Source organism: Streptomyces sp. NPDC102451, assembly GCF_044765485.1.
Classification (GTDB): domain Bacteria; phylum Actinomycetota; class Actinomycetes; order Streptomycetales; family Streptomycetaceae; genus Streptomyces.
Genome location: NZ_JBIWKD010000029.1, coordinates 1 through 53,637, shown reverse-complemented (window position 1 = coordinate 53,637; position 53,637 = coordinate 1). Strand labels below are relative to the sequence as shown.

49 protein-coding genes and 6 pseudogenes are annotated in these 53,637 nt (G+C 68.5%); 34 read left to right on the top strand and 21 right to left on the bottom strand.

Features of this window, described 5'->3' with window-relative positions; translation table 11 throughout:
• Positions 1–96 precede the first annotated feature (96 nt).
• The 3 genes from mobF to ACIRD8_RS36190 form a co-directional block, all read right to left on the bottom strand.
• Positions 97–4,191, bottom strand: a complete 4,095-nt coding sequence (gene mobF, locus ACIRD8_RS36200) for a MobF family relaxase (protein ID WP_404001535.1) — start codon at positions 4,189–4,191, stop codon at positions 97–99.
• 254 nt (positions 4,192–4,445) lie between these two features.
• The gene (locus ACIRD8_RS36195) at positions 4,446–4,985 is read right to left on the bottom strand and encodes a hypothetical protein (RefSeq protein ID WP_404001532.1); all 540 of its coding nucleotides are present in this window, start codon (positions 4,983–4,985) and stop codon (positions 4,446–4,448) included.
• A 352-nt stretch (positions 4,986–5,337) separates the two neighbouring features.
• The gene (locus ACIRD8_RS36190) at positions 5,338–5,811 is read right to left on the bottom strand and encodes a hypothetical protein (protein WP_404001530.1); all 474 of its coding nucleotides are present in this window, start codon (positions 5,809–5,811) and stop codon (positions 5,338–5,340) included.
• Between the two features lie 113 nt (positions 5,812–5,924).
• Here ACIRD8_RS36190 and ACIRD8_RS36185 point away from each other — a divergent pair, with 113 nt between their 5' ends.
• From ACIRD8_RS36185 to ACIRD8_RS36170, 4 genes are all read left to right on the top strand, one after another.
• Positions 5,925–6,185 carry a hypothetical protein gene (locus ACIRD8_RS36185; RefSeq protein ID WP_404001527.1) on the top strand — a complete coding sequence of 87 codons (261 nt, stop codon included), beginning with the start codon at positions 5,925–5,927 and terminating at the stop codon, positions 6,183–6,185.
• 2 nt (positions 6,186–6,187) lie between these two features.
• Complete coding sequence (locus tag ACIRD8_RS36180) at positions 6,188–6,559, top strand: fic family toxin-antitoxin system, toxin component (protein ID WP_404001544.1); 372 nt, start codon at positions 6,188–6,190, stop codon at positions 6,557–6,559.
• Between the two features lie 760 nt (positions 6,560–7,319).
• Positions 7,320–8,477, top strand: a complete 1,158-nt coding sequence (locus ACIRD8_RS36175; protein WP_404001524.1) for a ParA family protein — start codon at positions 7,320–7,322, stop codon at positions 8,475–8,477.
• Positions 8,474–9,718, top strand: coding sequence for a ParB/RepB/Spo0J family partition protein (locus ACIRD8_RS36170; RefSeq protein WP_404001521.1), 1,245 nt, complete (start codon positions 8,474–8,476; stop codon positions 9,716–9,718). Before ACIRD8_RS36175 ends, ACIRD8_RS36170 begins: the two co-directional genes overlap by 4 nt.
• Positions 9,719–9,872: 154 nt before the next feature.
• Here ACIRD8_RS36170 and ACIRD8_RS36165 read toward each other — a convergent pair whose 3' ends face one another.
• From ACIRD8_RS36165 to ACIRD8_RS36155, 3 genes are all read right to left on the bottom strand, one after another.
• The gene (locus ACIRD8_RS36165) at positions 9,873–11,384 is read right to left on the bottom strand and encodes a S1 RNA-binding domain-containing protein (RefSeq protein WP_404001518.1); all 1,512 of its coding nucleotides are present in this window, start codon (positions 11,382–11,384) and stop codon (positions 9,873–9,875) included.
• Positions 11,385–11,970: 586 nt separating this feature from the next.
• The gene (locus ACIRD8_RS36160) at positions 11,971–12,576 is read right to left on the bottom strand and encodes a DUF6461 domain-containing protein (protein WP_404001515.1); all 606 of its coding nucleotides are present in this window, start codon (positions 12,574–12,576) and stop codon (positions 11,971–11,973) included.
• A gap of 91 nt (positions 12,577–12,667) precedes the next feature.
• The gene (locus ACIRD8_RS36155; protein WP_404001513.1) at positions 12,668–13,663 is read right to left on the bottom strand and encodes an Lrp/AsnC family transcriptional regulator; all 996 of its coding nucleotides are present in this window, start codon (positions 13,661–13,663) and stop codon (positions 12,668–12,670) included.
• A gap of 389 nt (positions 13,664–14,052) precedes the next feature.
• Between ACIRD8_RS36155 and ACIRD8_RS36150 the strand changes: the two genes are divergently transcribed.
• The 5 genes and pseudogenes from ACIRD8_RS36150 to ACIRD8_RS36130 all read left to right on the top strand — a co-directional run.
• Positions 14,053–15,627: an MFS transporter gene (locus ACIRD8_RS36150; RefSeq protein ID WP_404001541.1), complete on the top strand. Its 1,575-nt coding sequence runs from the start codon at positions 14,053–14,055 to the stop codon at positions 15,625–15,627.
• A gap of 854 nt (positions 15,628–16,481) precedes the next feature.
• Complete coding sequence (locus ACIRD8_RS36145) at positions 16,482–17,504, top strand: bifunctional DNA primase/polymerase (protein ID WP_404001538.1); 1,023 nt, start codon at positions 16,482–16,484, stop codon at positions 17,502–17,504.
• Complete coding sequence (locus tag ACIRD8_RS36140; RefSeq protein ID WP_404001511.1) at positions 17,501–19,048, top strand: phage/plasmid primase, P4 family; 1,548 nt, start codon at positions 17,501–17,503, stop codon at positions 19,046–19,048. The genes ACIRD8_RS36145 and ACIRD8_RS36140 overlap by 4 nt, the downstream gene beginning before the upstream one ends.
• 127 nt (positions 19,049–19,175) lie before the next feature.
• Positions 19,176–19,556: a DUF6009 family protein gene (locus tag ACIRD8_RS36135; RefSeq protein WP_404001508.1), complete on the top strand. Its 381-nt coding sequence runs from the start codon at positions 19,176–19,178 to the stop codon at positions 19,554–19,556.
• Between the two features lie 13 nt (positions 19,557–19,569).
• A pseudogene (locus ACIRD8_RS36130) lies at positions 19,570–19,782 on the top strand (oxidoreductase); the annotation flags it as partial.
• A gap of 98 nt (positions 19,783–19,880) precedes the next feature.
• On the opposite strand, the gene ACIRD8_RS36125 reads toward ACIRD8_RS36130, so the two are convergent.
• Positions 19,881–21,041 carry a pentapeptide repeat-containing protein gene (locus ACIRD8_RS36125; protein ID WP_404001505.1) on the bottom strand — a complete coding sequence of 387 codons (1,161 nt, stop codon included), beginning with the start codon at positions 21,039–21,041 and terminating at the stop codon, positions 19,881–19,883.
• Between the two features lie 446 nt (positions 21,042–21,487).
• Between ACIRD8_RS36125 and ACIRD8_RS36120 the strand changes: the two genes are divergently transcribed.
• From ACIRD8_RS36120 to ACIRD8_RS36105, 4 genes are all read left to right on the top strand, one after another.
• Complete coding sequence (locus tag ACIRD8_RS36120; RefSeq protein WP_404001502.1) at positions 21,488–22,036, top strand: hypothetical protein; 549 nt, start codon at positions 21,488–21,490, stop codon at positions 22,034–22,036.
• A gap of 74 nt (positions 22,037–22,110) precedes the next feature.
• Positions 22,111–22,974: a DUF4097 family beta strand repeat-containing protein gene (locus ACIRD8_RS36115; protein WP_404001499.1), complete on the top strand. Its 864-nt coding sequence runs from the start codon at positions 22,111–22,113 to the stop codon at positions 22,972–22,974.
• Between the two features lie 90 nt (positions 22,975–23,064).
• Positions 23,065–24,033: an ATP-binding cassette domain-containing protein gene (locus ACIRD8_RS36110; protein WP_404001495.1), complete on the top strand. Its 969-nt coding sequence runs from the start codon at positions 23,065–23,067 to the stop codon at positions 24,031–24,033.
• Positions 24,030–24,866, top strand: a complete 837-nt coding sequence (locus tag ACIRD8_RS36105) for an ABC transporter permease (protein WP_404001492.1) — start codon at positions 24,030–24,032, stop codon at positions 24,864–24,866. The genes ACIRD8_RS36110 and ACIRD8_RS36105 overlap by 4 nt, the downstream gene beginning before the upstream one ends.
• Before the next feature lie 221 nt (positions 24,867–25,087).
• On the opposite strand, the gene ACIRD8_RS36100 is transcribed toward ACIRD8_RS36105, so the two are convergent.
• The gene (locus ACIRD8_RS36100) at positions 25,088–25,600 is read right to left on the bottom strand and encodes a MarR family winged helix-turn-helix transcriptional regulator (protein ID WP_404001489.1); all 513 of its coding nucleotides are present in this window, start codon (positions 25,598–25,600) and stop codon (positions 25,088–25,090) included.
• A gap of 177 nt (positions 25,601–25,777) precedes the next feature.
• On the opposite strand from ACIRD8_RS36100, the gene ACIRD8_RS36095 reads away from it, so the two are divergent.
• The 4 genes and pseudogenes from ACIRD8_RS36095 to ACIRD8_RS36080 all read left to right on the top strand — a co-directional run bounded on the left by ACIRD8_RS36095 (position 25,778) and on the right by ACIRD8_RS36080 (position 30,170).
• Complete coding sequence (locus ACIRD8_RS36095) at positions 25,778–27,031, top strand: amidohydrolase family protein (RefSeq protein ID WP_404001486.1); 1,254 nt, start codon at positions 25,778–25,780, stop codon at positions 27,029–27,031.
• A gap of 233 nt (positions 27,032–27,264) precedes the next feature.
• The gene (locus ACIRD8_RS36090; RefSeq protein ID WP_404001483.1) at positions 27,265–27,786 is read left to right on the top strand and encodes a hypothetical protein; all 522 of its coding nucleotides are present in this window, start codon (positions 27,265–27,267) and stop codon (positions 27,784–27,786) included.
• 109 nt (positions 27,787–27,895) lie between these two features.
• A pseudogene (locus ACIRD8_RS36085) lies at positions 27,896–28,607 on the top strand (transcriptional regulator).
• A gap of 192 nt (positions 28,608–28,799) precedes the next feature.
• Positions 28,800–30,170, top strand: coding sequence for an MFS transporter (locus ACIRD8_RS36080; protein ID WP_404001480.1), 1,371 nt, complete (start codon positions 28,800–28,802; stop codon positions 30,168–30,170).
• On the opposite strand, the pseudogene ACIRD8_RS36075 reads toward ACIRD8_RS36080, so the two are convergent.
• Positions 30,095–30,490, bottom strand: a pseudogene (locus ACIRD8_RS36075) (GNAT family N-acetyltransferase); the annotation flags it as partial. The gene ACIRD8_RS36080 and the pseudogene ACIRD8_RS36075 sit on opposite strands and share 76 nt — an antisense overlap.
• 133 nt (positions 30,491–30,623) lie before the next feature.
• Between ACIRD8_RS36075 and ACIRD8_RS36070 the strand changes: the two are divergent.
• Entirely contained in the window at positions 30,624–31,706 is a 1,083-nt protein-coding gene (locus ACIRD8_RS36070) for a protein kinase family protein (protein WP_404001477.1), read from the top strand.
• 19 nt (positions 31,707–31,725) lie between these two features.
• Here the strand turns inward: ACIRD8_RS36070 and ACIRD8_RS36065 are convergent, their stop codons facing one another.
• Positions 31,726–32,130, bottom strand: coding sequence for a MerR family transcriptional regulator (locus ACIRD8_RS36065; RefSeq protein ID WP_404001474.1), 405 nt, complete (start codon positions 32,128–32,130; stop codon positions 31,726–31,728).
• Positions 32,131–32,399: 269 nt separating this feature from the next.
• Here ACIRD8_RS36065 and ACIRD8_RS36060 point away from each other — a divergent pair, with 269 nt between their 5' ends.
• Positions 32,400–33,140: an MBL fold metallo-hydrolase gene (locus ACIRD8_RS36060; protein ID WP_404001471.1), complete on the top strand. Its 741-nt coding sequence runs from the start codon at positions 32,400–32,402 to the stop codon at positions 33,138–33,140.
• Positions 33,141–33,288: 148 nt separating this feature from the next.
• On the opposite strand, the gene ACIRD8_RS36055 is transcribed toward ACIRD8_RS36060, so the two are convergent.
• The gene (locus ACIRD8_RS36055; RefSeq protein ID WP_404001468.1) at positions 33,289–33,477 is read right to left on the bottom strand and encodes a hypothetical protein; all 189 of its coding nucleotides are present in this window, start codon (positions 33,475–33,477) and stop codon (positions 33,289–33,291) included.
• A gap of 276 nt (positions 33,478–33,753) precedes the next feature.
• Here ACIRD8_RS36055 and ACIRD8_RS36050 point away from each other — a divergent pair, with 276 nt between their 5' ends.
• Positions 33,754–34,293, top strand: coding sequence for a hypothetical protein (locus ACIRD8_RS36050; RefSeq protein WP_404001465.1), 540 nt, complete (start codon positions 33,754–33,756; stop codon positions 34,291–34,293).
• 244 nt (positions 34,294–34,537) lie between these two features.
• Here the strand turns inward: ACIRD8_RS36050 and ACIRD8_RS36045 are convergent, their stop codons facing one another.
• Both ACIRD8_RS36045 and ACIRD8_RS36040 read right to left on the bottom strand, forming a co-directional pair.
• The gene (locus ACIRD8_RS36045) at positions 34,538–34,684 is read right to left on the bottom strand and encodes a hypothetical protein (RefSeq protein WP_404001462.1); all 147 of its coding nucleotides are present in this window, start codon (positions 34,682–34,684) and stop codon (positions 34,538–34,540) included.
• Between the two features lie 28 nt (positions 34,685–34,712).
• A complete protein-coding gene (locus ACIRD8_RS36040; protein WP_404001459.1) occupies positions 34,713–34,949 on the bottom strand; it encodes a hypothetical protein in 237 nt (78 codons plus the stop codon).
• Positions 34,950–35,103: 154 nt separating this feature from the next.
• Here ACIRD8_RS36040 and ACIRD8_RS36035 point away from each other — a divergent pair, with 154 nt between their 5' ends.
• From ACIRD8_RS36035 to ACIRD8_RS36025, 3 genes and pseudogenes are all read left to right on the top strand, one after another.
• Positions 35,104–35,676 (top strand): hypothetical protein, encoded by a 573-nt coding sequence (locus tag ACIRD8_RS36035; RefSeq protein WP_404001457.1) that lies wholly within the window; start codon positions 35,104–35,106, stop codon positions 35,674–35,676.
• Between the two features lie 108 nt (positions 35,677–35,784).
• A pseudogene (locus ACIRD8_RS36030) lies at positions 35,785–36,040 on the top strand (transposase family protein); the annotation flags it as partial.
• Positions 36,037–36,219: pseudogene (locus ACIRD8_RS36025) on the top strand (IS5/IS1182 family transposase); the annotation flags it as partial. The pseudogenes ACIRD8_RS36030 and ACIRD8_RS36025, both read left to right, overlap by 4 nt.
• A 195-nt stretch (positions 36,220–36,414) precedes the next feature.
• Here ACIRD8_RS36025 and ACIRD8_RS36020 read toward each other — a convergent pair.
• Positions 36,415–37,953, bottom strand: coding sequence for an oxidoreductase (locus ACIRD8_RS36020; RefSeq protein WP_404001454.1), 1,539 nt, complete (start codon positions 37,951–37,953; stop codon positions 36,415–36,417).
• 234 nt (positions 37,954–38,187) lie between these two features.
• On the opposite strand from ACIRD8_RS36020, the gene ACIRD8_RS36015 reads away from it, so the two are divergent.
• Positions 38,188–38,790, top strand: a complete 603-nt coding sequence (locus ACIRD8_RS36015; protein ID WP_404001451.1) for a hypothetical protein — start codon at positions 38,188–38,190, stop codon at positions 38,788–38,790.
• Positions 38,791–38,827: 37 nt separating this feature from the next.
• Here the strand turns inward: ACIRD8_RS36015 and ACIRD8_RS36010 are convergent, their stop codons facing one another.
• The gene (locus ACIRD8_RS36010) at positions 38,828–39,643 is read right to left on the bottom strand and encodes a helix-turn-helix domain-containing protein (protein ID WP_404001448.1); all 816 of its coding nucleotides are present in this window, start codon (positions 39,641–39,643) and stop codon (positions 38,828–38,830) included.
• 102 nt (positions 39,644–39,745) lie between these two features.
• Here ACIRD8_RS36010 and ACIRD8_RS36005 point away from each other — a divergent pair, with 102 nt between their 5' ends.
• The 3 genes from ACIRD8_RS36005 to ACIRD8_RS35995 all read left to right on the top strand — a co-directional run bounded on the left by ACIRD8_RS36005 (position 39,746) and on the right by ACIRD8_RS35995 (position 42,026).
• Positions 39,746–40,579, top strand: coding sequence for an SDR family oxidoreductase (locus ACIRD8_RS36005; RefSeq protein WP_404001445.1), 834 nt, complete (start codon positions 39,746–39,748; stop codon positions 40,577–40,579).
• A gap of 80 nt (positions 40,580–40,659) precedes the next feature.
• A complete protein-coding gene (locus ACIRD8_RS36000) occupies positions 40,660–41,805 on the top strand; it encodes a carboxylesterase family protein (protein ID WP_404001442.1) in 1,146 nt (381 codons plus the stop codon).
• Between the two features lie 11 nt (positions 41,806–41,816).
• Complete coding sequence (locus ACIRD8_RS35995) at positions 41,817–42,026, top strand: hypothetical protein (protein ID WP_404001439.1); 210 nt, start codon at positions 41,817–41,819, stop codon at positions 42,024–42,026.
• 131 nt (positions 42,027–42,157) lie between these two features.
• On the opposite strand, the gene ACIRD8_RS35990 is transcribed toward ACIRD8_RS35995, so the two are convergent.
• On the bottom strand, positions 42,158–43,351 hold the full coding sequence (locus ACIRD8_RS35990; protein ID WP_404001436.1) for an MFS transporter: 1,194 nt from the start codon (positions 43,349–43,351) through the stop codon (positions 42,158–42,160).
• A 109-nt stretch (positions 43,352–43,460) separates the two neighbouring features.
• Between ACIRD8_RS35990 and ACIRD8_RS35985 the strand changes: the two genes are divergently transcribed.
• The 3 genes and pseudogenes from ACIRD8_RS35985 to ACIRD8_RS35975 all read left to right on the top strand — a co-directional run.
• On the top strand, positions 43,461–43,919 hold the full coding sequence (locus tag ACIRD8_RS35985) for a winged helix-turn-helix transcriptional regulator (RefSeq protein ID WP_404001433.1): 459 nt from the start codon (positions 43,461–43,463) through the stop codon (positions 43,917–43,919).
• Positions 43,920–44,181: 262 nt separating this feature from the next.
• Positions 44,182–44,784, top strand: coding sequence for a DUF6000 family protein (locus tag ACIRD8_RS35980; RefSeq protein WP_404001431.1), 603 nt, complete (start codon positions 44,182–44,184; stop codon positions 44,782–44,784).
• A 179-nt stretch (positions 44,785–44,963) separates the two neighbouring features.
• Positions 44,964–45,107 (top strand): annotated as a pseudogene (locus tag ACIRD8_RS35975) (ATP-binding protein); the annotation flags it as partial.
• A 192-nt stretch (positions 45,108–45,299) separates the two neighbouring features.
• Here ACIRD8_RS35975 and ACIRD8_RS35970 read toward each other — a convergent pair.
• The 5 genes from ACIRD8_RS35970 to ACIRD8_RS35950 form a co-directional block, all read right to left on the bottom strand.
• Complete coding sequence (locus tag ACIRD8_RS35970; protein WP_404001428.1) at positions 45,300–45,902, bottom strand: hypothetical protein; 603 nt, start codon at positions 45,900–45,902, stop codon at positions 45,300–45,302.
• Positions 45,903–46,145: 243 nt separating this feature from the next.
• The gene (locus tag ACIRD8_RS35965) at positions 46,146–46,718 is read right to left on the bottom strand and encodes a HutD family protein (RefSeq protein WP_404001425.1); all 573 of its coding nucleotides are present in this window, start codon (positions 46,716–46,718) and stop codon (positions 46,146–46,148) included.
• A 201-nt stretch (positions 46,719–46,919) separates the two neighbouring features.
• The gene (locus tag ACIRD8_RS35960; RefSeq protein ID WP_404001422.1) at positions 46,920–48,434 is read right to left on the bottom strand and encodes an MFS transporter; all 1,515 of its coding nucleotides are present in this window, start codon (positions 48,432–48,434) and stop codon (positions 46,920–46,922) included.
• Positions 48,431–49,087 (bottom strand): TetR/AcrR family transcriptional regulator, encoded by a 657-nt coding sequence (locus tag ACIRD8_RS35955; RefSeq protein WP_404001420.1) that lies wholly within the window; start codon positions 49,085–49,087, stop codon positions 48,431–48,433. The genes ACIRD8_RS35960 and ACIRD8_RS35955 overlap by 4 nt, the downstream gene beginning before the upstream one ends.
• Before the next feature lie 76 nt (positions 49,088–49,163).
• The gene (locus ACIRD8_RS35950) at positions 49,164–49,589 is read right to left on the bottom strand and encodes a hypothetical protein (protein WP_404001417.1); all 426 of its coding nucleotides are present in this window, start codon (positions 49,587–49,589) and stop codon (positions 49,164–49,166) included.
• Positions 49,590–49,843: 254 nt separating this feature from the next.
• Here ACIRD8_RS35950 and ACIRD8_RS35945 point away from each other — a divergent pair, with 254 nt between their 5' ends.
• The 4 genes from ACIRD8_RS35945 to ACIRD8_RS35930 all read left to right on the top strand — a co-directional run bounded on the left by ACIRD8_RS35945 (position 49,844) and on the right by ACIRD8_RS35930 (position 52,631).
• Entirely contained in the window at positions 49,844–50,926 is a 1,083-nt protein-coding gene (locus tag ACIRD8_RS35945) for an SGNH/GDSL hydrolase family protein (RefSeq protein WP_404001414.1), read from the top strand.
• Between the two features lie 5 nt (positions 50,927–50,931).
• Positions 50,932–51,081, top strand: coding sequence for a hypothetical protein (locus tag ACIRD8_RS35940; RefSeq protein ID WP_404001547.1), 150 nt, complete (start codon positions 50,932–50,934; stop codon positions 51,079–51,081).
• A gap of 32 nt (positions 51,082–51,113) precedes the next feature.
• On the top strand, positions 51,114–51,908 hold the full coding sequence (locus tag ACIRD8_RS35935; RefSeq protein WP_404001411.1) for a hypothetical protein: 795 nt from the start codon (positions 51,114–51,116) through the stop codon (positions 51,906–51,908).
• Positions 51,909–52,124: 216 nt separating this feature from the next.
• Positions 52,125–52,631: a lactococcin 972 family bacteriocin gene (locus tag ACIRD8_RS35930; RefSeq protein WP_404001408.1), complete on the top strand. Its 507-nt coding sequence runs from the start codon at positions 52,125–52,127 to the stop codon at positions 52,629–52,631.
• Positions 52,632–53,637: the final 1,006 nt, after the last annotated feature.

The following is a 53,637-nucleotide window of genomic DNA, read 5'->3' as shown; positions in this document are numbered from 1 at the left end:
TCAACGTCACCCGTTCCCGCCTGGGAAGACTCGTCCGCCAGGGACTCCTCGAACAGCCCGGACGCGGCCGCTACCAGAAACGGACTTAACGCCCTGTCAGAGCCCTCGTTTCGGACCTGGGCGCCCCTGTGCCGGTGGTTGGTAGGGGCGGCGGCTGCTCCGGGCCACGACAGGGGAGCTCCGGCGTGCCTGGGTGTGCTGGAGGTCGGCGCGGGCCTGCACCTCGAACTCATGGAGCCGGGGGTGCTGTTGGGCGATCCGCGCCCGCAGGGACTTCTCGGTCCGTGCGTCGATGGCGGCGGCACGGTACATGGCAGCGTTCTCCCGGGCCTTTGCTGCCTGGCCGTGGGCGCGGGAGATGCGCCTCTCGTCTTCGGTGTCGATCTGCTGGACGCGGGCGGGGATCCGGGTCTCGCGCATCTCGGTGAGCCGGGCAGCGAGGGTGTCGACGTCCGGTGCCCGTTGCTCGGTGGCGCCCAGGACAGCGGCGTACGGGCTGCTGCGGACGATCCCCCACGCGGCCTCGGCTGCTCGGGAGGCCGCGGCACGCGCGTCGGCGGCCTCCCGCCATCCTGCAGCGCGTTCCTCGGTGGCCTGCTGGGTGAGCTGGCGGTGTTCCTTGCGGGACGTGCCCGCCAGGCGCAGTGCGATCCGGCCCTTGTCGTCGGCGGTCGCCAGGAGGCGAAGGCGCTCGTCAGCCTTGGCCGCCACCTCCGCTGCGGCTGTCTCGCGGGCCTGCTCGGCACGCGCGACCGCCAGCTGCTCGCCGGCGCGGTCCAGCAGCGGGTGGATGGGCGCGACCTCACGCCGGCCCCGCGTCTCCCCGCGAGCCCGGCCGTACGCGATCTGCTCCAGCAGCGCGCGCTCGGTCTCCTCGGCCTCGGCGGCCGCCAGGTCCTCGCGCCGGGCGTCGACGGGGCCGGTGGCCATGAGCCGGGTGAGCTCCTGGTCGGTCGTGTCACCGTACGGGCGGCGGTTCCAGGCCCGGACTCCGGCCGGCTCCCGCTCCTCCTTCATGTCGGCCGGCCGCTGCTTCTGCTCGTCCGTCAGCCGGTGGCCGCGCTGCGGTGGTTGGGCCTCCCGCGGGCGCTGGTCGTGCACGGTGACCGACCGTGCGCGTGCCGCGCCGGCGACGGTCCGAGTGCGGGTCGGCGACGGCACGACGGCCGGTGCCGGCGGCTCGTGGAGCGGATCGGAGACCGTCGCGTCCGGCCGCGACTGCCCCAGGAACTCGGCGTACGCGTCGACTGCGCACTCCAGAAGCTCCTTCTCCGTACGGGCGTCACCGAGCCGGGCCCGGGTGTCCTCGCTCTCGATGGCCGCGAGCGGAAGCCACAGGTGATTGGCCTGCTTGCCTCGGGCGAGGGCGGGGTACGCCGCGAACGCGTTGGCGCCGTGCCCGTACGTCAGGCTCGTATCGCAGGTCATCCCCTGCGAGGCGGCGATCGTCATGGCGTACCCCAGCGACAGGGCCCCGGAGGCGACCTGATCCGGCGTCAGCCACGCGGACACGGAGGCGTCGTCCTGGCCGCGCGTGCGGGTGCGCCACGTGATCTCGATCCGCCCGTCCTCGGCGATCTCGCCGACAACGGCCCGGTACCCGTTCAGCAGGTCCGGGCCGCCTCCCCCGCGGCGACTCCTGTCGTCGTTGATGCGCACCCGTACGGCGTCGCCGGTGGCCAGGGTGAGCCGGGTTCCGCCGGGGAGGGCGTAGGTGTGCTCGGTGCCGAGTTCGCCTGCTGCGCGGCGGATCTGCTGGGCCCCGGCGTTGAGCGCGTCGACGTCGGCGTTACGGGCGGCGAGCACCACCAGTTCGTCGACGAGGTCCTGGGCGTCGGGCCACCGGTCGCGCCGGAGCTCGTCCCACACGGTGAGGATCTGCGAGCGGGCCTCGTCGGCGGTCCCGGTGGGGTGGACGCGGCCCCGGCCGGCGAGCAGGTGCAGCGCCTGGTCGTGGTCGCCGGTGCGCCAGACCTCCAGCGCGTGGCGTTCGGCGGAGTCCTCCTGGTGGCGGTTCCCGTGCAGGGTGAGCCCGCCGATCAGCCGGTGGACCTCGCGGTACCAGTCGGCGGACCCGATCGCCTGGAGCTGGACAGGGTCACCGATGCCGATGATCTGCGTGCCGGTACGGGCGGCCTCGCGCACCAGGACCTCGGCGGACCGGTCGTCCACCACGGTGGCCTCGTCGATGACCAGGACATCGACACCGGTGAGGCCCGTCCCGGTGCGGATCTGCTGGAGCCAGGCCGCGACCTCACGCGCGGGGATCCCGAATGCCCGGGTGAGGTTCTGGGCGGCGACGGCGCTCGAGCAGGCCGCGGCGTATGTGGTGCCGGTGGCGTCCCACCCGATCCGGCACGCCTCCATCAGCGTGCTCCTGCCGGCTCCGGCGACGCCGACGACGGTGTCGATGCCGTGCCCGGCTGTCAGCAGCCGGGTCACCGCCGCGTTCTGCTCGTCGGACAGCTCGAAGCCGACCGCGAACCGGAAGACGTCGACGGCGGCCGCAGCCTGCTCCTCGGTCAGGGCCACGCGGCCTTCGCCGTGGCGGGCGAGCGCCTGGTCCCGGACGTACATACCCGCATCCAGGATGTCCTGGGTGGTGTAGCGGGCGGTGGACGTCATGACGGTGGAGCCGTAGTCCGGCACGCGCACCGCGTACCCGGCCACGTCCAGGACGTCGTCGACGAGCTCGTCCAGGCGACCGGGGACGTCGTCCAGGCGACCGGGGACGTCGCCCAGGCCGTACTCCAGTGCGTTGCCGACCGCCGCGAGCAGTTGCGCGCGGCTGAATGTCTTCTCCGACTTCGTGAGGCCGGTCTCCGGGTGGAACACGATCGCCGCGAGGTCGGCGGGCGGCGGGATCCGTGGTCCGGTGCCGGGCCCGTCGGGGGTGGGGCCGCTGTCAGGGCCGGGCGGCCCAGGGGCGGCGGCCGCGACCATCGCGTCGACGTCGACCCCGGCGTGCAGGGCGCGCCGGCGCCAGCTCGCGCGCATCGCCGTAGCGTCCGCCCCGTGCTTGGCGCGCAGGGTCTCGGCGGCAGCACGGTCACGCTCCTGGCGTCCGGCCTCCTCCCCGGCCAGACCCACGATCCGGCCGTGGCGCCGCGAGAACAGGTCGCGCACCGGCTCAGGGACCCCGTCGACCTCCCAGGCTCCGGTGCGCTCGGCCTGCTGACGGCGCACACCGAACCGCTGGTGGGTGAGCGCCCGGACCCGGCCTTGGAAGTAGGCGTCGGCAGCGGCTGCGTGCCGGTGCAGGTCCTGGCCGGAGTTACCGATCGAGCGCCACTCGCCGTCCTCGCACAGCCCCATGTTGGCGATCGTCACGTGCAGGTGGAGGTGCGGGTCGCCGGGCAGCCCGTCCCCCATCGGCCGGGCGGCCTGGTGCTCCACGGACCACGCGAGGAGACCGCCTGTCGCCAGCCGGACCGGCCGCCCGCCCTCGGAACCGACCGCGTACCCGACCCAGCGCTCGACCTCGCGGATCGTGTCGCGCGTCGTCCGGTGCACCAGGTCGCGGAATTCTCGTTCGTACGAGTCGTTCATGAGCCCCGGCAGGACGCTGTCGCTCTTGGGGAGGTCCAGCATCAGGTCCCAGCCGCGAACCCGGTCATCGACGCGCTGGTCCGCGTGCCCGCGCGCCTCTGCCAGCTCGGACGCCCCGTACATGTCGTCCAGCTCGAGGCCGGCGGCGCGGGCGAGCTTGTGCAGAGTGGTCACCTGCATCCGGTGCCGGTCGCCCTGGCGCTGGACCATCCGCTGCTGCTGCGCGAGCACCTTCTGCTGCTTCGGCTTGCCCTCCAGCAGTTCGGCGGCCGGCACGCCCATCCTTTCGGCGGCCGCCTCGATCGCCTCGACCAGTCGGGCAGTCGTCAGCTTCGCCTTCTCGTGCGCGCGGACCGACGTCTGCGTACGGATCATCCTGGCGCCCGTCTCCGGGTGGCAGCCCACCATCAGCAGCCGGGCGGCCTCCTTGCCCTCCTCGTCCAGCACCGCGCCCTCGGCCAGCCCGACCGCCGCGAGACCGTTGCCCATCCATACGAGAGCAGCGTCGCCCACCTCCCGGGGCGACTGCTCCAGCGCCGCTTCGGTGGCCTCCTGGACCACCGCGTCGGCCACCACGACCGAGCACCCGGCCTGCTCCCGCAGCCGGTACTCGACCTGCTCGTCGTCGCGGATCGCTGTCACCCAGGCCACCGGCCGCCCCCGTTCATGCTGCCCCGTCAGCGAGGCTCGTGTGCTTGTGTCTTCCCGGCGTGCGGGGATTCCTCACAGGGGAACCCCCTTCGTGCTTCCACCTAATTCGATCATGGACCAGGGCAGTCATCACATCTCACCCGGGCCCGTCAGCGTTTCGAGCTGCGCAAGGTCTCCCTGGGCACCTGAGGCCGCCCCCACGGAAGGAAGCGAGTCAGTTCAGGCGACCTGATCACTGGGGCTGGTCACGGCAGGAGCGGTCGGGTCGCGGTCCAGGCGACCAGTCGCTCACGGAGTGGGCCAGGAGCCAGATAGCCGACCAGGCTTTCCAGATGGGCTGTCAGGTTCTTGTGCCTCCTCAGCTCGCGGATCCGGTCGACGGGAAGGTCGTGCCAGCCCTTGGCGAGGCCGGCGGCCTGTGTGGGCGTGAAGGTCAGGGTGTCGAGGGTGTCGGACGCCAGCGCCTCGGGGCTCCGGTCGGGGTCGGTGTCGTCGGGGCCCAGCCGGTCGATCACCCACATCCGCAGCATGAAGTCTTGCTGTGCCACCCGCATAGAACTTCCCTCGGCGTTGTCGAGCATGCGCCGGTTCGCGAGTAGCGACAGCTTCGCCCACTGGAGACAGGCTTCCTGGGAATGGCTGGAGTTGTAGGCCTGTCCCTGCGCGACGACGCGTGTCGTCTCAAGTTGCTGGCTGTGGGCGGCATGGATGAACGTCTGCAGCTGGTCGAGCGTCCACGTGCTCAGATCGCGGACTGGTTCTTCTCGATGAGCGTCGCTACGCACGGTCCCCACTCCTGGTCGCGGCATGCCGAGGCATGGGCTGTTGTGCTGCGACGAGCAGGCGACATTGCACGGCCTGCTCGTTGACTCCGCCATCTCTGCCGGGCTCTACCCGATACAAACAGGCCTGAGGCGTACGCGTCACGGAGTCCGTCAGCAGGCCGCCCGTGAAGAGGTCGCCGACGCCGTCCTCGACCGCCCAGCCGGCCGGAAGCGCGCGGTTTGCCACGGCTGCCTGATAGGACGATCGCCGACTGAACCGTGCCAAGCCGGTGGCAAGCCAGCCAGTCCGCGACACACTCCTCAGTCTGGAAGAGTTAGCCTTTCGTGCTGCCCTGGATGAGCCGCTCACCGGTCAGGTGAGAGTCTCCTGTGCCCAGCGGGCGACGCCACCGAGCCTGGCTGCCGCTACGTCGATATCGCCGGTTCGGACAGGCTGCTCGACTTCGTAGTCGTAGCCTTCGAGGCCGCACTCCTCCTCAAGGATCCGTCCGATGCGATAGGCCTCCGCCATGACCGGCAGCGCTTCGCTTCCCGGATAGCGGTAGGGAATCTCGATGCTGGCCGAGTCCCCGTCGTAGTCCAACTGCAGATGACCAGCAGGCCCGTCACGCCACAGAGTCAGGCTGTAGGGGAACTCCTCGGCGGTCACCGGACCGACCTCCCCCGATATCCGCTGTACGAGCCTGTCCCAATCTGTACGTTGCTCACCGGTCAGGCGCATGGGCTTGAGGTCGGCATCCGGGTCGTAAGCGGAGTTGATCTTCTCCAGGGTCTCGCCGAAGGTGCGGCCCTGGAGAACCCGCAAGAACGTGATGTCGTAGGTCACCGTCCGCAGCCTACGTGCCCACATTCGCTGCTTTCGGGATCGTGGCGGGGCGGACCACTGGGGCCCGCCTCACGCACTTCCCTTGCTGCTACCACCCTGCTACCGTTCCTTGTATGGCATCCCAGAAGAAGCAGACCCAGCTCCGGCTCGAGCCTGGAGTGCTCGCAGCGGGAAAGGACGCCGCGGCAGCTCGCGGCCTCGATTTCAACCGGTACGTCGAGCGGCTCATCGCCGAGGACACATCCGGCGCCAGGGCCGCTGGGATGGCGAGTGCCCAGCGCCTCCTGGACGAGCACGGCTCCTTCCTCGACGCCCTCGAGAAGGACCTCGACATCCAGCACTCCCCCGCACCCACCCGGAGTGCCGCTGCGTGAGCATGTCCCTGCACATCGATCTCTCCTGGATCCTCGAAGTAGCCGAACGCGCCGGCCACCACGATCCCGCCCCCGAAGACCTGGGAGTCCCCCTCGCCGCCGTCGCCCGCCACCGCGCCCAGCTGCTGGAGACGCCGGTCTACCAGGGAGCGTTCACCAGAGCTGCGGCCCTGGTCCACACCTTGGGGCGGCTGCGCTGGCTGGAGCAGTCCAACCTGAGCGTGGCCTGCGCCGTCGCAGTGATGTACCTCGAGGCCAGTGGCGTTTCCGTGGCGCCGACACGGGAGCAGCTGTCTGCGTTGGCACACGAGCTGCACGACCCGAAATGCACAGCCGCGCGCATCGCGGCACACCTGCGGGGCTGGCGGAATTGAGGCGTGGCCGCGTGTTGTCCGCGGACAACACGCGCTCTGCCACCGACTGAGAGCTCCCGACGGGAACAGCCGCCGGAGACTGGGTCCTGGGTCAGCGTCCGGAGAGATCGTCCCCGCGTGCGCGGGGAGCAGACGCTCAGCCCATGGCCCATCTCTCCCACTACGGGACCATCCCCGCGTACGCGGGGCGCAGTCGTCCTGCGCGCTCACCTGGCAGCGGTGCAGGGGACCATCCCCGCAGACGCGGGAAACAGCGCGAAGCGGCCCGGCCTGGCACCCCCCGCAGGGGGCCATCCCCGCGTGTGCGGGGAGCAGGAACGGACGCCCTCCTCCTTGCAGTAACCCGGGGGGCCATCCCCGCGGGCGCGGAGAACAGGCGACCGCCCCACCCCTGGTGTGGGGGCTCACGGGGCCATCCCCGCGTGCGCGAGAAGCAGATGTTCGGCCAGTCCTTGCCCGGCGTGAACAGGGGACCATCCCCGCGGGCGCGGGGAGCAGAAGACCTGCGTCGTTTCGATGAATACGACGTCGGGACCATCCCCGCGTGCGCGGGAAGCAGACTCGCCGACCTGCTGGTCTATCGGTGGCCAAGCCAATTCTGATGCACTTTCACCGAATCCGGCATTGCCCCCAATTCCCTCAATTCACCCACCACCCAGCGCGGTTCACCTCCAGCATCCCTCCCCCACCGGGGCGACACGCCAAAGATTTACGACCCCGCCTGCGCCACATCTCCCAACGAGGTGAGTAAGGTAACCGCATGACCGTCCCATACTCCCCCGATGACAGGGAAAAGGTAGTCGCCAAGCTGCCCGCCGCCTTGCGACAAGAACTCAAGGTCAGGGCAGCCGAGTTCGGCGTCGACATCAAGGATGCCGTGACCGAAGGCGTACAGGTATGGCGTGCAGATGACGCCGAGCGTGCTCCTGTGGACACCACAGGAGGCAGTTCGTTCTCCACCTATCTCCCCACCGGGCTGTACGGGGAGTTCAAGGACGACTGCAAGCAGCGCGGCATCCCCTTCAACCAGGGCATCGCCCAGGCGATCCGCCTCTGGCTCGACACCCACCCCTCCCCCCGCAGAGGCGCCACGCGGCCCAGCTGGGCCCGCCGGTTCATCTTCGGCAACCAGAAGGGCGGGGTCGGGAAGACCGCCACGTCCTCCGGCGTCGCGCAGGCGCTGGCCGAAGCCGGCAGCCGTGTCCTGCTCATCGACTTCGACCCCCAGGGCCACCTCACCAAGCAGCTCGGGTACGACCTGTTCGACATCGAAGCCCCCAGCCTGGCCAAGCACATGCTGGGCGAGGCCAAGGGAGATCTCCGCGAGCTGCTCGTCCCGATAGAGGACGGTGCCTTCAGCGGGCGGCTGTTCATGCTGCCGGCCTGCAAGGACGCGTTCCTGCTCGACGCCAAGCTCGCCACCAGCCGCTTCGTACGCATCAAGGAGACCGCGCTAGAGAAGGCGCTGGAGCCTCTGGAGAGGGAGTTCGACTACATCGTGGTCGACTGCCCGCCCAGCCTCGGCTACACCATGGACACGGCGCTGTACTACTGCCGCACTCGTGAAGGCGAGACGTCGGGCCTGTCCGGCATCTTCATCCCCGTGCTCGCGGAAGACTCGTCTGCCGACGCGTACGACATGCTCTACGACCAGATCCAGGACCTCTGCGCCGACATGGAGGTCGAGATCTCGATGCTCGGCTTCATCGTCAACATGTACGACAGCCGCAAGGGCTACATCGCCACGTCGTCGCTGCACAGCTGGAAGGAGATCGGCGACCCGCCGGTCGTCGGTGTCATGCCGGAACTCAAGGAGCAGCGCGAGTCCGTACGGCTCAAGCAGCCCCTGCTCTCCTACGCCCCGGAATGCGAGCAGTCCGAGATCATGCGCGCCATCGCTCGGAAGGTCATGTCATGAGTGTCGCGGACCGGCTCGGCACCGGCTCGTCCTTCGGGGGCGTGCCGCGCGGCCGAAGCGCCCGTGGCCGGGCGAAGGCCATAGTGCAGGGCGATGTTCCGGCGTACGAGCTGAGGCGTCTGCAGCTGGACGATGTCGCGCCGACACCGCTCAACCCCCGTCGCAACTTCGGTTCGGAGGAAGACCTCACCCGCTTCGGCGAGGAGCTGCGCGTCGCCCAACTCGCAGCGTGCGTCGCCGTGTCCCGCCCCGCGTACCTGAGGCTGTGGCCCGAGCACGAGGCGCAGATCGGCGAATCCGCCTACGTACTGGTCAATGGCGAGCGGCGATTCCGCAGCGCGGTGCACGTAGCTCTGGAGGCTTTGGACTTCGTCGTACGCGACGATCTGGCCGCCTCCCGCGAGGAGTTCGTCGACCATCTGCTCAAGGAGAACCTGGAGCGGGAGGACTTCGATGTCGTGGAGCGTGCGCGCGGCGTCCTCGAGCTCGTACGGGTGTGCAGCGAGGAGTCGGAGAAGGGGGCCCGCACCCGGGCCGCCAAGCGGCTCGGGCGTGACCGCTCCTGGGTCACCAACCAGCTCGCTCTCCTGGAACTCCCCGCTGAGCTGCAGACGATGCTCAGCTCGGGCTCTCTCGCCGAACGTGACGGCCGTCTGCTCGCACGGCGGCTGAAGGAGGAGCCAGGACTCACCGGAGCTGGGCTGCTGGCCCACCTCAAGGAGACCAGGGGACAGGAGGCCCGCTCGCGCGAGGAGGAGAAGCTGCTCCTGCAGCGGGCCAAGGAGACCGCGGCGACACGGACCTCTGCCCCGGCCGACGGCACAGGACCTGCCGACCACTCCCCCGCCCCCGGGTCCGTGTTGTCCGCGGACAACACACCGCGCGAGACGGAGGCCGTTCCATCGGCTCCGCGTCAGGCCCCCTCGTCCAAGAAGCCCGCCTCCGCGGAAGAGCGCGTGTTGTCCGCGGACAACACGGAAGCCACCGAGTCGCACTCCTCGGCGGCAGCGGTGTCGGTCCCCTCTCCGATGTTGTCCGCGGACAACACGGCCAGCAGCGCAGCAGACCCTGCCGAGGCTGCTCCGCAGCGGACCGGGACAGCCGGGCCGGGGGAAGAGCGCAGTCAGCTCCTGGTGCGCCAGCTCGGCACATCCGTCGAGGAGCAGGCGCGCACCCTCGCGTCCGGGCTTCCTCCCGAGCAGCTGGCGCAGCTGATCGAAGAGCTCCACGCATACGTGTGAGGGCGCTCATCAGTGGGCCGGGGGCAGCCGCCTCCGGCCCACTTCTGTTTGGCCACTGCGGGAAGTGCTGGGGGCCGGCCAGGCTGCGGACGGCCTGCGGAGAAGCAGAACCTCCTCTCCATCGACGTATCGGCGAACGAGGACCGGCGCCGACTCAGACCTCTGTGTCGGCCTGCCGCTGGGACAAGGTGATCCGGCGGCGCTCCAGATCCACGTCCAGGATCCTGACGCGCAGAGCACTTCCGACCTCGATGCCGAACTGGGGCTCCTCCCCCGGCGGGCCTGTCAGTTCGGAGTTGTGCACCAACCCTTCCAACCCGTTCTCCCTCTCCTCGATGCGCACGAAGACACCGAAGGGAACGATCTTGGTGACGGGACCGAGAATCGTCGTACCGACCCGTCCCGTCAGCTGCTTCATCGGATCGTCGTGCAGGGCTTTGAACGACAACGCCAGCCGCCCTCGGACCGTGTCGACGCCCAGGACCTGTGTGTGAATGCGCTGGCCCACGGATACGACGTCGGACGGATGAGCCACGGGGCGCCATGTCAGCTCAGGGATGTTGATGAACCCTTCGTGCCCTTCGATGTCGACGAAGGTGACCCCGAACGAAGCTGTCTCGGTCACTCTGCCCGTCACGACCTGGCCGGGCCGCAGCGACTTGAGGAACGCCCACTTCCGGTCGTCGGGGGTCGGATCGGTCCGCCAGCGTGCCCGTACGACGCCGTCGCTGTCAGGCAGGACGGCGGTGAACAGAGGGACCCGTTCGTCGGCGTTCATGGGCATCAGAGCTGCCGCCGCGGCGCCCGCCATCCGCATGGTCAGCTCCGCGTAGTCCTCCTCGTCCGCCACAGCACTGTGAACCCGGCCGCCCGTGTCCTGCCAGACTCCCTCCACCAGGCCCTCGTCAGGAAGCGAGCCGAGGACGGCGCCGACATCGGGGGAGAGGGCAGGCCAGACAGCCAGCCGGGCACGGGGCGCGAGTCCTGCGCGTACGGCGTCGAGGGTGTCACCGCTCAGTGGGTGCCACCGGGAGGCTCCCTCGATGTACGTCTCCTCGAGCAGCCCCGCGCGTCCTGAGTCGACTGCCCAGGCCAGCGCTGACCAGAACTCGGCGTCGGCCGGCCGCTGGACGTCCGACAGCCCGGTCTCCATGGCGTAGGGGGAGGCGTCCAGGCTTTCGGGGAAGAGCCCCAGCGCACGGGTCCGCGCCACCGCGTCCGCGCTGGGGCGGCTGGTGGAGACGTAGAGGTACTGATCCCATCCCACGTGCACCTCGAAGATGCCGTCAGCTTCCAGTCGGCACCAGGCGCCACTGTCCCGCAGCATGCCCCTCACCAGCTCCAGGGCGATGGCGAGTTGCACTTCCGCTCCGTCGTGGAAGCCGTGCAGACCGTCCGGGAAGAGGGCGCCAAGCCCGTGGTCATCCGCTGCTGCCGCGGCTCCGAAGTGGACGAAGGACGGAATTCCGGGCTCGCGTACGACGAGACGGTCGAGTCCTGCGTCCGCGGCAAATGCCGCGACCGCCTGCAGGTAGGCAGCTTCGTACTCGCCACGATCGCTCACGACGCCCTGGGCCCCGATGTAGTGGCCATGCTGGTCACGGTCGGCGGGGTCGTATTTGGTCACGCGGTAGACGTAGGGGAGCACTGCTCCATCCTGGAGCATGGGGCGTCCCGGGCCGGCTGCGGGACTGGAATCGCGCTCCTGCAAGCGCACGGCGAGGAAGACCTGCCGACGTGTGTGTTGTCCGCGGACAACACACACGGACCTTCCCGGGGCATTGCTGAGCACGACGGGTCGTTGTTGTCCGCGGACAACAACCGAGTCTGTTGTCCGCGGACAACAACCGAGTCTGTTGTCCGCGGACAACAAGCAGGAGGCTTGTCGCGTGGTTCTCCCCGGGAACGAGGTGATGTGCACGTCCGGTGGGTCGTCCGCCCGGTCGCCGGGGGAGGAGGGGCTTGATGCCGGGGGAGTGGATAGCGGGATCCGAGCCATCTGCTGCAGGGATGACACCCGGCGTACGGCGACGCTGACCTGCTTCACCGAGGCCCGCGCCCCGCCCAGTTACGACTGGCTGGAGACGGACATCCGCAGCCGCCCGGACCGTGCCTTCGCGGCAGCCGGCCGTTCGCGAAGCACGTGAACAGTTCCAGGCGGTGCTCGGAAGTGGACCTTCACGTGGTCATCCCTGATGTCCGCCACCGCGCCATCATCCACGCCGCCTTCAGGTACCTGAGCGTGGGAGATTTCACCGGATCTGAACGGTGGCGCAGCTGAACGTCGTGTCCTGGAGCAGCGCCGGAGTGATGGCGACACCAGTCAGGTGCTCTGCCAGAGCGAATGCTGCCGGGGAGGAGAGATCCGTTTCCGGAGCCTCCTCCTCAAGATGGAAGCCGATCCGCGCCATGACGTCGAGGAGCTCGTCGGGCGCGGTCCCCCAGCGGTCCTCCGGGAACATGGGGTCGAAGCACAGCCGCAGGACCTGGTCCTCGGCCCAGAGGAACGTGCCGACGGCGTTGACGTTGACGAAGTGGGAGACCCAGCTCGCCCCGGCGGAGGCCGGCAGGACTCGTCCTTCGGTGACCCCGAGGTAGCCGTTCGGCTCGATCAGCAGCGTCCAGTCGCCGACAGTCGTCATGCCTATCAGCTGACGGGCGCCATCCACCAGGCCGTACTGGGCGAAGGCGGCGTCGGCGACTTCGGCTATGCCCTGCAAGGGAGCCTCCGGTCGCCCTTCCAGCCGGGATATCAACTCAGCAGGGGACAGGCCCCGCACGAGGGTGAAGCAGTAGGCCTCAGCGATGTCTGGAAAGTCGCTCTCGAACCACGCATAGTCCGCTCCGGTCTTCGTCATGCCGCCCATCCTTGCCTCTGCGTCTGACATCGAAGGACCAGGCCGCAGGCGAGCGGGAAACGGTCTCCGCCGATCCGGGAAGCGATCTTCGTTATCGCCGAGGAGGCGGAGGAATCAGCCGTCCCCGGTAGACAAGCGACGCAGCCTGTTTGAGAGGGCGCAGGCGGACGCTCACCGTGTAGCCGGTGATGCCGGGAACCGTGGCGAGGCGGCGGCTGAGGAAGTCGTAGAAGTCGGCGGCGTCCGTGCACATCACGATCGCCATGAGGTTCTGGTCGCCGGTCGTGGCCGCGGCGAAGACGACCCGGGGGAGTGCGGCGACGGCCGTGCCCGTCTCGTGCAGCCGCTCGGGGGAGGTCTGCAGCCACAGAGCCGCACCGAAGGGGTAACCCAGCTGCTCCGGAACCAGGTCCACGTCGTAGACGAGCGTGCCCGAGCGCTCCAGGGCCTCCATACGCCGCGCGATCCGGCCCGTGGTCCAGCCGGTGCCCTTGGCGAGCGTGGCCTGGCTCGCCCGGCCGTCCTCGGCGAGGACGGCCAGCAGCGGGCGGTCGTCCTCGCGCAGCTCGACCAGCGGACCCTCCGACCGCTGACGGGGATGGCTCTCGAGGAGCAGGTCCACCGCCTCCTCCGGGAGCGAGGGGCCGAGCCGCGCCCAGTCGGCGCCGGGCGGGGAGTAAGCGTGCAGCACCATCCGGGTGTTGAGCTCCATCACTCCCGGATAGCGGGCAAGCTGACGCAGTACGTCCGGCACCCGGCCGTCGTGAGGGGCTTCCAGCGAACAGACGATCTCCGAGCCGCCGAAGGAGATGTTCGCGAAGGAGACCTCGGGCAGCCGGGTCACTGCCTCGACGAGCGCGTCGATCCGGTCCGGGCGGAGCGTGATCCGCACCACGCTCGCCGTGAGGTCGTTCACCGCCGGGTTGACGAGTCCCACGACCCGCATGGTGCCTGTGCGCTGCATCGCCCGGTAGCGGCGTGCCACGGTCTGTTCCGACGCCCCCACCGCCTCACCGATCACGCGGAACGGGGCACGCGGCACCACGTGCAGCGCGTGGAGGATAAGGCTGTCCAGGGCGTCAAGCATGGAGGAATCATCACATGAACCGCATGGTGACAGCGGTTCTCCCCATGTGATCGACCGGAACTTGGGGAAATCGTCGGGTGTGGCGGAGACTCCTGGAGGATGTGCGAGCGGGCTCACGTTGCGCCGTCGGGCCCCGCTGCGGGCCCACGGGCGGCGTACCGGTCGTGTACGGCGGTTCCGTACGCGTCCGGGCTCGAACCCCGTCGTATCCGGGCTGCACCGTGGCCGCCCGACCCCAGTGAGCGCGGCCCGTCGCCCGCCCCGGTCCCGTACGGCCACAACTGCCGTACCCGCTCACGCATCCCCACCCGTCCGTCGCGTCGGAGTCCCGACGCTCCGAAGGAGTCCACTTGTCCCAGTCACCACCCGCTGCCGAGCCTCGTCGCGGGATGACACTCCTCATGGCCTGCCTCGGGGTCTTCGTCGCCTACCTGCCGGTGACCAGCGTCTCGGTGAGCCTGACCGCCATCCAGTCGGCTCTCTCCACGAGCACCCTGCAACTGTCCTGGGTCTCGGACGCCTTCGTGCTGCCGATGGCCGCCTTCATCCTCACCGCCGGGGTCTTCGGCGACGTGCACGGCCGCAAGAAGGTCTACCTCGCCGGGCTGCTGCTCTCCGCCGCCGGCGCCGCGACCTCGCTCACCGCACACTCGATCGGCCAACTCTGGGCCGGCCAGGCGCTTTCCGGGATCGGTGCAGCCGCCCTGCTGCCGACGACGCTCGCGCTCATCAGCCATGCCGTACCCGACCACCGCGAGCGCGGAAAGTTCATCGGGTTCTGGGCGATGTGCCTGCTCGGAGCACTCGCCATCGGCGGCGTGGTCGCCGGGACGATCCTCGGCCACGCGGGCTGGCGGTGGATCTTCCTCGTACCGATACCCGTCGCTCTGCTCGCCTTCGGCTTCTCCCTGCGGCTGCTGCCCGAATCCCGCGCACCGCGCACCGGACGGCTGGACTGGCCCGGGCAGATCACGGCCGCGCTCGCGATCACCGCACTCGTCTACGGAATCATCCAGGGCGGGGCGGGTTCCTTCGGCGACGTCCAGGTCGTCGTCGCGCTGGCGGTCGCGGTGATCAGCGGGGTCGCCTTCGTCCTCGCCGAGCGGCGCTCCTCGCATCCGATGCTCGACCTCGCGCTCTTCCGCAGCCCCGGATTCACCGCCACCACACTCGTGGCCATGGTCATGTTCCTCGGCATGATCGGCTTCTTCTTCGTGCTGAGCCTCTACTTCGGCATGGTCCAGCACCTCGACACCCTCGGGATCGCCTGGCGAATGCTCCTGATCACCGGGGCCGCGCTGCTCGTCAGCGGAGTCGCCGGACGCATCATGCACAAGATCTCACCCCGCCTCATGATCACCACAGGACTCCTCATGGTGACCGCCTCGCTGCTCACACTGCTCGGCGCCGAGGCAAGCACCTCCTTCACCTCGCTCTCCTGGCGGCTGGTCCTGCTGGGGCTCGGCATGGGGCTCGTAACGACACCGATGACGGCCGTCGCCGTCGCCTCCGTACCGCACCCGCTCGCCGGCATGGCCGCCGCGGGAAACAACGCGTTCCGCCAGGTCGGCGGCGCACTCGGCCCCGCCGTGCTCGGGGCTCTGCTCACCAGCCGCGCCGTCTCCTCCCTGCCGGGACGCCTCTCCGACGCGGGCGTCGACAGCTCCCTGGCAGACCGGCTGGCCGATGCGACCCGCGACGGGGGACTCGGTGCGATCGGTTCGGTGCCGCTCGGCGCACAGGCTGGCCAGGTCCAGAGTGCCGTCGGCGACGCGTTCCTCGAGGGGATGCGTCTGTGCCTGACCGTCTCGGCCACGCTGACCTTCCTGGCCGCCGTCCTCGCCTTCGTTCTCCTGCGTCCCCGCAGGGCCTCCACAGGAACGGAGAAGGTCGTACGCACATCGACGGCACAGGCGCCGAGCACCTCTGAGCGGTCCAAGGCTCTCGTAGAGGAAGGCGCCTGACACTCTGCTCATCCTCAGCCGGGAAGGCCGCGTTCCGCAGAAGCACTGTGGGCGCGGCCTTCCCCCCGTTCATGCTTCAGGAAGAGGACCCGTTCTCTCAAGACCTGCCTGCGGGGCGCGGCGGCAGCGGCATCTGGAGAAGGAGCGGGTCGGTGGGTGGTGGGGGCACGAACCGCCGGGGAAGCCTCAGGAAGAGGAGGGACCGGACTCCTTCGGTCCCTCCTCTTTTCAGTCCCTCTGCAAAGTGGCAGGTCAGAGCGTTCTGCTCGGGACTGAAGGGACTGAAGGGACCGAAACTCCCTGTTCCAGCTGCGTGCAGGCGCGTGTATACGCGCGTACGTAAGACTGACCCTTACATATCTCTGGTGCGCTGATAACTAGAGAAATGAGTCCCTTCAGTCCCTCCCCGCTGGGGCACATGTGCTCTGACCTGCGGAAACACCACCGGGACTGAAAGGGGACCGTTGAGTCCCTCCGCCCCGGCAGGCTTTCAGTCCCTCGTCTGTCAGCCCGGGAGCAAGCCCGGGAGCGAGGTCGGAAGCGAGGTCGGAAGCGAGGTCGGCCCCGCCCAGTCAGGAATCTCGCCCTGAGGGACCGAAGGGACTGATTTTGCAATAAGTGCTCATGCCTCCCACGGGGAGGTACGGGCGTGCGCTAGGCTCGGCCCGCTATAAGGGAAAGTCAGTCCCTTCAGTCCCTCAGTCCCTCGCGCGGGCCTACCTGACCAGGTAAAACGCTCGGACTCAGCTGGGGAACCCAATCCTGGCCACACAAGAGGAACGGACCGACGAACAGTGCAGCGCCCCGCCGACACCGCCTCGTCCGCAGGCGCGCAGCAGCCGGGCCCCGTGGACGTGGCCCGGTGGCTCGCAGGCCGTCAGTGGCCGGTCCATCCGCTCGCCCCAGGGCGCAAGACGCCGGCCGCCAACTGCGAGCAGTGCCGCGTCCGCAGTCATGAACCCTCGCGTTGCCCCTGCCATGCCCAAGGCAGGTGGTGTCACGGCTTCCACAGCGCGACGACGGACCTCGCCCTGATCGACGCCTGGTGGAGCCGTGAGCCCCGCGCAGGCGTCGGTGTGTCGTGCGGGCCGGCACACCTGGTCGTCCTGGACGTCGACGCCCACGCTGCTCAGGTCCCCGACCGTGATCGCCTCCTGCCGGGCATCCGTATCCCGGAGCAGGTCGACCTCGCTGGGCTCGCCTCAGGCTTCGACACGCTGGCGCTCCTGGCGGCCTACCGGCAGCAGCCGAATCCGGCTGAGGACGAGAACACCCTGCGGGTCCGCACCCCGTCCGGGGGACTGCACATCTGGTACGTCAACTCCCGACCCGCCGTCCGTTATCGCTCGTCCACGGGGTCGAGTCCCAGGACCGCGCTCGCGTGGCAGGTTGACGTACGGGCGCACGGCGGATACATCGTGGCGCCCACCACCCGTATCCCCGCAGGCGTCTACACGCCCCTGGGAGCAGTACGGGACCCTGCGCCCCTCCCCGAGTGGCTGGCTGCCGAACTGACACGCACGGGCCACGCTGCGCAGGCATCTCCCGTCCCCGTCCCCGTTCCGCGGTCGCGTGGACGTGCCCGGGTACGACGAGCCGGGGGCGCTCAGGCGTTCTTGCAGCCGCTCCTCGAGACCGTTCGTGAATGTGCGGCCCACGCCGAAGGCACGGGCTTCACGGAGAAACTCAACCGAGCGGCGTTCACAGCGGGAGGTCTGGCCGCAGCGGGGCACCTGAATCAGGCTGAAGCCCGCCAAGAGCTGGCAGAAGCCGCTCACTATGCTCGTCCCCACCAGAACCGCCGTAATGAGACGATCATCGACGCAGCCCTTTCCGCAGGCGCCAGCCGCCCGTTCCACCCCAAAGGACTCGCATGAGTAGCGCCGAGAGCAGCCGCTTCGATGCGGCCGCCGCCGCTCAGCAGATGCTCGACCTCGAGGGCGCAGGTCCCGCATGGGTTCCTCCCCAGCAGGTACAGGCGCCCGCCACGGCCGAGGCGCCTGCTCTGCTGCCGCCGATGCTCACCGACCGCGGCAACGCGAAGCTCTTCGCCCAGCTCTACAGCGACCAGTTCCGTCACGTCGAAGGCCTCGGCTGGTACTGCTGGGACCAGTTCAGGTGGAAGCGTGTGGGCGGCGAGAAGGCCGCTCTGTGGGCCGCGGGCGACATGGCCGAGCAGATGTCCCCGACCGACCCCCGTGGGACGTTCAGCGACCGTGAGATCGCCCAGCACCGCCGGCGCACCATGTCCACGAGCGGCATGAAGGCGCTGCTCCACCAGGCGAAGGCCGCGCCCGCGCTCAGTCTCGACCCCGACGTCCTCGACGGCGATGCCTATTCCCTGTGCACTCCCGCCGGTGTCGTCGATCTGCGTAACGGCCGTCTGCACAAGCCCGATCCGATGCGGGACCTCCACTCGCGCGCCACCCAGGTGGCGCCCCAGGCGATGCCTACCCCCCGCTGGCACGCCTTCCTGGACGACACCTTCGGCGCCGATGCCAAGGGCCAGGAGATGATCGACTTCCTGCACCTGCTGCTCGGTTACTCCATCACCGGCGATGTCGGCGCGCAGGTCCTGCCCTTCCTCTGGGGCAAGGGCGCCAACGGAAAGTCGGTCCTCCTGGACGTCATGATCCAGGTCATGGGGGACTACGCCGATGCGGCACCGCCCGGCTTCCTGATGGACAAGGGCAACTTCGCCGAGCACTCGACGGAGCTGACGGAACTGCACGGCCGTCGCATCTTCGTCTGCAGCGAGCTCAAGCCCAACGACAAGTTCGACGAGGCCAGGGTCAAGCTCCTCACCGGCGGGGACAAGATCAAGGCCCGCCGGATGCGGCAGGACTACTTCAGCTTCACCCCGACCCACAAGCTCTGGCTGCTGGGCAACCACCAGCCGGAGGTCGGCACCGGCGGGCACGCTTTCTGGCGCCGCATCCGGCTGATCCCCTTCGAACGCGTCGTCGCGGCCGACCGCAAGATCGACAACCTGGCCGGCGAACTCGTCCAGGAGGAGGGCCCCGGCATCCTGCACTGGCTGATCCAGGGCGCGATCCGCTACCTCACCAGTCGGGACCCGCTGAGCGGCCCGTCCTCCGTACGCCTGGCCACCGCCGCGTACGAGACCACCGAGGACCACATCGGGCGCTTCCTGGGCGAGTGCTGCCTGCGCCAGGGGCCGGATACCGGGGATCTGCGTGTCGAACAGGGTCTCCTCTACGCGACCTACACCGGCTGGTGCAGCTCGGAGGGGATCCGGGCCGACACTGCCCGGGCCTTCGCCGGCCGCATCCGGCAGGAGGTCGGACTCGCGTCTCCCGCGGAGATGCTGAAGTCCAGCGGCAAGAAGTACTACCCCGCTGTCGCGTTGCTGAAGGACGACATCGTCCATCCTGACGGACCGACAGGCGGACGCCCATGAGGAACCGAGGCCTCCTGCCCAGGATCCGGGCATCGTCTTACCATGGGAGTGTCCCGGATCACCGCACTGCCCGGTCCGCACCGAGTAGCCGTACGTACCACCACATCACCGACAAGGAGCTGCGTCCATGAGCTCGCTGCTGCATGAAAGCCAGCTCGCACACGAAGCGAACGTGGTGTGGCTGGAGGATCTTGACGACCTCGACTACGTCCGTCAGGCGCTCGACAAGAGCGCTCGTCGTGGCGGGAAGCCCCGTTACGCCCGTGACGGACGCATGGTCGGTTACGCGGAGCTCGACAAGAACGCCGAGGCCAACCCCGACAGCGGGCTCTACCAGCGCCGCACCTTCTTCCTTCTGCCTCACGACAGGCCGAACGAGCCGGAGGGCCTCTACAAGGAGGGCGCCCCGGGCGAGGCGGTCGACCCGCGCACCATCGAGCCGCGGCGGGTGGGGGAGAAGACCCCGCGCTCGCAGGGGAAGCGCAGAAACGAGATAGTGCCTTCCTGACGCAGCACAACCTCCCACCCCGGCCAAACAAGGAGAAGGCCCGCCCTTCCAGCCCCTCGCCTACACACTCGACCTCCTGATCCCCATCGGTGGTCTGGGGCAGCGCACGGCCTGGTACTGGTCGAACGACAGCCTCCAGTGGCTGGCCTATCTGCTGATCGCCTTCGGCTGGGTGCTGACGACCGCCATCATCGCGGGCGTCACCCGCACCCTGCAGAGGAACTAGTGCCGAGGCGGCTGAGTTCAGGCGTCGTCAGCAGATGACGACCTCGGGAGCGATACCAGCGGATCGCGGTCGCCGCTGTCTTGACCGGCGCGTCCTGGTCAGGGAAAGGACCGCAGCGGCGGCGCCTGCCACGTCACCGGGGGCTGGAGCAGGGGCGAGGGCTCGGGGCCGGGGTCATCGGTGTCGACGACTCCGGCGGCCGTGTGGCTGAAGTCGGCGGGCCAGCGGGTGTGCTCGCTGGCCACGGCGCCGGTGAGGCGTGCTTCGACAAGGCTGGCGGTGCTCAAGTCGGTGCCGCGCAGGTCGGCCATGCGGAGATCGGCGCGTCGGAAGACCGCGCCGTGGGCGACGGCCTTGCGGAGGTTCGCCTCGCGCAGGTCGGCCTCGGTGAAGTCGGCGTCACGCAAGTCGGTTTTGACCAGCTTCGCGCCCCGTAGGTCGGCCAGAGCGCAGCGAGCCCGGTGGAGAATCGCAGTCGTGAGGTCGGCGTGCCGCAGGTTGACCGAGACCAGGGACGCCTGGGTCAGATTGGCGCGGTACAGGGTCGCGGCCTCCAGGCAAGCGCGGTCGAAGTTGACCTCGGGGAACCAGAGTCCGTCGCAGTCGGCCCGGCGCAAGTCGGTGAGGCTGAGATTGACCCAGGACTGGTCCCGGTGCCGGCACAGCACGCCGAGCGCGGTCAGTGCCACCTGGGCGTCGGCGGTGCGGGTCTCCAGAGGTGCGATGTCGTTGATGGGCACGTCTGCCGCCGGTGCTTCCGGCCCGGCGGGTGGCCAGGGCAGGTGCGTACGCAGATAGGCGGCCTGGATGGAGATGATGGCCTCCCGGTCGCGGGCGGACTGCTCCGCGATCCGCCACAGCGCATGCAACCCGCCGATGCGCACATCCAGCTTGTCGCTGCCGAGCTGGTCGACGGCCCGGCTGAACCGGTCGGTGACGTAGCCCTCCTGGGTGGCGCGCAAACCGTCCTGACTCACCCGCAGTTGCCGCCAGGTGGCATACGCGCCGAAGAGCACGACCAGGCCGCCGACCACCTGCAGAAGCGTCGTACGGACATCGTTCACCGCCTTCAGCCGATCCTGTGCGGCGACGCTCGCCCCGGCGAGATCGTGGTCGACCACCACACCCGGCAGCAGGACGAACACTGCGCCCAGAACGACCAGCCCCGCCGCCCCGGCCAGCAGAGCCACGGCTGTACGACGCCTGACCAGCCCGTCGCGCCATGCCCGCCGCCCGCGGTCCGGTTCCCCCATCCCCATGGGAACAGGAGCTTAGGCTCCGCTCAGTAGACGATCAAGAGTGCTTTGGCACCGGCCCGTGACATGAGAACGACCGTGCAAGTGAAGCGAGTTGTACGCAGTGGACCGCTCCGCCGTCTCCAGAGCGATCCGCGAGGTCCGCCCACTGCACGTCAGTCAACGGCACAACCAGACCAACGATCAGAGACCGTCTTCCTGCCCAACATTCAGAAGATGCGCGATGTGGTCGTCACGAAGGCCGACCTCCTCATCTCCGGTTCCAGGTGGCGCCACTGATTTTCGAGTGGCGCCACATCGGCGCACCGTTTGGCGCAATGCTGTGAACAGCATCTTTGTCCTCTGAGGGCATCAAGCCGTGCGGCGAAGTGCCTTGCAAAACTGCATGGCGCCACATGTGGCGCCATATGACGCTCGACATGGCGCCATGGCTGTGTCATAGTTCTCGCATGGACCTCGCACCGTACGTCGAGCACCTTCGACAGGAACTCGCCGTCGCCGCCGAAACCGGTGGCGACGACGCTCGCGCCCTGGCCGAGCGGCTGACCGCTCCGCTGGAGTCGGCCGCCCGGCTCACTCTGCTCAACGCGCTGTCCGCGGCGATGGGCGAGGTGACGCTGGAGCTGGCGCCCGGCTCGGTGGACGTACGGCTGCGTGGCGTGGACCCGGAGTTCGTGGTCAGCCGACCCGAGCTCCGCGAGTCCGCCGACAGAACGGCGCCGCCCACGACGCCGTCGGCACCCGCGGCTTCGCAGCCGGAAGCGGCGGGCGCCCCGGAGGCGGACGAGGGCGGTACCGCCCGGATCAACCTCCGGGTGCCGACCTCCCTCAAGACCAAGGTCGAGTCGGCCGCCGCCCGCGACGGCCTCTCGGTCAACGCCTGGCTGGTGCTCACCCTGACCGCCTCGCTCGACGGCCCCGCCGCCGGCGCCCAGCGGCCGGTGATCGGCCCGGTCACGGAGACCGGCATCAGCCGGAGCTTCACCGGCTGGGTCTGACCGACCCGCCCTCCGCCTCACTCACCACCCCCACCAGCACGAATACCCGACGCAGTCGAAAGGACGGAACCGCCATGCCTTCTTCCGCCACCCATGAGCCGCAGTCCTTCAAGACCCCGGGTCCGATCACCGCCCAGCTGGAGGTCGGTTACGGAACGGTCCTGGTCCGGGCCGGCGGGCGGACCGAGACCACGGTCCTGGTCCAGCCCGGGAACGCGGCGAGCGACCGTGACGTCCAGTCGGCCGCCCAGACCCAGGTCAGCCTGACCGGCGGGCAGTTGATCGTACGAGGCCCCCGCGGCCGTAACCCGTTCAACAAGATCGGGGCGGTCATGGTCGAGGTCGAGCTGCCGGCCGGATCCGAGGTGCAGGCAACCACCGGACTCGGGGACGTGCACTGCGAAGGGACGCTGGGCGACGTCCACCTGAAGAGCGCGCTCGGGAACGTGACCGTGGAGCGGGCCGGGACCGCCGAACTCAGGACCGCGACCGGCACCATCCGCGCCCACCACCTGGACGGGAGCGCCGAGGTGCACGGCGCGGGCCGGGTCGAGATCGACTACGTGGGCGGCGACCTGACGGTCAAGAACATCAACGGCGAGACGGAGATCGGCGAGGTCCTCGGCGAGACGAAGGCCAAGTCGTCCAACGGCTCGTTCGCGATGGGAACCGCGCACGCCGGAGTCAACGTCCAGTCCGCACTCGGCGGGATCCGGATCGCCCGGCTCACTCGCGGCGTGATCGACCTGCGGACCTCGACCGGCGAGATCGAGCTCGGCATCCCCGAGACCACCGCGGCCTGGCTGGACGTCCACACCAAGGCCGGCCTGGTCCGCAGCGATCTGCCCACCTCCGACACCCCGTCCGACAAGCCGGACCGCGCGGAGGTCCACGCCAACACCTCGATCGGCAACATCACGGTCACCCGCGCCGCCTGACCACGAGGTCCGCCGGCGGGGAGATCCCTCCCGCCGCGCACCGGCCCCGATACCGTTCCCGCCCCTCCGCATAAGGGAAGCCGCATCCACATGTCTGTCATGAGCACTTCACTCAAGCCTGCCGCGATCACCACCGCCGGCCTCACCAAGTCGTACGGCGACAAGCCGGTCCTCAAGGGCCTGGACCTGACCATCGCCGAAGGCTCCGTCTACGCCCTGCTCGGCCCGAACGGCGCCGGCAAGACCACCACCGTCGAGATACTCGCCACCCTCATCGACGGCGATGGCGGCACCGCCACCGTCGGCGGCCACGACGTCGCCGGGGACGGGGCCGGCGTACGCAGCCTGATCGGCCTGACCGGCCAGTTCGCGGCGGTCGACGGCCTCCTCAGCGCGGAGGAGAACCTCCGGCTGATGGCCGACCTCTGTCACCTCCCGAAGGCGGAGGGCCGCCGCCGCGCCGCGCGCCTCCTCGAACGCTTCGAGCTGACCGAGGCCGCCGAGAAGCCGTCCTCCACCTACTCCGGCGGCATGCGCCGCAAGCTCGACCTCGCCATGTCCCTGATGGGCGATCCACGCATCATCTTCCTCGACGAGCCGACCACCGGCCTCGACCCGCGCTCCCGCCGCACCATGTGGGAGATCATCCGCGCCCTGGTCGCCGACGAGGGCGTCACCATCTTCCTCACCACGCAGTACCTGGAGGAGGCCGACCAGCTCGCCGACCGGATCGGCGTACTCCACGAGGGCAGGCTGGTCGCCGAGGGCACCTCGGACGAGCTCAAGGCGATGATCCACGGGGGTCACATCTCCCTGCGCTTCGACTCGGCCGCCGAACTGGAACGCGCCGCGGCCCAGTTCACCTCCACCACCCGCGACGACGAGGAACTCACGCTTCAGATTCCGTCCGACGGCACCGTCCCCACCCTCCGCGCCGTCCTGGACATCCTCGACGCGGCCGACGCCGCCCCCGCGTCCCTCTCCCTCCACACCCCCGACCTCGACGACGTCTTCCTCGCCCTCACCGGTGCGGACAAGAAGCAGGAGTTCGCCCGATGAGCACAGCGACCCCCGCCGCGACCGCCGCCGCCGCGATCGCCGCCCCCCGCCCCCGCAGCTACGCCGTCCGCGACGCGGTCACGATGTTCCGCCGCGTCATGAAGCGCGCGGTCCGCTACCCGTCCATCGCCGTCGTCATCGTGATGATGCCGGTCGTCTTCCTGCTCCTCTTCAACTACGCCTTCGGCGGCGCGCTCGGCGCCGGCATCCAGGGCCCGCAGCTCACCGGTGACTACATCGACTACGTCGCCCCCGGCATCATCCTCATGACCGTCGCCACCGGCTCCGTCGGCGCCGCCCTCACCATCTGCATGGACAAGACCGAGGGAATCGTCAACCGCTTCCGCACGATGTCGATCTCGCGCGGCTCCTTCCTCACCGGTCACGTCCTGGGCAACCTCGTGCAGACGGTCCTCGGCACCGTGGTCGTCACCGCCGTCGCACTCGCCATCGGCTTCCGCCCGAACGCCTCCTTCGTCGAGTGGCTCGCCGTGGCCGGCCTCCTGATCGCCCTGGCCACCGCCCTGACCTGGCTCTCCGCCGGCATGGGCCTGACCGCCAAGACAGTCGAGTCAGCCTCCAACCTCCCCCTGCCGATCACCTTCCTGCCCTTCCTCGGCAGCGCCATCGTCCCGACCGACACGATGCCCGGCGCCCTCCAGTGGTTCGCCGAGTACCAGCCCTTCACCCCCGTCAACGAGACCCTCCGCGGCCTCCTCATGGGCACCGAGATCGGCAACAGCGCCTACCTCTCGCTCGCCTGGTGCGCCGGCATCGGACTCCTCGGCTACCTCTGGTCCCGTACCGCCTTCACCAAGCAGACCAAGCGCTGACCTCGTCCCGCACGCAGCGCACGGGAGGGCGGCACCCCGCTATGGGTGCCGCCCTTCTCGCGGTGCGCGGGCGGGTCTTCCGACACTCCGAACCTGGCCCGCCCGTCAGGTGGAGAGGTCTCGTGCGTGATGACGTATGGCGCGCCGCCCACGGCGGAGCCGGGGCCGATGGGGGAGGGGCCTGCTGACGCGGGCACAGCAGGCCCGGTCGCACGGTGGCCTTACGTGACTGGCGGCAGCGGGGGTCTGTTGACGGCGCCCGGTGCGGGCAGCTGGGCGGTGGAGTCCGCGTACTTGAGGAGGAGGCGTGCGAACTCGAGTCGCTCGGCTTCGGGCCAGTCGCGGGTGATGAATTCGAATGCCTGCCGCTGCTGGTGGCGAAAACGGTTGAGGAGGGCGGTGCCTTCCTCGGTGAGGTGGAGCACGGTACGGCGGCCGTCCTGCTGCGAGGCCGCGCGGACCAGGTAGCCGTGCGAGATGCAGTCGCTCACCATGCGGCTGGCCACGGACGGGTCCACCAGGAGGTGGTCGGCAAGCCCGCCGACCGTCATCTCCGCATCCGCCTCGGCTGCCTCGTCGACGATGTTGAGGACCAGGTTGCGCTTGAGGTCCTTGGGTCCCACCGGGGGGTCGACCGGGGCCTGCATGGTGCGCCGCCTCAGCCGGGCGAAGGCCGTACCGACGGCATCCAGCAGGGCCTGGCCTTGCGGCATGGAGGCATCCGTATTGGTCACCCCCGCAGCTTATCGCATGTATCTGCAAGTTTGCAGCTACATGCGAGGTAGCAGCTACATGCTAAGACGCAGATACATGCAAGGTCGCATGGAATTGTAAGTTGCATTAATGTGGCCAACGCGGTGGGAGAAGAACTCGGCATCAGCGGAGCGACGGCCTGCCCGGAGGAGAGAGTCATGATCACAGCCATCATCAACGGCCGCGTGTTCGACGGTGAGCAGGTACTGGAGGACACCACCGTCGTGCTGAACGGCACGCGGATCGCTGCGGTCGGAGGTGAACCGCCCGCCGGGGCGGGCATCGTCGACGCCAGGGGCGGAACACTGCTGCCCGGCCTGCTCGACGCCCATGTTCACACCTCCGAAGAGGCACTCGCGCTGGCACTGCGGTTCGGGATCACCACCGAACTGGAGATGCAGGGCATGAACACCAAGCCCGGCCGCGCGCACATCACGGAGAACGACTCCCTCGCCGATGTCCGCTCCGCCGGTTTCGGCATCACTCCGCCCGGGGGCCACCCCAGCGAACTCATGCCGAAGGGTTTCAAGCCGGGAGGTCACAGTGAACCGGACGACCGGGGCGATCGGCCCGCGCCGCGCGAGATGCCCCTGATGCCGTTCTCCACCACGCCGGAAGAAGCCGTCGGCTTCATCCCCCAACTCGTCGCGGCGGGCTCCGACTACATCAAGTTCATGGTCGACGACGGCAGCGTCGAGGGCCACCCCGGTCTGCCCATGCTCGACCAGGCAACCCTGACCGCCGGTGTCGCCGAGGCCCACCGGCACGGGATGCTGACCATCGCCCACACCCTGACCGTCGATGCGACACGGATGGCGATCGAGGCCGGCATCGACGGCTTCGCCCACCTGTTCATGGACCGGCCGCACACCGTCGAGATCATCGAGCTCATCGCCGCCTCCAATGCGTTCGTCGTCCCCTGCGTCGTCCTGAACGCCTCCATGATGGGCATCACCGGCTCGTCCCTCACCGAGGACCCACGCGTCGGTTCACGCCTCGACGAGGCCTGGACGAACACCCTGAACAGCAGCTACGACCGCTACCCGCAAGGCAAGTTGGAGGACGTCCTGGCCTCGGTCAAGGCCCTGCACGACGCCGGCGTCGAACTCCTGGCGGGCACCGACGCGGCCCCCATGCCACTGCCGTTCCTGGGCGGTGTGGTGCACGGCGCCAGCCTCCACCAGGAGCTCCAGTACCTCGTCCGGGCCGGCCTCACCCCGATCCAGGCCCTGCGCGCGGCGACCCTCACCCCGGCACGCCGCTTCGGCCTGGAGGACCGTGGCCGCATTGCCGAGGGCCTGCGGGCCGACCTGCTGCTCGTGGACGGCGACCCCACCACCACGATCAGCGACACCCTCAACCTGCGTGACGTGTGGCGCCGCGGCACCCGCACCACACTCTCGGCCTCGTAGAAACCCGCTCCCGGCGAACGACCGCTGCCCGCCACGTCCTCCGTGGTGGGCAGCCGCCTTGTGGCCACGCACCCGGCCCGACGCCGCACGGGAACATGCAACGATGGCGACGGGGCCGGACGGACCTCCCCCGCGCGGGGGAGAAGGAGGCACGGGTCTCCTTCCGAGGCCGCATGGAGGCCCGTACCCAGGGGTGATGCCGGGGGAGACCGCGCACCGAGACGATAGTGAACATGACGACCACGCCACCCGCCACGGTCCTTCCGCCTCCGCCCCGTTGGGCCGTCCTTGCCGCCCACGCTGCCGCGCTGGTCACCCTGCCGTCCGGGGTCTGGCGCCTGCTCCTGGCTGCTGGCTTCACCGCCGGATACACCGAGGCCGGGTACGAGGCGATGGGCTTCACCGGCTGGGGCGCGGTGTACGTGGTCGGGCTCAGCGTGGGCGGAGAGCTGCTCGCGCTGCTCACGCTCGGGCTGGTCCGGCCGTGGGGTGAAGTGCTGCCGCGGTGGGTCCCCCTCGTCGGCGGCCGTAGGCCGAGCCCGCGCGCGAAGACCGTGACGGCGAGCCTCGGCGCCGCGGTGCTGACGCTGGTCCTCGCCCAGTTCGCCTTCTGGTGGGCCTTCCCCCATCCGGACATGACTCCCCTCGGCAGCACCATCGCCGGAATCCTCTACCTGCCGCTGGTCGCCTGGGGACCACTCCTTGGCGCCGTAACCCTCGACCACCACCGGCGGCGTCGCGCCGCAGGACTCTGACCGGTTCAGCGTCCGCGGACGGACGAACCCGGCTGCGCCAGGTTCCCCCTGCCGATGGGGGTACTGCCAGGGACTCTCACCGCGGGCGGCCTGCTCCTACGCTGGAGGTATGGACAACCGGGCGGAAATCCGTGCTTTTCTGAAGTCTCGCCGTGACAAGGTCACGCCTGAGCAGGCCGGTCTGCCCGTGTACGGCAATCGCCGGGTTGCGGGCCTGCGGCGGAGCGAGGTCGCGATGCTCGCCCCCCGCGCGGCCGGCTGTCCGGGCGGGCGTGCAGCGCATGATCGAGGCCATGGGGACGCTGCCGGCGTTCGTGGTCGACCAGCGTTTCGACGTCCTGCTGGCGAACCCGCAGGGGCGGGCGCTGTATGCGCCGGTGTTCGAGGACGTCGCCTGCGCCGGCAACACGGCCCGGTTCTGCTTTCTCAGCCCGGCGGCCCGGCAGTTCTACGTCGACTGGGATCAGATCGCCCGGACCGCTGTGGGTGCGCTGCGGGTGGCGGCGGCCAAGGACCCGTACGACCAGGAGCTGTCGAACCTGATCGGGGAGCTGTCGACGCGCAGTGATGCCTTCCGGGTGATGTGGGGTGCCCATGACGTGCGGGTCTTCCGGGACGGGACGAAGCGGTTCCGTCATCCGGCGGTGGGCCGGCTCGACCTTGATCACGAGACGATGTTCCTGGCCGCCGACCAGCAGATCGGCGTGGCTGTCTACAGCGCTGAGCCCGGCAGCATGGCCGAGGACGGCCTGAAGCTGCTGGCGTCCTGGGCCGCGACCGCGAAGGACCCGGTGTCCGGCGCGGTCGACGCCGAAAGCTGACCCGACATCCTCCGTGCTCCTGTGCTGCTTGCGGCGTATCTGTGCGCCGGGCAGTGCGAGCTGCGCATACGCGGGTGAGGGTCCCCGCTGTTACCCCTCATGACGCGGACTCCCACGTTGTCGCGGATCCGGGTTGCATGGTGAGTGCCGCAGTTCTGCGGCCGTCCCCGATGCAAGAGGTTCTTCTTCCCCATGTCTACGAAAAGGAAGTCCGGCTCGCTGCCGTTCGCCGTCCATCTGCTGGGCATCGGTGCCTTCCTGATGGGCACCACCGAGTTCATCATCGCGGGCATCCTGCCCGAGCTGGCCGCTGACCTCGGTGTCGGCGTCGCCCGGGCCGGACTGCTGATCACCGCGTTCGCGATCGGCATGATCGTCGGCGCCCCGGCGATGGGGCTGGCCACACTCCGCCTGCCCCGCCGCTCCACCCTGGTGCTGACCCTGGCCGTGTTCGCCGCCGGTCACGTGATCGCCGCGCTCAGCTCCTCCTTCACCCTGGTGTTCGCGGCCCGCGTGCTCAGCGCTCTGGCGACCGGCGCGTTCTGGGCTGTCGCCTCGGTCGTGGCCACCGCCGCCGCTGGTCCCGCCATGAGCTCCCGCGCCCTCGGGGTGATGGTCAGTGGTTCCGCCTTGGCCACCGTGATCGGCGTGCCTGTGGGCACCTGGGCCGGGCAGGCCGTCGGCTGGCGCGGCACGTTCTGGGCCCTGGCCGCCCTGGCCGGTGTCGCAGCGCTGCTGATCGGCCGCTTCGTGCCCGCCGACGAGCAGCGTACGACCGTGTCGGTCCGCTCCGAGTTCACCGCAGTGCGCCAGGGCAGGCTGTGGCTGTCGATGAGCGCCACCGCCCTGATCACGGGCGGCGCCATGGCCGCGTTCAGCTACATCACCCCGCTGCTCACCGAGCGGACCGGCCTCTCCGCCGGAGCAGTGCCGCTGGTACTGATCGGCTACGGCATCGGCGCCCTGGCCGGCACGAACCTCGGCGGACGGCTCGGTGACCGTAAGCCGCTGACCACCGTCACCGGGGCCGCCATCGGCGCCGCGCTCATCCTGCTGCTCCTGATCCCGCTGTCCCACCACGCGGTGCCGACCATCGTTCTGGTGGTGCTGCTGGGTGCGGCCGGCATGTCCGTGCCCCCGGTCGTCACCTCCCTCCGGCCACGCGACTGCGGACGGCCCCGGAGCGGACACCGCGCACGAGAGCGACGCCAGCCCGGCGGTGCTCTGAACGGACCCGGCAGGCGCCGCGAACGCCTCGGCCTCACCCGCCCACTGGGCGGCTCCCTGGAGAGTGGGCCAGAACCCGAAATCCAGCGGTGCTTCGTGGGATCAGCCGGTCATCCGAGGTCGTCGGGCAGCAGGGAAAACAGAACCAGGTCGGCTCGAGCTCCGCACACGAAGCCGGCGTTTCGCAAGTTGCCTTCGCGGTGGAAGCCGGCCTTGAGGGCGACTGCCTGGGACGCGGTGTTCTCGGCGGCGGCTCGCAGTTCCATCCGTTGGAAGCGCTGGTCGGTCAGGAGCCAATGTGCCAGCGTGCGGGTTGCTTCGGCTGCGATGCCCTGACCGCGCGCCCAGGGCGACACCCAGTAGCCGACTTCGCTCACCAGCGCTCGCCAGTCCGTCCTCTTCAAGCCGACCTGGCCCATCAAGCGCTTGGTGCCGGCGTCGGTGACGGCGAATTGGATGCCGTCGCCGCTGTCCCGCATCGCGCGTGCAGTGGTGGTGCACCAGGCGGTGGCATCGTCCAGCGTGTAGGGCTGGGGCAGCGGAAGCCATCGCTGGGTGAGGGAGTCCGAGCAGCTCGCGTGTGTGTCCGGGATATCGCTGTCGTCGAACGCGCGGAGAACCAGTCGTCTGCTGTGCAAAACCGTCTCGGGGAACATATCCGGCTCCGTCCGCACCCGGCCGACTGGTCCGAGAGACGGTAACAAGAGCCGGTGGCCGACCTCCTCGGCGTAAGGTCGGTGCCGTACGCGGGATTGCCGTAGCCCTGGTTCGGGCACCGAGGAGCCGTCGATGCTGGGCCAGGATTCGGTGCGCTCCGCCCGCCTGGCCGGTTACGGGACCGCCGGCACCCAGCTCTCCTTGCTGAGCGACCACCGGCTGGGGGAGGTCGTGGCAGCCGCCACCCCGCTCGGGTCGGGAATCGGCGGCAGGTCGGCAGAGCTGGACATCGACGGAATGCGCGTCTTCATCAAGCGGATCCCTTTGACGGACACCGAATTGCGCCCGGAGAACACGCGGTCGACGGCGAACGTCTTCGGACTGCCGATGTTCTACCAGTACGGGGTGGGCTCGGCCGGGTTCGGTGCCTGGCGGGAGCTTGCCGTGCACACCATGACCACGAACTGGGTTCTGGGCGACGAGTACGCGGGATTCCCCTTGATGTACCACTGGCGGGTTCTGCCCGACTTCCCGCCCGAAGGTTTCACCGACGAGTTCGGGGGCCTGGAGGGGGCCGTCGCGCACTGGGAGGGATCACCCGCCGTTCGCGACCGGCTGGAGGCCATCAGCCGGTCCTCGTACAGCCTGGTGCTCTTCCTGGAGCACGTGCCGCACACACTCGCCGGCTGGCTGGCCGCCCAGCGCGAAAACGCCGTGCCGGTAGACGGGGACAGCTCGCCCTTCCGCTGGGTGGAGGAAGCCCTGATGAGTGGGGCTGCCTTCATGAGTTCTCGCGGACTTGTCCACTTCGATGCTCACTTCGCCAACATCCTGACCGATGGACGCCGGCTCTACTTCGCAGACTTCGGACTTGCCCTGAGCTCCCGCTTCGACCTGTCGGCGGACGAGTCCACCTTCCTCTCGGACCACCTCGCGTACGACCACTGCTACACGGCGAGCCACCTGCTCCAGTACCACCTGCTCGACGGCGTACGCGGTGACACGGAACGCGAGGCCTTCCTGCACGACTGGATCGCGGGCCGGCGACCCGGCGACATCCCGCCTGAGATCAGGGCCATCATCGACCGGCACGCACGCCCGACCGTGGTCGTGTACTCCTTCTTCCGCCGTCTGCTCACCGAGAGCAAGCGGACGCCGTTCCCGACCGCGGAGATCGAACGGCAGTTGGGCGCCGGCGCCACAATGCCGAGCTGATCGACAGCCCCTCGCTGGATCACTGGGTGATCGCTGACCGCGCGCCCCGTTCCACCAGGGCGGAACACTCCGGACAGTCGGAGATGACCGGGTGTACGCAGCTCACCAGGTGGGCCAGGAACCGGTCAGCCAGTTCGAGGTTCGCGATGTGTCCGGCGATCCGGGTGCGCTTCGCGTTGACGAGGCCGATGCGGTCGGCCTGTTCCCCCGCGGCAAGTTCACGGATTTCGGCGAGTGACAGACCGGCCCGCTGGCTGATCTGGATGAGGCGGGCCCGGCCGATGGCCTGGTCGTCGTAGACGCGATGTCCCGAGGGCAGCCGGCGCGGGGTGAGCAGTCCGATGTCTTCCCAGTGCCGGAGGACATGGGTGGCCACCCCGAGCAGCGCAGCCGCACCGCCGATCTTCAGCTCCACTGCGGACATCGCACTCCTTTACTTCAGGTCGGCCTGAAGTTATACCGTCCCGTCATCGAACGCACCCACCCGATCGCGAGAGGGAGAAACTTGCTATGTCTGACGCCGTGAGATCACCGACGCCGGCCGCGTGCTGCGGCGCGCTCGCAAGCCTGGCAACGGGTCTTGTCCGTCCCCGACGCCCCGACCAGCGGTTTCTGCGCAGCTTGACCGACGCGGGGCTACCGGCCACGGCGGTGTCGGTCACCGTGTCCGCACTGCGGCAGGTGCCACGGTCCGTGCCCACCGCACTGATCGTGGAAGGGCTGCGGCAGCCGCGGCGCATCGCGAATTCGCTGCTGTCGTTCGTGATCACCCACCCGGAAGCGACTTTCATCGTGGATCCGGGTGTCTGCCTGGATGTCGAAAGCCGCGCCATTGCCGAACTGCCGGCGTTCCTGCGGGTCGCGGTGCGTCCCCCGGCCGACACCGTCGCCACCGTTACCGCGCTGCGTGAGCTGCCGGGCTCCGGCCTGGATTTCGCGCTGCCGACGCACACGCACTGGGACCACGTATGTGGACTCCTCGATCTTCCCGAGCTGCCCGTACATCTGCACCGCCGGGAACACGACTGGGTCATGCAAGGCTCCATCGCACCGGTGGGTGGCGTCCGCGAGGCCCTGCGCGGCCGGGGCATTGTCCCGTACGAACTGGACGGCCCCCCGATTCTCACGTTTGCCGCCAGCCACGACCTCTTCGGCGACGGTTCCGTCGTGCTCGTCGACCTCGCAGGACACACCCCTGGCAGCGTCGGAGTTCTGGCGCACACGGCAACGGGCTGGGTGCTGCTCGCCGGCGACGCCGCCTGGCACACCGACCAGATCGACCTCATCCGGCAAAAGGCCGGCTACCCGGGCGGGCTCGCCGACGAAGACCGGCACGAGACCTTCCGGACGCTGCACCGCCTGCACGCCGTCAAGGACCGAGTCGCGATCATCCCGACGCACGACCACCGCGCGGCCCAGCAGCTGCCGACTTGATTCCAGACGAAGCGCGAGTCAGCCATAGCCCAGAGGGAAGATCGTTCGGCTGAACCCCATGAAGCCCCATGAAGCCCTCGGCCGAGAGGCGACCGCCCTCCGTGGGTGCGCAGGACCGGACCGAGTTGGCCGAGGGCGGCGGGTGGGGCTAGTGGTGCTCGATCCACCACCAGATGAGACGGATGAGGGTGGCTCCGGTGGCTCCGGCAGCTCCCTTGGCCACCTGGCCGAGCACGGTACGTGCTATCCGGCGGGCGTTCCGCCGGGAGCGGCTCCGCGGTGTGGTGGCGCCTGGAGCAGGCGTCGTGGGCGGGACGGGGAGCGATTCGTTCGGCATGCTGGTAGTGGCCCTTCCGACAGGAGGACCCCGGCTGACGCCGCCGCACCGTGACTGTGGAAGGAACCGGTGCCGGCGGTGTCATTTCGGGGGTGGCCCAGGTGTGGGCCGCCCTTCTTTGTAGACAGCGGGGAATTGGCCGCCCAGCCGGACAATCGGTTGACCTGCATGAGGTGACAACCAGTGACTATGCGCAGTTGTCCCCCGCGTTTGTCCGCTCTGGTCCAGAATTGAGGCCGCGTCACAGTGCGGTGGCGCAAGGGGGAGGACAACCTGATGACCGAGCCCACGGCCAGGCGGCCTGGACGGCCGATGCCGAGCAGCATGGCGGACTTGGCCCATCAGCCTCCCAAGGTGGCCGAACTCGTGCTGGCCCTCCGTGGTCTGATAGTCGAGTCCCAGGCGACGCTCGAGAAGATCGCCAAGGAAACCCCCGGCCTCACGAACCGGCAAGCCCTCTCCCGCAACATTCGGCGGGCCAACGGCCCGGACAGACACATCGTCGAAGCCGTGGTGCGGCACTGCTCCCGGGCCCTGGGCGAGCCGGAGGACGCACGGCTCCCTCACTTCCTGACTCTGTGGCGGACTGCCCGCGCAGCCGATCCCGCTTCCAAGGGCCCCGGCGTGGGGAAGCCGAAGGATCGCGGCGCAGCCGATCCAGAAGAGGTGGCGCCGGTCCTCCTGCTGGTCGCCCAAGGTCACCACCGTGCCGCCGCTGCCTCGTCCTCGGGAACCATCACGACGTGCCATCCATGCCGCTGCACATTCTCGATGATCGTTAGATACATCTGGTCCGCTTCGTCCCGGTCACCGTAGTCATGGCAGAGGACACAGCGGCACTGGAACGGATCATCAGTCATGCGCGGAGGTTACGAGGTGAGCGTTCGAGCCGGGCAGCCGCCCGTCGTAGATGGGCTGGCCGGTCCGTTGCGGGGCAAGCTCGGTGGCTGCCTGGGCGGCCTTGCGGGCTTCCAGAGCGGCCGCGTCCGGGGCCATTGCCCCGGCTCGCAGGACCGCGGCGTGGCCTTCGCAGAACGCTTCCTGACCGTTCGGCCTGCTACTACTTGACGGCGATGTGCCGCAGGCCCTCCTGTCGCCCGGCAACCTCACCGAGCCACTGCATCCGCTGGGCCTTCCCGAGGTGCTCGCGCATGTTGGCCTCGATCTTCAGCAGCCGGGGCTCCTGAGCCAGGCCCAGGCGGAGCATGGGGCACCTGACGCTGGCTTCTCCGAACTTACTGCCGGGCCTTGCTCGTAGCCACCGTGTCGATGGCGACTCGGAGCGGTGTTTCCGCATGTCCCAGCAGTGCCCGGGTGATTGCGATCGCCTGGATGACGCTCATGCCGCGCTCGACAAGGAGGGTCTGAACGGCTTCCATTCCGTCACTCTGCAGGACTGGTCGGGACTCCTCGACCAAGGCGGTCCAGTATGCGGCCTGCTCGGGGCTCAGCCCGATGACGTGGTCAAACACGACTGCTTCCTCTCCGTGCTGAGCCAATGGGTTGTACTCACATCATCTCGGAGTTGACTGCAGCGCTCAGGGCATTTACGGCGTCATCGGTCCCTGGGCACATGGTCGGCAGGAACTCAGGTCACATGTCGGTGCCACGCGCGATGATGGGTCCGTGGACTACAGCCTCGTGATCGCCGCCGCCCAGGCCGCCGGCCCCTGCCCGCCCGGTGAGGAGGCCTCCTGGGGGCGCCGCGTGCAGACCCTCACGGTCGACCTGCACATGATCGCCAAACAGGCCGCGCAGGACGTCGACCGGTTGGAGAGTGCCAAGACATTCGTCGCTTTCCTGGAGAAGGTCGAGATCGAGGAGACCAGCCGCCGGGGGCTGCTCACCCTGCGGCCGCCGTCCGGCGACGCGGAGAACATCCGCACCGAGCAGGAGGAGACCGACCGCGGCCGCCAGCTGATCGAGCGGGCCCGCTCCCTTGTCGGCCGGTGGGTGCTGGTCTACCGGTACAACGAGGAGAAGGCCGGAAACCGGCAGCACAACGTGCGCATGCTTGCCCACCTCGTCGACCTGGGCGACGGAGCGATCTCCGTGAACATGGCGAAGAAGGTCCTCCTGGACGACGCCGCCGGTGTCGTGGCGCGCGCCCAGGAAGCGTGGGGGAGTGCGGGTCTCCCGGACGCCGGGACGGTGAGCGTGGAGCAGCTGCAGAAGGCACGCGCGGAACTCACGGGGTGAGCCGCGTGTGATGCCTGCTGCCGGCAGCAGTCCTGCCACAGCCCCGAGTCCCGTAAGTGCCTGTGTCTGAACCTCGGATTTGGGTAGCTTTGCCTCCTGGGCTGATCGGGTGTCCCGATCCTCGCCGACCTCGCCTACATCGGCGCCGGCCCCTGGGTGACGACGGCCGTCAAACGTCGTCCCGGACGCGACCTGTCACCCACCCAGCGCACCCCTCAATCACGCCCTGGCCCGCACACGCGCCCCGGTCGAGCGCGGAGTCGCCGGCTTGAAGTGCTGGAGGATCTTCCGTCACGCGCGCTGCAGCCCGACTCGAATGACGTCAATCGCTCGAGCCGTCCTCACCCTGGAACGGCACCGCTGAAACGCTCACTGCACGAGGAAGACCCTGATCCCGTACTCCTGGGGGCCCTCGCCGAGTGCGACCGGGTCGGGGACGGCCGCGCGGACTACGTCGTCACCGACCTCAGCGGCAGGGTCCTGTGGATCTCATCTGCCCTGCCGGGACGGACCTACGACCTGACCGCGACCCGCACCCACCAAGGCAACGCTGAGAAGCCTCACTTGGCGGGCGCAGGGCCGTACGGGTCTGATGCAGCGTTGGGTGACCGCCGACCTGAGTCGCTTGTTCGGCCTCGGGAAGGGGCCATGAATACCTGGAGTCCGTGTTGATCCAGAAGCTCAGCTCCTGACGTCAGGGATCACCAACCCGGTGAACGTATGCAGTCAGAGCACCAGCTAGTTCTTCTGCAGGGTGCGGCTGACACCCGCGACGATGGCGGTCGTCAGCACCCACCCCGAGGCGAGCAGCGCATAGGCCAACCATTGAGGGTCGGGGTCCGTCCAGTACCAGGCAGTGCGCTGACCCAGACCACCGATGGGAATCAAGAGGTCGAGGGTGTAGACGAGGGGCTGGAACGGTGCGCCTTCGCCCTGTTTCACCGGCGTCGGAGACTGCGTACGGAAGGCCAGGGTGCCCAGCAGGGTCAGCGCGAGCAACCAGATCCCGGCCAGCCAAGGACGGTAGCCGTACCCGACGGTCGCATCGAGCAGGTGGCCCCAGCCACGCACCGGCCAGGGCATGGCGCGGCGCCGGTGCCGCTGTTTCGCCAGGAGGACCTGGCGGGCGTCGTCGTCGTGGCCGATCGTCCGGTACCAACTCGCCAGTTGCTCGTACGGTTGCGGGCTGTAGCCCGGGCTGCGTCGAATCCAGGCCAAGCGGTGGTTCACGGAGTCGCGCCGCTCACCGGACTCCTCCTTCTTGACGGAGCCGTAGACGAAGCCCTCCAGCTGCACCACGGCCGGCCAGCTCTGCTCGCTGTCGTAGAGGTAGGACACCTGCGCCCCGCGCAGATCCACCGCCCCGGTCGGCGGCCGGGTCAGGGTGAGGTCGACATCGACGGCCTGCATGAGCCGGCATTGCAAGGCCGGTACGTTACCGTCGGGAGACCCGTTCAGGGTGCCTCCTTCGAAGCCCACGCGATCCGAGATCTGGGTACTCCTCAGCTTCACGGTCCCGTTCGCGATGAACCCGTCGGAGAAGTCGAGCCGTGAGACCACGGCGTTGTTCAGGGCGAGCGCCACTCCGTGCGGTCCCGGGTCGTGCAGGTGTGAGCCCCGCATGAACAGGCCGCGCGGCAGCTGTGCTCCGACCAGCCGGATTTCACCTCGCGCGACGAAACCCCGGTTGCAGTAGATACCTCCTCCCATGACCAGACCACCGGCGGCCATGGCCAATCCTCCGGGCGCTCTGAGGTGCGCTCCGTTCAGGAGCATGCCGCCGGCGACCTTGGCGTCACTGAGTGATAGTGCAGTGCTGATGTTGTTGAAGGGCGAGGAAGTCAAGCTCTCCACGACGGAGCGCCGCAGGTCGAGGTTGCCCCCTATGTGAGCTGAATCGGCTTCGATGCCCGGCACTCTGCAGCCCGTCATCACGATGGTCTGAGCTGACGCTCCGAGCAGGTCCACCGCCGACTCGAACCAGCACTCCTCGATCCACAGGGCATGTTCGATCTGCGCACCGGCCAGGCTGAGGTGCCCGGCTATCCGTGCCCCGGCGAGTTTGAGGCATGCGACGGCGCCTGGCTGTGCAGCATTCGCGCCCAGCAGGAGCGCCCCGATCACGGCTGCCCGGACCGTACGATCGGCACCCCACTCCATCCCTCCGGAAACGCGGTCGGCCTCCGGCGTTCCGACGCGCAGATCCACGCGGCGCCCCTCAGGGAACGCGTCCCACAGCGCACGCTCGGGCAGCGTCAGGTCGTTGTATGAGATCACTCGGGCAGCGTAGCGACCGTGCTTCGCACTCCGCCTGGCCTCAGCGCACGGACCGGAAGAGATCCATTCTGTTAGGAGTTCGAAGAGCCGGCGCGCCGAAGGGTGCTGCGATCACTGGCTTTGCCGAGCAGTAGTGGTTCTGGTCCGACGTCTGTGAATGGTGACGCGGAGTAGCGACTTATGCCGCTGCGGCAGGCAGTGTGGATTGTCAGCAGTGAGTGCCATGATCGGGCCGTGGAGCGTTATACGGCTGATCAGATCCAGATGCTTGCCTTCGAGGAGCACGTGCGAGCGCGTCCGGCGATGTACTTCCGGGTCGGCAGGGACAGCCCCGAGCTTCCGACGGAGGTTCTTCAGCGGGTGGTGTGGGATGCGCTGCACCACAGCGACGGCACGCATGGCCAGATCAGCGTGGAGATCCGATCGGACCTGAACTTCACTGTGGAGGATGATCAGCGTCATGCCGTCGACGAGCAGGGAAGACCTCTTCCAGGATTCTTCGGTTCCCTCCTCGACAGGGAGAGGTGGGCACCAGCGGCAGCTGCGGTCCTCAGCGTCCGTACGGTTGTCGAGGTGCGGATCGGCGGCCGAGGCTACCGCCAGGAACTGACCGGGACGACGGCGACAGGTGTATGGGAGGAATTCGCCACGTCCGAGCCCTCCGGTACGCGGACCACGTTCCACCTGGACCCGTCGTACTGCGGTCCCGATGAGGCCATCGCCTGGTCGTTGCTCCCGGAGGAACTGCACGGTCAGGAGCGTGACGTGTGTCCTTTTCCAGCGACCTTCCCGATTCATGACCTGCGCGCAGAGGCCGAGAACTCAGCCGGCGAGTAGGGCTCTTGCCAGAGCCACGTTCACTGCAGAGTCGAGATCAAGAAGACGCGTCGAGGGAAGCGAGCAGAGCCAGAGCATCGGCCGAGCGAGTGCCGGGCTCTGCGTGAAGGAGCATCATCTCCAGCCTGCTGGCCCCAACCACCTGGAACTTCTCGACCAGCAGTTCCAGGGAACCGACCTGCGGATGCTGTATCCGGAACATGGCCTCGGCCGCGGAACGCACATCGTGGCGCGCCCACAGTTGACGGAACCGGTCGCTCTTCAGGGACATCTCCCCGATCAGAGCCTGCAGGCGCTCGTCGTCGGTCTGTGTGCCGACCGTGGCGCGCAGGTGGGCCACGGCGACGGCCGTGTAGTGCTCCCAGTCGGCGTGGTACTCCTGGAGTGCCTCGTCGGTGAAGAGGGCGCGCAGCCGGTTCGTCCCGGGCGCCAGTTCCGGTGACAGTGCCCGGGCCAGTCGGTTGGCGGCCAGGACATCGCTGTACTGGTTGAAGACGAACGCGGGCACGTTGAGGGTCCGCAGGAGCATGTCGAGTCCCGGCGGTAGGCGCTTGTCGGGAAGGTCAAGGCCGCGGCGCGGTTTCGGGGCGGCGAGGGACAGCAGGTAGGCCGTGCCCTCCGTATCCAGCTGAAGGACCTGGGCGAGCGCCTCGAGCACCTGGGCCGAGGGGTTGCGGTCGCGGCCCTGCTCCAGGCGCAGGTAGTACTCGGCGCTGATGCCGGCCAGCATGGCGACCTCCTCGCGGCGCAGCCCGGCGACGCGGCGCAGCCCGTGCCCGGGCGGCAGGCCCGCGTCGGTCGGGGTGACCTGTTCGCGTCGCGCACGCAGGAAATCTCCGAGGGCGTTGTCCACGCGTCCAGGCTATGCGGTCGCAATCGATTCCGGGTGTCCCTGTCACTACCAGGAACACGGGGGATCTGGCAGCGGCGCTTCGCGCTTGTGAAGGTCATTCGTATGGATATGCAGACGTGGTTCATCACTGGTGTCAACAGCGGGTTCGGGCGGGAGCTGGCCGAGCAGCTCCTCTCCCGCGGCGACCGGGTCGCCGGGACGGTCCGGCGGGAGGGCTCGGTCGACGATCTTCGCGAAAAGTACGGCGCCCGTTTCTGGGTCGGGCACCTCGACGTCACCGACCTGCAGCGGGTCCGCGAGGTCGTGGACGCCGCCTTCGGAGACCTCGGCCGTATCGACGTCGTCGTGATCAACGCGGGTTACGGCCTGTTCGGAGCAGCCGAAGAGTTCACCGACGAGCAGGTCGTCCACCAGATCACCACCAACCTCCTCGGCTCGATCCAGACGGCGCGGGCGGCGCTGCCGCACCTGCGTGCCCAGGGCGGCGGCCGGGTGATCCAGATTTCCTCGGTCGCCGGGCTAGCCGCACACGCAGGTGCCTCGCTGTACCACGCGAGCAAATGGGGCGTGGAGGGCTTCACGGAGGCTCTCGCTCAGGAGGTCGCACCGTTCGGCATCGAGGTGACCCTCGTAGAGCCCGGGGGAGCGCGGACCGCCTTCAGCGGCAGCAGCCTCCAGCTGAGCGAGCCCTTGAGCGCTTACGACGGGACACCGGCCGCGATGGTGCGCGCCTTCCGGCACACCCGGATTCCGGTCCCCGGCGACCCGGTGAAGGTCGCGGCGAAGGTCATCGACAGCGCCGAGCAGAAGCCGGCCCCGATGAGGCTCGTCCTGGGCAGCGACTCATACCAGGGAGTCACCGCCGCACTGCGAGGCAGGCTCGCCCAGGTCGAGCCCCAGCAGGCGAGTGCGGCCGAGACCGACGCCGACACCTGAGCACAGCGGTGGCATGACCGTCTACCACCCGCACCCGTCGACGCACGGCGGGACACCCCCTACCGAGTGGAGCGAACAGCATGGACACGATCGACGCCGAGACGACAGCGGGGACGGTCAGAGGGGAGCTGCGTGACGGGATCGCCGCGTTCAAGGGCATCCCCTATGCGGAACCGCCGTTCGGCGCCGACGCGTTCAAGCCGCCCGTGCCGCGCGCTCCCTGGGAGGGCGTACGTGACTGCACCGCCTACGGCCCGGGCTGTCCCCAGCCGTCCTCACCCATATTCGGGGGCCTGAGCACCGGTGAGGACTTCCTGTCGGTCAACGTGTGGGCGCCAGAGGGCGCGACCGGCCTGCCGGTGATGTTCTGGATCCACGGCGGCGGCTTCCTGATGGGCTCGAACGCCGGCTCCGGCTCGGAAGGGAACACCTTCGCCCGCGACGGAGCAGTGCTCGTCAGCTGCAACTACCGGCTCGGCGCTTTCGGATTCCTCCACGCCGGTCACCTGGACGACGCCTACGCCGCAGGATCGGGAGCCTACGGAGTGGCCGACCAGATCGCCGCCCTGCGATGGACCCGCGAGAACATCGCGGCCTTCGGCGGCGACCCGGACAACATCACCATCTTCGGCTCCTCGGCGGGAGGCACATTCGTCGGCGAACTCCTCGGCTGCCCCTCCGCACAGGGACTGTTTCAGCAGGCCGTCGTCCAGAGCGCCGCAGCGGCACCGCTGTTCGGCTTCCCCGCCCGCTACGCCGAAGCGATCGCCGAGGCGATGCTCGACAAACTCGGCGTACCCGCCCGTGACCTGCACACCGTCGACCCGGCGGGCATCCTGCAGGCGCAGGCCGAGTTCATGGTCGAGAAGCAGCGCGGCGAACACCCCGAGTGCGGACGGATGATCCCGTTCGTCCCGCTCACCGGCGGCGACCTGCTTCCGCAGTCCCCGTATCAGGCCATCACCGACGGCGTCGGGGCGGGCGTCGACCTGGTGATCGGAACCAACCGCGACGAGTGCACCCTGTACGCACTGATGGAGGAAATGGGTGCCGCTGAAACAGGCATGTCTCCCGGCGGCTGGGACGCCGACCCGGCAGTGCAGCAGGCCATCCTTGACGTCTACGAACGGAGCCAGGAAGCGGGTTCCGCGATCTCACCGCAGGTCACGGCATCGAAGGCCCGTTCGTATTCGACGACTTCTCCCTGCCAATCGCCAGGACGCTGATCGGCGACGACATGCCCCAGGACCTGCTCACAGCCATGCACGGCTCCTGGCTCTCCTTCGCGACCACTGGCGACCCCTCCGCCACCGGCGTCATCCCTGTCTGGCCGACGCACGATCCGGACACTCGCCCCACGATGGTGTTCGACACCAGGACCACCGTCGCCGAAGACCCCGACGGTGAGCGCCGCGCCAGCTGGGACGAGATCGACCTGAGTCTCTGACTCCGGGATGAGCAGTGGACGAAGCGCACTCCAAGGCATCGCTTCCTGCGGGAGGACCGCGGTCCGTTGTGCTGCGCATGTTGAGCCCTGCCGAGCGGATGGCGCTCGGGGATCTAATCGATCCGCCTTCCCTATGGGCCGGGACTGCGCGGGACAGGACGAGGCAGTTGCACGAGCATGTCTCGTCGCGCGTCAGCGGCTGCGTGTCGGTTGACGGCCCAGACAAGGAGTGCGCAGAGGGCGAAGGCCGCGCCGAGAAGGCTGGATCCAGCCCACCCTGCGGCGGAGTACACCGCGGTGGTGCCGGTTGCTCCGACGGCGGAGCCGAGGGAGTAGAAGAGCATGTAGCCGCCGATGGCGCTGCTCGTCCGGTGTGAGTATGCGGCCGTGAGCAGGTGCTGATTGTTGACGTGTACTGCTTGCACCGCGAAGTCGAGGACGACAACGCCGACGACGACCGGCCATAGCGACCAGGACGCTTGTCCGGTCGCCAGCCATGAAGCGGCCAGGAGGGCAAGTGCGCCGCCTGTGACGGCGTCGGCGCGGCCGGCGTCGGCCCTCTTGCCGGCTCGGGAGGCGCCCAACGCCCCGGCGAGCCCGGCGATCCCGAAGAAACCGATCTGGGCGGGGCTCAGATGCCATGGCCCGGCTGCGAGCGGCAGGGCCAGGCCGCTCCACAGCGTGCCGAAGGAAGCGAACAGGAAGAACGCAATCAGTCCACGCGAGACGAACAGGCGCTCACGGAACATGCGACCCAGCGAGATCAGCACCGCGCCGTACGTGGTCCGGACGTCGCGCGGGTCGGGCGGCAGGAGCCTCATCACCAAGCAGGTGAGCGCGATGAGGAGCACGGCGATCGCCACGTAGACGCTTCGCCATCCCCAGAGGGCGGCGAGACTGCCGGCGAGCACGCGCGCTCCGAGAATGCCGATGATGACACCGGAGGTCACGGCTCCGAGTGTGCGGCCGCGTTCCGCTGCCGTGGACAGGTCGGCGGCGAAGGCGACCGTGGTCTGAACGACGACCGCGAACAGGCCGGCGAGGGCCAGCCCGGCAAGCAGGAGCCATAGCTGGGCAGCGACTGCGGCCAGAGCCATGCCGGCCGCAGCGAGGAGAAGATGCCCGGCAATGAGCTTGCGGCGGTCGAACATGTCCCCCAGAGGGACAAGAAGGGCCAGGCCGATCAGATAGCCGAGCTGCCCCGTGGTGACGATCCATCCCAAGTCGGCTTGCGGCAGGCCCAGGTCACCGCCGATCTGGGCCAGTACGGGCTGCGCCACATAGATCGTCGCGACTGCGACCGCGCAGATCACGGCGAACAGCATCCTCCGGCCAGACGTGAGACTCACTGACGCACCCCCGATGAGTAGCAAATTGCAACCAAAATGAAGGTACGGCAGAATGGTTTCGATCCGCAACTCTTGAGGAGGAGTGATGGCTCGCACCGAGCCCCGTGCCGAGGGGATGTCCTGGACCGATCCCGCCTGCCCCGTCGCACGTACGCTCGACCTGGTCGGGGATCGCTGGAGCCTGCTGATCGTTCGCGACGCGATGGACGGTGCGCGAGCGTTCACCGACTTCCAGCACCGCACCGGAATCGCGCGAAACATCCTCACCGACCGCCTGCGACGCCTGATCGAACGAGGAATCCTCGAGCGGCAGACCGCCCCGACAGGGCGACGACAGAACTACGTCCTCACGGATGCGGGCCGAGACCTCTTCGCCGTCATCGTGGCTACGCGTCAGTGGGGCGAACGGCACGCCTTCGCGTCGGCTGAAACGCACTCAGTTCTCGTGGACGGGAGCGGTCTCCCGATCCCGGAGCTGCGCCCCACCGACGCGCAAGGCAGGCCCGTGGACGTAGATACGACCTCTGTGCTGCACGAGCACTGACCGGGAGGGAAGCCGCCTGACACTCCCGGCGGTCGGTGGCATGGTCGGCCATCAGCGTCGGGGCAACCGCGGGACGGTGGGTATTGGCTTTATTCACGGGTTGTGGCCCTGGCTCATCTTCTGTGGAGCAGTGACGCTGCGTCATGTCGAAACCCTGCTCCCCGACCTGGGGCCCAGTTGGCGCCCCTCCCGTCTCAGGGCCACGGCAGGCTTACTCCGCCGCGCGCCCTCAGCTGCGTGCTCGTCGCGAGAGGATGGGGTGGTGATCCGCTACGACCCCGAGATACAGGCCCTGTACCGCCGCTATTGCCTCCCTGCGCGCCGCTACCTGAAGCTTGGCGGAGCGGTACTTCGCATGTCGCGCGAGGAGTACGAGCCATTCGTTCAAGCCCTGGCCGCTGATTCGAGGGCTGTTACCGACGCCGAGCTCACCATCCTCTTCGAGGGCAGCTGGCGCGAGCGGCGCACCGCGGCATGGCTCGCCGCCGTCTCGCGGCGTGACCACTTCCGCGAGCGTCTGGGAGCGCTGCTGCTGGAGAGCGAGGTCTGCTGCGCGGGTGGGGCCTACTGCGTTGCGTTGGCGAGTTTCGGCACCGCGCGGGACGCCGACCTGCTCGCCGCTTACCTGGATCACTACCTGCATCGGCCCGACCTCGCCTACGACCAGCCGACAGCCATGGGCGCCCTGGCGTACGCCGACTCCGTCCTGCACAGCGACCGGGCCAGCCGTTTCCTGCAGGAGGGCGGCCTGTGGCGGCAGTGGTTCCAGGACGCGCCCCACATGCATGGCGAGGACGGCATCTCCACCTACCTGGGCGGCATCCGCCTCGCCTGCACCGTCATCGACAGATGCGCCGACACCTGACCCCATCGGTCTTGTTCGCGTCGAGGACTCCGGCTTGTCGTCCTTGACGCGGCGACGGCATGGAGATCCGGGAGATCGAGCGCACGTACAACGTGTCGTGGCGGACGGTCCGCAAGGCCGTGGACTCGGTCTGGCCGGAGCCGCGGAAGCAGCTGCCGCCGAGGCCGACCGCGTTGGACGCCCGCTTCGGACGTGTCGACCTGCTCTGCATCGACGAACTCCGCTACACGGAGCTCGACCGCCGCGGCGCCGAACTCCTCTTCCAGGTCCTGACCGAACGCGAGGAGAAGAACAGCGTCGCCATCGCCTCCAACGAGTCGTTCGGCAAAGCGCACATGTTCCGGGGAACCTGTGACAGGTGGCGCCGAAATTCGACAGGTTCGGCTGTTCTCAAGCCGTCTCGGACGGTTGATCGGCCCGCCAAGCGGCCCTGATGGCTTCGAGCTTGGCGCGGGGGGAAGTGATCGCCTCACCTGCCTCGGTGTCCGCTCTTGCCCTACGCCGAAAAGGCAGCCTTACATGCCGCTCGGGTGGGTGGAGAGCCAGTCGGGATGTGCTGCCCTGAGGGCGGTGACGCTGGCGCTGGGGGCGTTTACGTCTCCACCTCCGTCATACGGGTGGTACAGCCAGCGAAGGTCAAGCGGTGCCAGCGTGACTCCCGCGATCACCTCATCGGCGACCAGCCTCAGTAGAGGGTCCAGCACCTGCCTGGTACGGGGGCGGACGCTGACGTATTCGTGCTCGTAGATGATGTCATTCGGAAATTCATCGTCGTGGACATGGCTACCCCAGTGCCTGGCATCCGGGTCGACCTGCCGCAGTTGAGGAATGCGCGCGATGGGTTCGGTATCTTCGTTCCATTCCCGGGTGACCACATACAGCTCGGTGTCGTTCGGTCCCAACTCGTTCAACACGGTGTGATGACGATCAAGCATGACTGCGTACTCGCCGTCGCTTTCGGGGTACCGCTTTGACCCGGGGAGGCTGTGGAAGCGCACCCACCGATCGGGGTGGACATGCCGCATCTGACGACCCTCTGGCAGAGCGGGCCATCGCTGTTCCCAAAGGGCCGACAGCGCATCCAGACCCAGGCCCTGCCAGGGTGACGTCTCGCGCATCGCTCCATGATCGGGCATCCGTACGATAGCGGTTAGGCGGCAGGAGGCGAACGTCTCTCCGGGGCGCCAACATGTCCCCTGACACCCGAGCTAGCGGTTCAGGCCGCGCTGGTCCATGCGCTGACGCTGTCTCTCGTGAACATTCCGAGGCCCAGCGATCACCAACTGACAGGCCGCCGAGCCGCGCGGAGCCACAGAAGCCGCGGCCTGGCGGCCGCGGCTTGGGTCATGACCGGTGCCCGGTCAGCGACCGGGCACCGCCGTGAGGTGCACGATCGCCAGGACCCCCGCAACGTCGAAGCCCTCGGCGTCCTCGTCCGACAGCAGGACCGCGTCGAACCGGTCGAGCCGGACCGAGTCCCGCCGCAGTACGGCCGATCCAGAGAGGACGACCGCCAGCACCTGCGAACCGGGAGCTGGGCGGACCGTTGTGCCGGAGCGGAACATGCCGACGCGCGCCGCCGTGTGAGCGCGCCGCACCATCACGTTGAAGGCGACCACCGGCTCGCCCATCAGCTGGCACTCCGTGACCGCTTCGCCCGAGAAGGCGAAGGGTTCGAACGGCTCGCCCATCGTGGGCTTGGTGCCGTCGAGGGTCAGGGTCATGCCCGGCCCGTCCACGACGGTGATGATCCGGTCGACCCCCGGGAACGAGGAGAACGACCCGTCACGCGCCACGTCGGCGACGCTGACCCGCCACTCGAAGTCCTCGTTCCCTGCGCCCGGCGGGTGGGTCGTGACCTCCGTCGTCATGCCGCCACCGTTCTTCCACGGTGTGGGCGCCCGGTCCTCAGCGCGCAGGATCTGAGGTGTCATGCGATGTCCTTCGGCTCGGAACTGCTGGAAACACGTCTTTGCCCGGGCCCCGGTCGGCCCGGGGAGAAGGCGCCGTGCTCGGGTGCACCGGCGCGCATCCGCGAGCGGTGCGACCAGTGCGGCCTCGGTGACGACCCGGTAGCTTCTCCCAGTTTCTCATCCGTGTATCTCGCTGAGACTCCGCCAACTCGAGGCCGCAGGTCAAAGGTCAGTTCGTCGCGGCAGCGGCAGGCGGCGGAGTCGAAGACGTTGGTGCCGCCGGCCATGTCGGCTGCCGCTCTGCATGTCGTGATCGTCCAGGACGGCCATGTCACGTCTCGCGCGGTGGGCCGGCCGTGTCGGCAGCAGCGATGCCGGCAGCAGGGCGAGGGCTGCGAGTCCCGCGAGGACCATCAGGGTGGGGCCCGTCGCCGATGCCGACATTGCCTGGGTCACGCCCGTAGTTGGGGTCCCGGCGGCCGAAGGTCTCAGCATCATCATGCCGGCGGCTACGGCGATTCCGAGGGACGGGCCGACGTTCATGGCGGTCTGCTTGAGCCCACCGATGACCCCGGCGTATCCGGGCGGAGCCTCACCCACGACGGTTGCGGTGGCAGTGACCATGACGGTGGCGAATCCCGCGCCGAGGACGGCGAAGGCCACGCCGGTGACAGCCCACGTGCCTGCCGGGCCGAGCTGGGACAGACCCCCTATGCCAAGGACGACGAGGACCGTACCGAAGATCGCGGTGCGCCGTGGGCTGTACCGGCGCAGCGCGGCGCCAGCGACAGGCGCACCGAGGACCATGAGCGCGGTCAGCGGGAGCGCCCTCAGACCACTGGCGAGCGGGTCGAGCCCGAGCACGTCCTGGAAGAAGAACGTGGCCACGAACAGCGCGCCGAACATACCGCCGCTGGTGAACAGCAGGATCGCCACCGATGCCGTCACGGGTACGGATCGCGCCACTGCCGGCGGCACGATCGGGTGCGCGGTGCGGAGTTCGTGCCCGACGAACGCCGCCGCGACACCTGTGAAGGCGGTGAGGCCGAGCCATGTCGGTGCGGAGGTCCACCCGTGCGCCGGTACGCCGGTCAGGGTGTGGACCAGGACCGCGAGGGCGGTGGCGAGCAACGCCGTGCCGGTGAGGTCGAGTCGCTGAGACCTCGTACGGGAGGGCGCCGGTGCTCTTACGGCGAGGCTGATTACGGCGATCGCGAGCGCGACGGGGACGTTGATCCAGAACACGGCACGCCAGCCCAGGTGCGCGACGAGAACACCCCCGAGCACCGGACCGGCTGCCGCGGCCACACCGATCGCGCTGGTACGGATGGCTACCGGCGTGCCGAGCCGGTCCGCCGGGTACGCCAGCCTCAGCAGTGCGAGTGTCGTCGGCTGGAGGAGCGCACCGAACACGCCCTGTGCGGCGCGCAGGGCGATCACCCAGCCGACGCCGGGAGCGAGCGCGATGCCGGCCGAGGCGGCCCCGAAGCCGAGCACGCCGACGAACAACATCCGGGGGTGTCCGTACCGGTCACCCAGGCGCCCGGCGATGACGAGAAGCGCGGCCACCGCGAGGAGGTAGGCGGTACTTGTCCACTGAACCTGCGTCATGCTCGCGCCGAGGTCGCGTTGCAGGCTGGGCTGCGCCACGAGGAGGACCGTGCCGTCCAGCGCGACGATCACCGCTCCGGCAACGCTGACCAGGAGGGCGAGGCGCCGCCGTAAAGTTGCGGTCACGACTCCACCGGGCCGAGATGAGCGTCCAGGACCGCTGTGACGAGCTGGTCGAGATGGCTGGCATCAGGTGTTCCGCCCGGTGCTGGGACATTGAGGGCGAGCTGGAGGCTTCCCCAGGCCCACAGTTGGGCGAGGCCGTGAAGGTTCGACCAGAGGGCGGCGGCCGTCACGGCCGGCGGCGCCGGGGGAGTGCTCGGCTCGCCGGGCCGGTGCGCGGCAGCCTGCTCCCTCCGATGCCGGACGATGAGCCCGACGATGAGCTCGAACAACGGCAGGGTCGAATCCCGGAGCTGTGGCTGGTCCGATGCGTGTTTCTCGCTGTCGAGCAGGTCGTGCCGGAACATCAGCTCGAACATGCCGCGGTGCTCCAGCGCGTACCCGACGTGCGCCCGCCCGATCGCCTGCAACTGACCGCGCGGCGACGTCGTGCCGTCGGTCGCGGCAGCGATCCGCGCTTCGAGGTCCGCGAAACCGCGATGGGCGATCGCAGAGAGCAGGGTGTGATGAGTGGGGAAGTACCGACGCGGAGCCCCGTGCGATACTCCCGCCCGGCGGGCGATCTCACGCAGCCCCAGCGAAGCGGTCCCCTGGGTCATCACGAGGTCCACCCCGGCGTCGATCAATCGTTCCCTGAGAGAATTCTCGCGCTCCATAGACAGTGTCTACCATGCTCTTTTAGACACTGTCTACGGACTCGGGGGGATCCTGCGGTCGAGCGCGGTGATCGAGTCAGGAGCGCCCGTGTTCGCGGTTGAGCTCGTGGTAGCGGCGGAAGTCGAAGAAGCGCAGGCCGTCGATCACCGCTCCGGACAGGACTTCCGGCAGGGTCCATGGGTGGGTGGTGTAGTCGTCCGTGGCGACGCCTCCATGTTCGAGCAGCAGAGCGATCATCCGGTGGACCTCCGCGGTGCCGTCGATCCGCCCGGAGATGTCGATCTGCACCGACCACGTGGGGTGATGCCCGATGGCCGCTTCGAGGATCGCCACATCCTCGGGATCCCAGTCGGAGAAGAGGCAGCCGGTCTGCTCATCGTCGATGTCGATGTAGAGGTTGCCGTCCAGAGTCCACGGATCGCGCTGCTCGGGCAGATGCCGGTCGAGCAAGGCGACGGTCCTGGCCCGCTCACCTGTGGGAAACACGAAGACGGTTCGCATGGGTGGGAGCGTAGGCAGTTCGGCTCCGTGGTGACCATGATTTCAGGGACGGTGCTGGGTCATCGATGCAGCGGATTGCGTTCTGTCGAGGCCGAGGCCGAGGTCGAGAACGGCGGATGGTTCATCAAGTCGCATAGATCTGGGTCCTGTTGACCTATTTCATCCCTCCAAATCGGTTGACATTCAGAGGCGGAATGTCGGACGTTCGGCCGTGACCCACCGATGCGCCACCGGGCCGGAGAGATGGCACGCAGATGACTTTCAGAGACAGGAACGCGAACCCGGGGCGCGAGAGGCGCCCGGCGGCGCTTGCCGGGGTGACGACCCTGCCGGCGTCGAAGAGCGTCTCGGAGCAGGTGCACACCGCAGGGCGGATCAAGGACCTGGGGAGGACGGTGCAGTTCAGCTGGCCCGGGGTGTACTTCGAGGGCCGCTTCCGCGGGACCGGCCTCGGGGTGGTACTCGACTGCGCGGCGGCCGACTACGACGTCCAGGTCGACGGGGTCACCGTCGCCACCCTGGTCACACCCGGCGACACCACACACTGGGTCAACGGCCTGCGGGACGGCGAGCACACGGTCCGGGTCGTCAAACGCAACGACACCCCGGGGGACACCAGCACGTTCGGAGGCTTCGTCGCCGCGCCCGGGGGCGCCGTACTGAGTAAGCCGGCGCCCCGGAACCGCCAGATCGAGTTCATCGGGGACTCCCTCACGGTGGGCTACGGCAATGTCTCGGGCACCCGCGACTGCAATCCGGAGCGGCTCAAGCGGAACACCAACACCGACGTGAGCCACGGCGCCCTCACCGCCCAGCAGCTGGACGCCGACTACCAGATCAATGGCTTCTCCGGCCTCGGCATGGTGCGTAACGTCGCCGGCATCGTCCCGGACGTCACGTACCGGACCTACTACGACCGCGCCCTGCTGAACGTGGACGGCGACGTCTGGCAGAACCCGGGGACGTGGCGCCCCCAGATCGTGGTGGTCAACCTCGGCTCCAACGACTTCTCCGACCTCACCCCTGGTGAACCGTGGACGCCGGACAGCCTCGCGGCCGCCTACTGCACGGCCTACGGCGAGTTCCTCCGGGAACTGCGGACGCGCTACGGTGCCGGCACCACCCTCGTGGCCGTCGGCTTCGACAGGAACACCGAGCATGTGCGGCAGGTGGTCGAGGCGCGCAACGACGCCGGCGACAGCGGGGTCCACTACTGGTTCCTCGAACAGTCGGGCCTGGACTTCCTCGGATGTGACGGGCACACCTCGGCTCACGACGACCGGGTGATCGCTGACCGGCTTGCCCCGTTCCTCAGCAGCCTGCGGACGGGATGGTGAGGGACATGACCACCCGCGGGCCGGGCCAGGGACTGGTGCAGGTGCTGGAGGCGTGCGGCGCGCTGCTGGTCGCCATGGTGCGTACGACGCCGCCCCAGGTCCGTGCCCACCACGGCGCCGGAAGACTTACGATCTCGGATGCGATGACGCCTTGATCCCTTCGGTTCCGTACCTGTTCAATCACCGGATGAGTGAGGCTGCGGGCATAACGGAGCACCCCGGTTTCGGCGTGATGCTGGCGTGGTTGCTGGACCGCAGAGAGCTCAGTGTCCAGGAGCTGGCCGATCGTGCCGGACTGACGGCGAACGAGGTTCAAGCGGTGCTCGCGGGGGAAGCCCCTGGCGAGGGGCTGCTCCGGCGGATCGCGCCCGCCGTGGGGTTCCACGCCGTCGATCTGTTCATCCTCGCGGGGCTCGCGGTCCCGGACGACATGGCGCCGTCGGACGCCGCGGCCGAGCGGTGGGTACCGGACATCGTGATGGACGCGGTGCACCTTTCCTCTGCCGAGCGGCGTGAGCTCCTGCGGCTCATCCGCTCACTGCCGCAGGAGGAACGGCCTTCCGTCTTCGGCGCGAAGCGGCTCGCGTCCCATGCCGGCCCGGGCGGTCGGGTCATCCGCATGCTCCACTACCGCAATCTGAGCCGGATGGGCATAGCGAAGCTCCTGGCGGTCGTGACGCCCACATACCTGTCGGCGGCCACCTACGGCGTGATCGGCGACGGTCGCAAGGAGTTGACGCCCCGCCTGGTGACGGATTTCGCAGCCCTGCTGGGGGTCAACGCCCGAGAACTGGCCGCGCTCACGGGCATCCATCTGCGTGAGGAGCCGCCGCCTCCGGCCTCGGATGCGATGGACGCCGCGGTTCTGCTGTGGGAGACGCGGCGCCTCTCTGCCGACCAGGCAGAGCACGTCTCCGAGCTGGCGCGCGCCATGCGCGGGGACTCCGCCAAGGGGCACTTCATCAACCTGCCTGGGTCCTAAGAACGAATCACGCCATCCCATACAGCACCTACCGAAGGAAGGAGATGACTTCAATGCCGTGAAAGTCGGGCACGAAATGGGGCAGTGCGCACGAAGACGTACGATAAACCGAGCAGGGGTTTTCAGTCAACTTCTGTAGTGCCGTTGACCGCCATCCCCCCTTCACCGAGGATCTTCACGGAACTCCCACACTGGGAGTTACGGAGGAGGATTCCAATGAAGAAATTCGGCAGATCGATAGCCCTCGGCTTCGCGACCGTGGCACTCGCAGCATTCGGCCTTGCCGCGCCGGCCGTCGCACAAAGCCCTCAGAGCGCGACCGTGACCGCGGACGGCGCCATCATCACCCAGGATGGCGCAAAGGTCGGTCAAATCACCACCCACACGCGTGGCGACGGATCGGAGCCGCCCGCAGAGCTGGGCGACCCCTCCGAATGGGGTGTAGTGGCGATCGAGATGAACGATTCACCGGGCACCGTCAAGCCAATGGTGGAGGCTTGCACTAACCCGCCCAGCGGCGGCAAGTGGTGCTACGGCTGGTACTCCGTTTCAAAGGGCAAGCACTGCTACTCAAATTACCTGCATGAAACGAAGTCTCACAGGGCCACAGTGAAGATCAATAATGTCACGAAGGCCTCTGGGGCTTCTCCTGGCAACGTCGCCCAAGCCTGGCTCGAGGCCGGTGCGGCCTACACCTGCTACACCTACTACAGCATCGCTTAAACTCTGATTCCGCCCCATCGGGCGGCGCGACTCCCCGAAAAGTAGGGTAGGTTCGTGCGCCAGTCTGGGACTGTTCGGTCGCCCGCGCAGCCCCGGAGTGGCACAACCTCCAACTTTAACTTGGTAAGAATGGGGAAGAGAAATCATAGGCTTTCTGTGCGTCCGCGTCGCACCAGTCGCCACCTACCTGGGAGCGGGATCACTACTCGGCCTAGCGGGCCCTGTTACAGGAAAATGGGATAACCCCGCCTGCGCCACTCTGAGTCTCATTTTTTCTGCTGGATGGCCATGGGCCTGTTACGCATTCATGGTGGGCTACTTTCGCCGATCCAAGATTGAGTCAGTATTGCTGTCCTCTTTCGGGTTGGCCATAGGTGTAGTTACATACTATCTATTCAAGGACGTGAGCCCCGCAGCTCCGCCCGGACTAGATTCTGGCGCCTCAGGGAACGCATCCTCTAAGATTTTTTTGTGGGGAATAGCAGCTTTCGTTTTTGGCGCCCCCGTGGGACTCGTGGGGAATTTTGCGCGAGTACCTGGCATCGGCGGCCTCTTCTTCAGGCTACTTATTCCACTTGTAGCCTTTTTCGAAACCTCCATGCGACTGACCGGAGAGGCGAACGGCCAAGGCCCGCTGGTCATAATCACGTGGAATGTAATTCGGTTCACTGCGTGCGTTGCCGCCTTGACCCTCGTAGGTCACACAATCTGGAGCTGGTGGCACGAACGACAGAGTCGTTCCTCGGTTCCGGACGAGCACATGGCCAGTCAGGGGCATTGCGCGATTGGGAATGGACCGGTTCGCCGGTCTCGTGAGTGACGTGGCGTGATGTCCGTTGTGCGATAAGGGGACCCTGAGAGGGCGGTTCGTTAGTTGATGTCTGTTCTCGCTGCCGTTGATGCCACCTGATCTCAGAAGCCGTATCTCAACCGATGATGGAACGTGTGAGTCGAACGGGTTTCCCGCTGGGGTGATCTTCCGGCGGTAGGTGCATGAAGGCAGGGC

Coding starts and splice junctions, on each gene's coding strand:
- ACIRD8_RS35950 (WP_404001417.1), bottom strand. CDS start 49,589: ATGCGAACCGTCTTCGTGTTTCCCACAGGTGAGCGGGCCAGGACCGTC.
- ACIRD8_RS36135 (WP_404001508.1), top strand. CDS start 19,176: ATGAGCTCGCTGCTGCATGAAAGCCAGCTCGCACACGAAGCGAACGTG.
- ACIRD8_RS35955 (WP_404001420.1), bottom strand. CDS start 49,087: ATGGAGCGCGAGAATTCTCTCAGGGAACGATTGATCGACGCCGGGGTG.
- ACIRD8_RS36120 (WP_404001502.1), top strand. CDS start 21,488: ATGGACCTCGCACCGTACGTCGAGCACCTTCGACAGGAACTCGCCGTC.
- ACIRD8_RS36165 (WP_404001518.1), bottom strand. CDS start 11,384: ATGCTCCAGGATGGAGCAGTGCTCCCCTACGTCTACCGCGTGACCAAA.
- ACIRD8_RS36095 (WP_404001486.1), top strand. CDS start 25,778: ATGATCACAGCCATCATCAACGGCCGCGTGTTCGACGGTGAGCAGGTA.
- ACIRD8_RS35940 (WP_404001547.1), top strand. CDS start 50,932: ATGACCACCCGCGGGCCGGGCCAGGGACTGGTGCAGGTGCTGGAGGCG.
- ACIRD8_RS36175 (WP_404001524.1), top strand. CDS start 7,320: ATGACCGTCCCATACTCCCCCGATGACAGGGAAAAGGTAGTCGCCAAG.
- ACIRD8_RS36160 (WP_404001515.1), bottom strand. CDS start 12,576: ATGACGAAGACCGGAGCGGACTATGCGTGGTTCGAGAGCGACTTTCCA.
- ACIRD8_RS36125 (WP_404001505.1), bottom strand. CDS start 21,041: ATGGGGATGGGGGAACCGGACCGCGGGCGGCGGGCATGGCGCGACGGG.
- ACIRD8_RS36185 (WP_404001527.1), top strand. CDS start 5,925: ATGGCATCCCAGAAGAAGCAGACCCAGCTCCGGCTCGAGCCTGGAGTG.
- ACIRD8_RS35970 (WP_404001428.1), bottom strand. CDS start 45,902: ATGCGCGAGACGTCACCCTGGCAGGGCCTGGGTCTGGATGCGCTGTCG.
- ACIRD8_RS36155 (WP_404001513.1), bottom strand. CDS start 13,663: ATGCTTGACGCCCTGGACAGCCTTATCCTCCACGCGCTGCACGTGGTG.
- ACIRD8_RS36050 (WP_404001465.1), top strand. CDS start 33,754: ATGACCGAGCCCACGGCCAGGCGGCCTGGACGGCCGATGCCGAGCAGC.
- ACIRD8_RS36045 (WP_404001462.1), bottom strand. CDS start 34,684: ATGCTCCGCCTGGGCCTGGCTCAGGAGCCCCGGCTGCTGAAGATCGAG.
- ACIRD8_RS35945 (WP_404001414.1), top strand. CDS start 49,844: ATGACTTTCAGAGACAGGAACGCGAACCCGGGGCGCGAGAGGCGCCCG.
- ACIRD8_RS35995 (WP_404001439.1), top strand. CDS start 41,817: ATGCCCCAGGACCTGCTCACAGCCATGCACGGCTCCTGGCTCTCCTTC.
- ACIRD8_RS35930 (WP_404001408.1), top strand. CDS start 52,125: ATGAAGAAATTCGGCAGATCGATAGCCCTCGGCTTCGCGACCGTGGCA.
- ACIRD8_RS36180 (WP_404001544.1), top strand. CDS start 6,188: ATGTCCCTGCACATCGATCTCTCCTGGATCCTCGAAGTAGCCGAACGC.
- ACIRD8_RS35935 (WP_404001411.1), top strand. CDS start 51,114: ATGAGTGAGGCTGCGGGCATAACGGAGCACCCCGGTTTCGGCGTGATG.
- ACIRD8_RS36090 (WP_404001483.1), top strand. CDS start 27,265: ATGACGACCACGCCACCCGCCACGGTCCTTCCGCCTCCGCCCCGTTGG.
- ACIRD8_RS36110 (WP_404001495.1), top strand. CDS start 23,065: ATGTCTGTCATGAGCACTTCACTCAAGCCTGCCGCGATCACCACCGCC.
- ACIRD8_RS36150 (WP_404001541.1), top strand. CDS start 14,053: ATGACACTCCTCATGGCCTGCCTCGGGGTCTTCGTCGCCTACCTGCCG.
- ACIRD8_RS35985 (WP_404001433.1), top strand. CDS start 43,461: ATGGCTCGCACCGAGCCCCGTGCCGAGGGGATGTCCTGGACCGATCCC.
- ACIRD8_RS36070 (WP_404001477.1), top strand. CDS start 30,624: ATGCTGGGCCAGGATTCGGTGCGCTCCGCCCGCCTGGCCGGTTACGGG.
- ACIRD8_RS36115 (WP_404001499.1), top strand. CDS start 22,111: ATGCCTTCTTCCGCCACCCATGAGCCGCAGTCCTTCAAGACCCCGGGT.
- ACIRD8_RS36000 (WP_404001442.1), top strand. CDS start 40,660: ATGGACACGATCGACGCCGAGACGACAGCGGGGACGGTCAGAGGGGAG.
- ACIRD8_RS36080 (WP_404001480.1), top strand. CDS start 28,800: ATGTCTACGAAAAGGAAGTCCGGCTCGCTGCCGTTCGCCGTCCATCTG.
- ACIRD8_RS36105 (WP_404001492.1), top strand. CDS start 24,030: ATGAGCACAGCGACCCCCGCCGCGACCGCCGCCGCCGCGATCGCCGCC.
- ACIRD8_RS36170 (WP_404001521.1), top strand. CDS start 8,474: ATGAGTGTCGCGGACCGGCTCGGCACCGGCTCGTCCTTCGGGGGCGTG.
- ACIRD8_RS36140 (WP_404001511.1), top strand. CDS start 17,501: ATGAGTAGCGCCGAGAGCAGCCGCTTCGATGCGGCCGCCGCCGCTCAG.
- ACIRD8_RS36065 (WP_404001474.1), bottom strand. CDS start 32,130: ATGTCCGCAGTGGAGCTGAAGATCGGCGGTGCGGCTGCGCTGCTCGGG.
- ACIRD8_RS35990 (WP_404001436.1), bottom strand. CDS start 43,351: ATGCTGTTCGCCGTGATCTGCGCGGTCGCAGTCGCGACGATCTATGTG.
- ACIRD8_RS36005 (WP_404001445.1), top strand. CDS start 39,746: ATGGATATGCAGACGTGGTTCATCACTGGTGTCAACAGCGGGTTCGGG.
- ACIRD8_RS35965 (WP_404001425.1), bottom strand. CDS start 46,718: ATGACACCTCAGATCCTGCGCGCTGAGGACCGGGCGCCCACACCGTGG.
- ACIRD8_RS36055 (WP_404001468.1), bottom strand. CDS start 33,477: ATGCCGAACGAATCGCTCCCCGTCCCGCCCACGACGCCTGCTCCAGGC.